Source organism: bacterium (assembly GCA_021372535.1).
Taxonomy (GTDB): domain Bacteria; phylum Latescibacterota; class Latescibacteria; order Latescibacterales; family Latescibacteraceae; genus JAFGMP01.
The window spans coordinates 1-57,671 of the sequence record JAJFUH010000018.1; the positions used below are offsets into that span (position 1 = coordinate 1).

The window sequence follows — 57,671 nt, forward strand, 5'->3', positions numbered from 1 at the left end:
GCACAAAACTGCAACCATAGCTGCTGTACGATATCCCATGTTCTGTCCTCGCTTTGAAAAAAAAGGGCCTTAATCACTTCTTCACGCTTTTGACATAATCCATGAGTTTTTTCATGTTGCCGATGTACACGCCTGTCTCGATGCCCCGTACGATTGTTCCCGCTCGTCCATCGGCGCAGGGATCGCTGTAATTGGAAATACGCATATCGGTGATCCATGCTCCGCGCTTGTCGAGGGATTTGATCAGTGTTTCAATCGCGGCGGAATCCGCATCCGGCGCCGTTCTGTTATTCTTCCCCGACTGCTCAAACTCGGCGCGGGCATTTTCCGGTGTCAGCCCGCACACACGGTCGTATTCCTTTTGTATCGCTTTAACATCGATAGTGGCAATCTGGCCGTAATGGCAGATAAAATTCCCGAACTCATGATCCTGGTAATAATGGCCGTTCTCGATACCCGTCCCCGAACGGTGTGTATAGAGCGGTTTGTTCGTCCCCAGTTCGTAAACACGGGCGTGGGTATAGTTTTTCGAGGGATCGGTGTTGAGAATGGCGCTTTCGAGCCATTCGACCGCCGCGGGTATGGGATTGAGATATCTTCTGTCTCCGGTGATTTTATAGAAGGTCTCGAGCGCGTTGATATTATTCAGGGTCGAGGTTGACCAGACACCCTCCGGTTCGTATGTCCGCGCATAGGTGGGTTTCATGTCATGCGAATGCTGGGAACTCCATCCCGCCTGCGGTCTGGCATACTGTGAGACGATATAAAAATCCATGCCCCGACGGGCGGCTTCGTAGTACCGTTCATCGCCGAGCTGCTCATACGCATCGAGGAGAACCATGATGTTGTTGAACATGACCCCGTCATTGAAGGTGTAGAACGACGTATAGTCGGGCTTGCCGTTTTTGACATACTCGTACATCAGGGGATACCGCTGCGGCCAGGCGCCGTTGGGAAACTGGGCTTCGAGCACGAAATTGAGTGCCTTCAGAAGCGGCTCATAATATGCGGGATCGAGGGTGACGATATAAAGTTTCATCAAAAACCTGATGGAACTTGTCGTGGTGTCATCATCGAACGTACAGTTACCGTAGTAATGATAGTATTCCTCCCATCCCCAGCATTTTGAAGCCACCTCGTCATACCATTTCCGTATCCCCGGCATATCGAAGTCGATGAAATAGTGCCACCCGCCCTCAGGATGCTGTCCCCAGATCAGCGCATCGGCGACTTTTTTTGCATATTCGAGATAATCCCTGCCCCCGGTGACCGTATAGGCATCGATAAGCATTTCGCCGACGCCGTTCGTGGCGCCCTGAACCCATATCTGCGTTCTCCGTGCAGGAACCTCGCCCCACTGCTCGGAAAGGTCCTCTCTGTATTTCCAGACAAAACCGCCACGATACGAAACCGTTTTCATCATGAAATCGGTCGCTTTTTTCATCGTATCGAGGGCATTCGTTTCATTCGGAGCGGCATAAGAGTCCGCTGTAACCAGCATGGCTGCCTGTAACATACTGCAAAAAAACAGAACAAACCGCATCATGAAAGCCTCCGTGCGATATGAGATGAACACAGTGTCAATTCCGAATTGGAAAAACGCAATAGAGATAGTATAGTGTCCTGAAGTTTTTTGTCAATATAATCATGGAAGGATATCGCAGAACTGTTGGGAAAAACAGCAGAATACAGGTCGTTATTGACATGACCCGTAAAATATGTTATCTTTGAAAGCCTCAAAAAGCCGATGTAGCTCAGTTGGCCAGAGCGTCTCACTTGTAATGAGAGGGTCGGGGGTTCGAATCCCTCCATCGGCTCCATTGTCTGAACCGCTGATTACACTGATTGAATGATTGGGATGATTGGCTTATTCTGCCCGCATGAATTGTATAAATCCCTTCTGCCTTCTGCCTTGTGCCTATTTCTTTTACTTTCTTTTTCATCAAGATTCAATGAAAAAATGCCGATCTATGTGATAGATATCACAGCATATTGACATGGATATTTTTTTCTTGCTTAATAATTGAGTTTTATATATTTTATGATTGTTATTCACAATTCTGCATTATGTTATTCCCGGAGGACTGCTTATAGCCCAGCGTGATCGGTGTTTTTTTTGGTTCGATTTCCGCTTGAACAATATCTTGTTTACGATTACCCCGGGCTTGATGTTTATGTATAAGTATGTCCTTTTCTTTTTAGCTCTTACGGTCTTTCTGGCTGTTACTGTTTCGGCTGAATACTTTAACGGCACATGGCTTGAACGCAAGTCTGAATCCTATGTGAACGGCGAAGACTATGACATCAGGCCCGACGAGGAGCTTATCAGGTTCATGAAGGAATCGGCGCCGGAAGAAGCTGACCTCTCTCATTACACCATCGGTATCCGTCCCCCGGATAAATTCCCCAGGCCGCTTTCAACAGTCAAGGACAGCCTTGAAATAAACGAATCCCGTGTCATGCGCAAGACACAGATTCCCGGAATCCGGATCGAAAAATACTATTTTATTCCCCTTGAAAGTTTCAAAGCGGAGAGTATGGAAAATAAATTCGATACTCTCTGGCAGAAAAACGATAGCCGCATATCGAAATGGTCTTCCGAGGGAAGTACCAAAGGCACGAGTGTCAGCGATCTCAAGTTCGCCCTTCCGGTAGGGGGACGGTTTGAGAAGTTTGTCGGCGGCCAGACCCGTCTGGATATCAACGGCTCCCAGAAAATCACCTTTTCGGGGAGAAGCGAATGGACCGAAGGACAGATAGAGACATCGGCCTCGAAAAATTCATCGTTTCCCGCCCTTACCATGAAGCAGGAGCCCCGTTTCAGCATCCGCGGAAATGTCGGCGAACGTGTCACCGTCGATATACAGCAGGATGCTTCGAGCCAGTCGTTGTCAAATTTCGAGGAAAACATCAAGCTCAAGTATCAGGGCGAAAAAGACGAGATCATCCAGGCTGTCGATGCCGGCAATATATCGCTCAACCTCGAAGGAGCCACGTTTGCGGGCTACCGGGGTTCGCACAAGGGGCTGTTCGGTATCAGGACAGAGGGCAGAGTCGGCCCGCTGCGGTTTACCGCCATCGCCTCCCAGGAAAAGAGCGAGGCGAATGTCAAGACCTTTCGCGGTTCCGCTGAGGAAAAATCCACCCAGATAAAGGATTACCAGTACAAAACCAATACCTACTTCTTCCTCGACAAGAATTACATGGAGCAGTTTCAGAACGCCCGCACATCGCTGGACCAGATCATGTACAGCCCCCGCGACTCGCTTGTGGTCATCGAGGTGTATGTGGACGATGCAAACAACAGCAACAACCTCAGCGACAATGCTATCCGCGGTGTTGCGAAACCCATGAGCCTCTATCCCACGAAAAACCAGGTTTATGACGAGACCGGCTTAGACGGTTTCTATCACCGGCTCGATCCTCAGCGCGATTACTACGTTGACCGTGGCCTCGGATTTATCGTATTCACCAATCGTGTTCAGGACACATGGACAGTGGGCGTTTATGTCGAGACAAAGGACGGCAGAAAGTACGGTAAGCTGGCGTATGATCCGAATGACCCGGCCTCGAAAATCGAGCTCAAGCTGATCAAAGCGAAAAGCCAGCGCCCTTCAAATCAGGACACATGGGACCTCGAATGGAAAAACGTCTACGATCTCGGGCAGCGGAATATCGACCTTGAGGGGCTCGAAATCCGTATTTACCGCGAGGCCACGGACGGCGTTTCGCGCGACACCCAGGACGGCACTCCTTTTATCCATATTCTCGGTCTCGACAATGCCGATGAATTCGGCAATCTCAAGCCCGACAATAAAATCGACCTCAACCGCGGATTTGTCAACCAGTACCGCGGCGAGCTCATTTTTCCGCTCCTGAGGCCGTTCGATTCGGGAACTCCCCAGGGTGTATCGGTCGAACTGAAGGAAAAAGTGCCGGAGATATATGACACGCAGAACTTCGATGAAAAGGTCGAAAAGTCAAAATACTATATCGAGGTGCAGACCGCCAACAGGCAGGCGGTCATACAGATCGGCGGGGGTATCGGCGGTATCATGGAGGGTACCGAACAGGTTCTGCTTAACGGGAAAGCGCTGGCAAACGGCACCGATTACCGCATCAATTACATGACCGGCGAGCTGACACTCCTCAACCAGGAAGCGTTGAGCCCCACAGCCGACCTCGTGATCAAATATGAAGAGATGAACGCATTCCAGCAGATGCAGAAGTCGCTCCTCGGCGTGCGTACGGAATACGATCTCTGGCAGGATTCGAAAATAGGGGCAACCTTCCTTTTCAACAACGAATCGACACGTGACAAACGGGTCAGGATAGGCCAGGAACCATCGCGCATGTTCCTGTTCGATACCGATACCCAGCTTAATTTTCAGCCTAAAGTCCTTACCACCATGATCGACAAAATCCCTCTCGTTGTCGCCAATGAAGCGTCGAAAATCCAGATAGAGGGCGAAGTGGCAAAGAGCATGCCGAACATGAACACTCGCGGTGTCGTGTATGTGGATGATTTCGAGGGTTCGAAAAACCTTCCTCTCAGCATTATCCGGACAGCATGGACAAAGGCATCCCAGCCCGATAACGGCCGTGATATGGTAAGAGGAAGGTTGAACTGGTATAATCCATGGGACCGCATCGAATCGAGAATAATCTGGCCCAACAAGGATACCACTGCCGGTGAAAACACAGTCCATGTCCTTACACTGGGCTATGGGAAACCCGAGGGAGTCCCGAGTGACAATGCATATGACGGCGTCATGACGGCATTCTACGGCACGGGAGAGGATTTATCGAGGTCACGATTTATTGAGGTCTGGGCAAAGGGAAGCAGGGGTGTTCTTAATATTGACATCGGTTCGGTGTCCGAGGACTGGTATGTGGACGATTATGTCGATGCGGATGGTGTCAAGAGGAGCGGTAAAAACTTTCTCAACACCGAGGACCGTCCCATACCCGGCCAGGGTCAGGGCGACAATACCCTGACAAAAGAGGAAGATACCGGTCTCGACGGTGTTTTTGACCGTAACGAAGATGGATATGATTCGAAAAACAACCCCGACCCTTTCGGAGACGACTGGAATTACAACGATAAAAATGACTACAGCCGTATCAACGGAACGGAAGGAAACGCCGTCGATTCGGATCGCGCGGGCATTCCCGATACCGAGGATATCAACCACAACGGAATACTTGACACCAAGAACTCATATTATGAATATTCAATAACGTTCGAGGATTCCAGCAGGTATTATGTCGATGGTTCTTACAGCAACGGATGGCGTCTCTACAGAATCCCGCTCTGGAGTAATCCCGATGCGACTGTCGGCGGAACGGAAGCGCCGGATCCCACTAAAATAGAGTTCGCGAGGATGTGGATATCCCAGACGGATACCACACTCATTCAGATAGCGGCGATGGAGATCGTTGAAAGCAGCTGGCTCGAATCGGGAATATTCGATGATGAAGGCAACGACATGTTAAAGGATACGGAAAGTTCTCCGGGTGACGGCAAACCGGAAGCGCTCAGGGTTACACGGGTGAATACCCACGAAAACAATAACTATTCGCCGCCGCGGGAAGTCAAGATCGAGATCGATCCCGAAACCAAAGTCGAACGGATGGAACAGTCCATCGTTCTTGAATTTGAAAATCTCCGGAACAACCATACGGCGTTCATGTACCGGACCTTTGAAAAGATGGACTTCACCGATTACACATCCCTCAAGATGTATGTTCACGGCTCCGACAACATGCCCGAAGCGCCGAAGGAAGGACGTGATTTCGAACTTGTTTTCAGGTTTGGCGGAGACAAGCAGAACTACTACGAATACCGTTCGCCGGTTTATCGGGGATGGGCGAAAGAGAACTACGTCGATATCGATTTTGAGTCCTGTACACAGGTCAAATTCAACAGGGACACCCAGAAGGATAACATCACGAAGATGCTCGGAGACCTCCAGGACTCCCTGAATGTATTTACCGATTCGCTTCTTGCGACCGACAGCTCTCTCGCGATCGTAAAAGAGAGGCTCAAGGCCCGTTTAGATTCGCTCACCATTGTGAGCGGCGATCTCGACAAGCCGGGTGCTTATGTGGAAAATGACGGCACGAAGGTTTTTACCCTTGCCGGTAATCCCTCGCTCCAGAATATTAAAGTGATATCGATAGGAATCAGAAACAATACGGGCGAGACCGTTCAATTGGAGGATGTTTGGTTCGATGAGCTCCGAATGGACAAGCTCCGCGATATGGGCGGAACCGCGGCACGGTTTAAGATCAACACCGATCTTGCGGGATTTATCAACATTTCGGGCAACGGAACATGGAAAGACGACGATTTCCATGACATGAATACCAAAAAGGGCACGGGTCAGGATGCAAAAGACTGGAACTCCTCGATAAAGGTAAATATGGACCGTTTTGCCCCGAAACGATGGAACCTGAACCTTCCCGTCACGGCGAGCATCAGTAAAACGGATGCGACTCCGCGGCTTAAAAGCGGCTCGGACATCATTCTGGCCGATGACCAGAAGAAAGAATTCCGGTCATGGACTTCCGATAAAAAATATCACATCACATACCGTAAGGGCGTGGATACGACTAAAAAGGGATTGTCACCGACAAATCTCAACTGGGATGGATTCAAGGGTTCGCTCATCAACTGGGCAACGGAAAAAGTGAACGCCGATTTCGACTGGGGGCAGCGGATTTCCGATTCTCCCATGTCTGGATACGAAGAAGGGGTCAACAAACAGACGAAAATAACCTATGATGTCAATCCCACCGGAAGGAAAGTGTCCATTTTAGGGTGGCTGTTGAAAAAAGACGAAGAACCCGAAACCGGAACCGAAACAAAAACCAAAACAACGGTGAAAAGCTCGAAAAAAACGTTCAAAGACCGGCTGGCAGATATTAAATTCGCGTATACTCCCAATGAACTGAACTATAATTATACCAAAGACGATAACAACCGCTTTAAAACCAATATCGACGGTGTTTCGGATTCGACAAGAACAAATAAAGTCAATGAGATTTACAACTTCGGATACCTTCCTATCGAGCAAATTACCTATCGATACCAGCTCACGCAGGAAAAAGACCTCACAATTCCAAGAGACAACAAGGTAACCGGCTATAACGAGTCAAACACCATTACATTCAAACCGCCCGGAATACCGAGCATTTTTACTCATAATTATAATTATAACGCTTCATATAAGGAAGATGACAACCCCCGTTACAGTCTGTCGAGTCAGCTCGGATCGAAAACGATAAACTTCAACAAGACATTTCAGGCGAGCGGAACCGTAACCTGGTTTAATGTGCTCAAATACATGAAAGCGGAGCTGAAACTTCCCGCAAAAAAAGATGATTCCGGTAAAAAAGACGCGGAATCACAGGAAAAGAAGCCCGAGGAGAAAAGCCCTCCCGCGCCGGAATCTCAAGGTGCCGATTCAACGCGGAAGGGGGAATCGAAAAAAGAAAACGAGCTGAAAGAACCGTTCCGGAACAGGATGATAGACGGGCTGATGAAAACATTCAGTCCCGTAATGCTCGAATACAGAAACACCAACCAGTTTCAGAAGGCGGGCATTACCGACAGGCCGTCCAGTTTCATCGATCGTTTCAAAGGGAAGATATCGGAACCGGATTCCAATACGGTTGTCACACGTCAGAACACCGAAGGGTCCATCAAAGGTTACAGCGCCCGGACGGACCTGAAACTTCCCCTCGATGTCGGATTGTCGACCAAGATGAGCTACGGCAAGGAGGAACAGCTCACATCGTCCGCCCAGACCCTGAAAGAAACATACAGTTATCCGGATGTAACATTGAACTGGGCGAAGGCGGAAAACATTATGCCCTTTATGAAGAAATATATTTCAAATACGAATGTAAGCTCAGCATATTCAAAAAATAACGAAAAAAATTACCGTGATTACAGCATAGAGCCACAGTCGGAAAAAACATCGGAAAAGTTCTCTCCGCTGATCAGTGTTTCGACGGCCATAAAAAAGTTTCAGATAAACTTTTCAATGTCAAAATCGCAGGATAAAGCGACAGAAGTCACCGGGTCAACAGTGAACTATACGACTGATGACAAATCGGATATAAGAACCCGGTTCCAGTACCGTCTCAGCTCCTCAAAGGGGTTGTTCGGCATGAAGCTGAAAAGCGATATCGAAATGTCGCTCGAATTCTTTATTTCAAACAGCGCCCGATATAAAAAAATCAGCGGCGATACCCCGGTGGTAATTGAGGGCGAAGAGATGACAAATGAGCCTTCACTCATCAGCAGCACCGATTCATGGGGTATTTCTCCCAATGTACAGTACCGGTTCTCAAAAAATTTCAACGGCGGTGCCAAGCTTGACTTTCAGAACTCGACAGACATGACCAACAAAGTACGTAAAATCAGAGAGGTTTCCGTATGGGGAGAGCTCACCTTCTAGTCTTTGCCCTGACCATACTGACCGGCGTGTTCAATGTATCCTCCTGTACCTCCACGGTCATGCCGGAGTATGACGGTACGAAAGCGTACGCCGATCTTGAGCGACAGGTCGCATTCGGACCGAGAGTACCAGGGTCCGAAGCACATGAAAAAACAAAGAACTGGCTCATCGAAAGCCTTAAATCATGTACTTCTTATGTCGCCGTTCAACCCTTCAGGGATCGTTTTGCCGGCCAGGATACCGACATGTATAATATCATGGCCTCTTTTTATCCCGACAAGAAACAGCGCATACTGCTCTGCGCTCACTGGGACTGCCGTCCCTATGCCGACCAGGACAAGGAGTTGTCGAATCATTCGAAGCCTGTTCCCGGGGCCAATGACAGCGCCAGCGGTGTCGCTGTCCTTCTTGGAATTGCACGGATAATGAAGGATAACGAGCCGCCGGTCGGAGTCGATATTGTGTTTTTCGATGGCGAGGACGGCGGCGATTACGGCGACGACGACACATGGACGCTCGGGTCGCGGTTCTTCGCGAAAACCATGCCGTCATCGTTCAAGCCGCAATATGCGGTTCTGCTGGATATGATAGGCGACAAAGACCTGTCGCTTACACGTGATTATTATTCCGCTCAGTCCGCCCCGTTAATCATGTCCAGAATCGAGAAAATCTGCGGAAATCTCGGAATATCCATGTCGCCCGGTATGACGGGTATCACCGATGATCATATCCCGCTCATCGGGCGGGGGATACCATCGGTCGATCTCATCGATTTCGATTATCCTTCCTGGCATACCGTCTCGGACACACCTGACAAGTGTTCGGCGGAAAGCCTCGGAAAAATCGGCACGCTGGTTCTCACCCTCATTTACGGAGAATAGCAGTGGCGCTTTTCTCACGGCGTGACCGTACCGCAATCGCCATAATAGGGCTGCTCATCCTCGTCGGCTGGGGAATCCGTTTCGGAACGAGAGCCGATAAAATCCCCGGCGACCTGCAGGTGATTCGTCATGCAGCCGAGCCGCCGCCGCTCGTACAGAACCCGGATACCCTGCTGTCCGGTGACGGAATCCCTGACGGTGCAGTAAATATCAATACCGCAGGAAAGGAAGAGCTCGAAAAGCTGCCGCTGATCGGTCCTTCACGGGCAGCCGCCATCATTGCATACCGTGACGCCCATGGGAGGTTCAGGCGTCCGGAAGACATACGGCGTGTTACGGGAATCGGAGCGGGTATATATGAAGGTATCAGGAGGTATATAACAGTCACGGACAGTACCGGCAAGGGTGAATAGAAAAACGGTGTGATTATTTCGCCGGTTTACAAAAAAATGTATTTAATTACTCTGTTTTATATATATATTGTATTGTATGTTGAATGCACATGGTAACCGGTGAACATGGTCAGCGCATTCATGCGATTACATGGGAGGATATAAGGTGGCCCAGGGTATCGGAGTTCGATACAGCGAGCAGGGAGTCCGTCTCCTCAGCGTCGTTCGGAGTGACAAAAGCCTGAAGATAACCGGCCTTGCTGTCGGTCCCCCGGAGGAAACACTGGATTCGTTCATGAATTCAGACATCGTTGCTTCCGGAAATGTGTCGGTAACCATCGGTCTCGCTCCGGGAAATTTCGTTTCTTCCTCCATGATGAAGGAAGAAGGAATGACCAGCCAGGATATGAAGAAACACCTCAAATGGGAAATTGAAAAAAAGATACTTTCAGGTCTTTCCGACTACATCCTTGACTATTTTATCACCGACGGTATCGGATGTGTTTTTGCGGGAAGACGCGAGCTCATCGAGAAGGAGAAATCGCTCTTTTCCGGTGTACGGCCATCCATCGCGAATATATATACCGATGTCGAGACGGTGGCTCTCTATAACGGGAGCGAAGGCGCCGGCGAGGTCGGAAATGACACCATGATGGTTGTCTCGGTGGAGGCGGAAGGCATATCGTCTCTTGTCATCGATCGGGGCGCCCTGGTCGGAATGGATTCATTTCCGGTTCAGGAACAGGAGCTGGCGAAAATTCTTCCCTGCCTTGACAGCGGGGGAATGAATGCCATGACACAGACTGTGGCAATCCGTCTTTCGGGTTATATCGAGCAATCGCTGCAGAGGCTTACATCGTATGGTGATTTCAAGGACAAACCGACCCTGAATCAGCTGGTACTTTCGGGGGGCGGAGCATATTGCGGAAATCTTGCCGGGGTTATCAGCCAGAAGACCGGTATTCCGGTGACTGTTTCCAATCCGCTCAAGGAGCGTTTAACCGAGGTTCCGGAGAGTCAGGAGGAACTTGTGCAGATGAGTGCGGCGTTTACGAGCTGTTACGGGCTGGCGCTCAGGGCATTGGAGGACTGAAACCATGATGAAAATCAATTTATCCGGCGAACAGGACAATAAAAAGAACAGCCAGACTACCGTTGCCCAGTCTCCGGGCGAAGCTGCTCCGCTCAGCCAGCCTCCACCCGTGGAAGAAGAGAAACCCGAAATAATCGTGAAGGAAAGGAAAAAAGTCCCGACCCCTCTGCTGATTGTTCTCCTGATTGTTCTCGTGGCGGCCGGAGGGTATCTCAAACGTGATTTTATCATGAGCCTGATACCCAAGAAGTCACCGGTAGTGGAACCTGTCGCCCCGCCGCCGCCTCCTCCTCCCAAAAAGGAGGTTGTCGAGAAAGAACCCGATCCGACGTTTGTCGTTCTCAACAGGATTGCCGAGGCTGTTCCGCCCCGTCTCTGGCTGACTTCGGCGGTTATCAAGTCTGACGGAACATACCAGATCAAGGGTTTCTCGTTTTCCTACCAGCCGATGACCGATATGGTCTCCGCGCTCGAGGGAAAAGGAACGGTGGCTGCAAAGAATATTCCCGCTATGTCAAAGTCATCGGAGACTGTGTACCAGTTCGGTATCGACGGGAATATCGCCGGAATCAAGACACCTGAAATTCTCGATAACGTTCCAACCGATGATCTTGTCGCCGCCGCAAATACGGTCAAGGGCAGCGAAAAGGAATTCGGCGTCAAATTTTCACGGCTGCCGAAAAGCGGCCAGACATATACCGACAAGGATGTGCCTTTCACTCTCGAAGGGTCGTACGAAGGTTTGAAGAAAGTCATTTCGGTACTCTGTCCCGAGGGCGGGAAAACACGTGTTTTCAATCTCATGATAACTCCGTCCGCGCCCGGTGGCTCCTTTGACAGGGTGAAAGCGTCATTTTCCCTCAAACAGGTTTCAGCGATCTGATATGCTCAGAGTGATCGGGGGACAGTTTAGGGGAAGAAAAATCAGGGCTCCTGAAGGGCTTGCCACCCGGCCTGTACTGGGGAGGGTTCGAGAAGCCCTTTTTAATGTCATCGGGGGAGTTGAAGGTTTCAGGGTTCTCGATCTTTATGCTGGAACAGGGGCTGTCGGCATCGAGGCGCTTTCACGGGGGGCGGAATCGGCGGTGTTTGTGGATTCCGGATTCAAACAGTGCCGGATAATAAGCGAAAACCTTACCCTTTTAGGCGTTTCCGCCGAGGTGATTCATCTTCAGGCTGACCGCGCTATCGGGAAGTTACGGGAAGCGGGCAGCCGATTCGATTTTATCTTTGCTGATCCACCCTACGAACACGGGCTTGGTGTGATAACCCTCGATGCGGTGGACAAGGGCGGCATCCTCGCCGTTCATGGCATCATGGCGCTGACCGTTCGCCATAACGAAGAAATTCCCGGTGCATCCGGAGCTTTAAAACAGATTTTCAACCGCCGTTACGGAGATACCCGTCTTGTCATTTTTACGCCGGAATGACAGGAAAGAGCGAAGGGGCAAAGAGTCAGAGGGACTGAGGGACAAAGAGAATTTTTTAAAGAAGATCGTTTGAACCGGTATTCACCGGAGTTTTTTAGTGTATTTTTGACATGGAGGTACCGTCGTCGTGAGAATAGCGTTATATCCGGGGACTTTTGATCCTATTACCAAAGGGCACATGGATGTGGTTTCGCGGGCTGTGCGAATTTTCGACAGGCTTGTGATCGGTGTTGCATCCAATCCTTTAAAACAGCCGTTTTTCAGTTTCGAGGAGCGGATCGATCTTGTGAAGCAGGTAATTCATGAAGAATACGATACTGAACACATAGAGGTGATCGGCTTCGAATGCCTGACTGTCGATCTTGCCCGGAAAGTGGGAGCGACCGCGCTCATCCGCGGCCTGCGCGCGGTGACGGACTTCGAATACGAGCTCCAGATCGCCCTGACCAACCGTAATCTCGCCCGGGATATCGAGAGTGTTTTTCTCATGCCCTCGGTCGAGTACATATACCTTAATTCCTCTGTTGTCAAGGAAGTCGCCAAACATGGCGGCGATATAAGCGATTTCGTTCATGACATTGTGGGAAAAAAGCTCCGGACATATTTTAACAAAAAGAAATGCTGAACCGGATTCCGTATCTATTAAGAGATTTAAGAGGGCGGTGAAAAAGTGTCTTTTTCCCACGCCCGATAATGAAATGTATTGTTTTGTTGCTGTCAAGGGCATGTAAATCGGCACTTCGTGCCGACCCTTGACAGCCAAAATTCAGACATGTAGAGTTTTTCACCACGCTTTTAAATAGAACGCGGATTTTCGCGGATTAGTTTTTCATAATTTTAAAGATGTGGTCGATTAATTGTCACTGAAGGGTAGTATTAATAATATTTTATGTGTCTTTATGGTTAAATAGTATCATGAATAATCCGAATATGTGTTTTCTTGTGTGAGCCCCGATGATACCAGCCGATGTGATTCAGAAATTACGCAATATTCTCGGGCCGGAACAGGTTGTTACCGATCCCGATGAGCTCATTGCCTATTCATACGATGCCCAGCCCTCAAAAGCCGTTCCCGATGCGATGGTGCTCGTAACCGGCACGAACGATACGGCATTGGTGGCACAGCTCTGCGCCGAACGCTCCATACCCGTGGTTGCCCGCGGAGCGGGTAGCGGTCAGACCGGCGGCTCGATCCCCGTCCGCGGGGGTGTGGTCATCAACACGGAGCGGATGAACCGTATCATCCGTATCAGCGAGGAAGACCGCCTCGGTTACCTCGAACCGGGAGTCATAACCGGCGATTTCCAGAAAGCTGCTGCCCGTAAAGGACTATTTTATCCGCCAGAACCGGCATCCGCGCATTTTTCGACAATCGGCGGGAATGTCGCCGAATCGGCGGGCGGGCTCGGCTGCGTGAAGTACGGGCTCACGAAGCACTTCGTCGCCGGGCTCGTTTTTGTCACGGCTCGGGGAGATATTGTCAGAACCGGCGTCTACACCGACCGTGAGTCGCCGTTCGATGTCGGTGCTACCCTTATCGGCTCCGAAGGAACGCTCGGTATCATCACCGAGGTTGCAGTCCGGCTCATCCCGCTGCCCGAAAGCAGGATAACCGTGCTCGCGCTCTACAGGTCGCTCATGGAAACCGCGCGGGCTTCGAATGCGGCGCTTCTGTCCGGTGTCCGGCCCTCGGTTCTCGAGTTCATGGACAGAAGCTGCATCGACACCGTGCTCGAATATGCCGAAATGACAGTGCCCGATGAAACGGGGGCGCTGCTCATTGCCGAACTGGACGGCGACAAGGAGGAGATTGCGCTCGGGCACGAGGTTCTGCTCGAAGCGCTCGGCCGTTTTAACCCGCTCGATCTGAAGAGCGCAAAAACCTCGAAAGACCGTGAAGCGCTCTGGAAGCTCAGAACATCGCTCTCACCGGCTATCGCGAAGATCGCTCCGCTCAAGTTCAACGAGGATATCTGCGTACCCCTGTCGCGAATCCCCGATATGGCTTCGTTTGTCGAGGAACTCGGCAGGAGGAGAGATGTCAAGGTGGTTACCTTCGGGCATTCGGGCGACGGGAACCTCCATATCAATTTCATGACCCACTGGAAGAAGCCGGACGAGATAGCCCGTGTCGAGGAAGCGATTGTCGATCTGTTCCGCGAGACAGTCCGTGTAGGCGGGACGCTGTCCGGGGAACACGGTATCGGAATCACCAAGCGCCCCTATCTGGGAATCGAGCTCGACGAGGCGACCATGGATTTCGAAAAGAGGGTCAAACGTGCCTATGATCCGGACGATATACTGAATCCGGGGAAGATATTCCCGGAATGTCGTTAACATCCCGTATCATACGGAGCCCGATTTCTTTAAAAGATTTATAGAACGCGGATTTTCGCGGATCGGGCGGATTGACGCGGATTTGTTTTTTTACCAATAACTCTCATAACCATCATTGGTCAGAACGAAGGATGAAAAAGCATATTCAAATAAATAACAGCTTTTCTCCGTATCTCCGTGTCTCCGTGGTGAAATTGTTTAAGACTATTTTCAGATAAATCCGGGGTAATTGTTATGAAAAAATGCATGGTTTTCGGGATACTACTCGTTTCGCTCACCGGATTTGCCTGTTCTCTGATGGCAAACGAAGCCCCCGTGCGCGCTGTCGGGAAAACGATACAGCCCCGTGACGATGTTCCGGTACGGCTGGTTTCGGAAAATGTTCGAATAATGCTCAGCAGCAAAGGGGCTAGTGTACATTGTGAATTCAATCTTTTAAACGAGGGCCCGCCGGATACCGTTCAGGTTGGTTTCCCGCGAGGATGGGAAAGTGATTTTGACTATTTCGGCGCCGGAACCTACGGGATGAATTTCAAGGTCACGACGCTGCCGGTTGACCCGAATTTCTCGGAAATCTCCGGCGAAGAAATGCCGTGGTGGAAAGTGTTCAGCGTGCCCTTCGATTCCACGGGCAAAAAAATTACCGTGTTCAATGACTATGCCATACGGGTCAATCCATTCGGTCTCAGTACCTTTTCGGACCTCTATTTCAAATATATCGTGAAAACGGGGGCATACTGGAAGGATACCATACAGGATGCCCAGTTCCGGATACGGCTGATAAACATTCCCTTCGACCAGATCACGAAGATTTCGCCGGAAGGATTCACCCTCGAAGGAGATACCGTTACATGGCATTTTACAGACTTCGAGCCGGTCGCGGACATTGAAATTTTCATTATGAACGATGTGCGCTACGAACGCATGGTCGCCGCGAAAAAATTTCTCGAAGACAACCCGAACAGCGCTTTTGGACACTTCCTTCTCGGTACGGCGTATTTTACAGAGGACATTCATAATCCCGGTTACGAGATATACGGCGGAGAAAAGTCGGAAAAAGAATTTCTGAAGGCCCTGGAGCTCGATCCTGATAACCTCGATGCCCGCTGGTATCTCGCGGCGGTGTATCATATACGAAAACAGGAAGAGAAATCGAAAAAGCTCGTTGAAGAAATCATCGCGAAAAAACCCGATTATTACTGTACCGACAAGCTTTATCCGGGGGTATATGATATTATGCCGTTTGGAAGCGCCCAGGGCTGGCTGGAGGAACTGAATAGAATGAATCGCTGATACTGCTGCACGAATCATATATTATTTTGTATATTATCTAAATTATTATTACTTTTTCTGATATTCATACCTGAAACAGTGCAAACGCATAGGGAAAAGAATGGGACTCACACTTGCGGAAAAAATACTGAGCGCGCACGCCGACAACGAGGTTCACGCCGGTGAGCTCGCCATAATTACGGTCGATGTGTGCCTCACACAGGACGGTACGGGGCCGCTCGCAGTCCGTCAGCTCGAAAAACTCGGCATGATCAGGGCGGCTCATCCCGAAAGCACGGTGCTCTTTATCGATCACTCGGCGCCCGCGGCGCGCAAGGAGCTCGCGAACGACCACATGCTTCTCAGGGGTTTTGCCGAAAAGACCGGCGCCTGCCTGTCCGACATCGGGGACGGTGTCTGCCACCAGGTTATCAGCGAGGGCTGGCTCAAGCCGGGAGATGTGCTCATCGGCGCGGATTCGCACACCTGCACGGGCGGCGCGATGGCGGCGTTCTCGACCGGAATGGGCTCGACCGATGTCGCGGTCGGCATCGCCCTCGGAAAAACGTGGATGAAGGTTCCGGAGAGCATCAGGATCGATGTTTCGGGCTCATTCCCGAAAGGGGTGTATGCCAAGGACCTCATCCTCTCGCTCATCGGGCAGATCACCGCGGACGGGGCGACCTACAAGGCGCTCGAATTCGGGGGAAGCGCAATCGAGGCCATGCCGTACCACGAGCGAATGGTGCTCTCGAACATGGCGGTCGAAGCGGGCGCAAAAGCGGGGCTGATCGCCTCGGACTCTGTGACGAAGCGGTTTCTCGAATCTCAGGGGCGCAGCGAAGATTATCGCGAGATAAGACCCGACCCCGATGCAGTCTACGAGCGTGTCATCGAAATGGATGTCTCGAACCTTGTCCCCATGGTGGCATACCCGCACCGTGTGGACAATGTCAGAACCATCGGCGAGGCAAAAGGCGAGAAAATCGACCAGGTTTTCATCGGCACCTGCACCAACGGCCGCCTCGAAGACCTCAGGATAGCGGCGGAGATTCTCAGGGGCAGAAAACGTCACCCGAAAACCCGTCTCATCGTCGTTCCCGCCTCGCGCACGATCTACGGTCAGGCGCTCGAAGAGGGGCTGCTTGCGGTTTTCAACGATGCAGGGGCATCCATCAACACACCGGGATGCGGTCCCTGCGTGGGCGTTCACCAGGGCATTCTCGGTGACGGCGAGAAATGCCTGTCCACGATGAACCGTAATTTCAAGGGACGGATGGGCAACCCGGAAAGCTTTATCTATCTTGCAAGCCCGGCAACCTGCGCTGCGAGCGCACTCACCGGAGAAATTTCAGATCCGCGGGAGGTTTTGTAATATGACAATGAATGGAAAAGCATGGACATTCGGCGATAACATCTCGACAGACCTCATCGCTCCCGGACGGCTCTTTCATCTCCGTTCAAACCTGCCGGAGCTGGCAAAACATGTGCTCGAGGACGCTGACCCGGAATTCGCCGCGAAGGTGCAGAAGGGTGATTTTGTCGTCGGAGGGAGCAACTTCGGGCTCGGCTCCTCGCGCGAGCATGCGCCGACTATCATAAAGCTTGCCGGTGTTTCCGCCGTGATAGCGCAGTCGTTCGCGCGGATATTCTTCCGCAACGCCATCAATGTCGGGCTTCCGGTCATCCAGTGCGATACATCGGGGATCGAGGCCGGCGACGAGATCGAGGTCGACCTCGCCGAAGGCACGGTGAAAGACCTGACGAAGGGTTTCACCCTGACATTTCCGCCTCTGCCGGGGATCATGCGGACGATACTCGAGGACGGCGGTCTTGTGGCGCATCTCCAGAAGCACGGGGATTTTACGCTGTAAATGAAAGAATATAATACTCAAACACTGTGTGTCGATGCTTATTTTATATTTTACAATAACTTAAAGGAGTTTATGAGTGGACTACACCAGAATCGAACTTGAAAGCGGAGGAAAAACGATATCGGTCAGAAATGACCGGCTGAATGTTCCGAACAATCCCGTAATACCGTTCATCGAGGGAGATGGCATCGGGCCCGATATCTGGAAAGCTTCGAGAAGGGTCCTCGATGCGGCCGTTGAAAAAGCGTATAACGGAGAGAATAAAATTGCATGGGTGGAGATTCTGGCGGGCGAAAAAGCGTTTGAAAAAACCGGCGAATGGCTTCCCCGGGAAACGCTCGATGCCATCAGGCATTTCGTCGTGGCAATAAAGGGCCCGCTCACTACCCCGGTAGGAGAGGGATTCCGCAGCCTCAACGTTACGATCAGGCAGAAGCTCGACCTTTACGCCTGTGTCAGGCCGGTACGCTATTTCAAGGGAACGCCGTCCCCCGTATGCGAGCCCGAAAAACTCGATGTGGTCATTTACCGTGAGAATACCGAAGATGTATATGCGGGTATCGAGTGGCAGCGGGCTTCGGCGGAAGCGGTAAGCCTGATGGGTTTTCTCAAAAACAAGCTCGGAATCGAAATCAGGCCCGATTCAGGTATCGGTATAAAGCCAATCAGCGCCACCTGCTCAAAACGGCTGGTCCGGAAGGCGATTGAATACGCCATTGCGAACAAACGCGAATCGGTGACACTCGTCCACAAGGGTAACATCATGAAATACACCGAGGGCGCTTTCCGTGAATGGGGTTACGAGCTTGCCCGGGACGAATTTCCCCATGAGACCATAACCGAAGCCGAGGTATATGAAAAATATGACGGTAAAACTCCCGAAGGCCGGATTCTGATAAAAGACCGTATCGCCGACTCCATGTTTCAGCAGATACTGTTACGGCCTGCCGAATACGATGTCATTGCGACGACCAATCTGAACGGCGATTACCTCTCCGACGCATGCGCCGCACAGGTTGGAGGTATCGGCATGGCGCCCGGAGCAAATATCGGGGATTCCATCGGAGTCTTCGAGGCAACCCACGGAACGGCGCCGAAATACCGCGGCAAGAACGCCGCCAATCCCTCTTCGCTGATCCTGTCCGGATGCCTGCTGCTCGAGTACATCGGCTGGCAGGCTGCCTCCGATCTCATATACAGGGCGCTCGAACAAGCCATCATACATAAAACGGTCACCTATGATCTCGAACGGCTCGTAAAAGGCGCGACAAAACTGTCGACCAGCGAATTCGCCGATGCCGTTATCGATGGAATGTAAATCATGTTCATAGACGAGGCTCGTATATATGTAAAAGCGGGAGCAGGCGGTAACGGAATCGTTTCCTTCCGCCGTGAGAAATTTGTCCCGAAAGGCGGACCGGACGGCGGCGACGGCGGCGACGGTGGAAGCGTCGTGTTTGTTGTTGACACGAACGAGAACACTCTCATACGGTTCAAATACCGTCAGCACTTTAAAGCCGAATCGGGGAAACACGGCCAGGGCGCTCAGAAGCACGGCCAGTCCGGGGCGGATATTGTAATCCCCGTTCCGCCCGGCACGATCATACGGGATGAAGAAACCGGCGTTATACTGGCCGACCTTTCGGAAGAGACCGACCGTGTCACTGTGGCAAAGGGCGGACGCGGAGGACGGGGGAATGCCCGCTTCGCCACTTCGACGAATCAGACACCCCGTCATGCCGATCAGGGGATTCGCGGGGAAGAAAAACACCTGCTGCTCGAACTGAAACTCCTTGCCGATGTGGGACTTGTCGGTTTCCCGAATGCGGGGAAATCGACGCTCCTGTCGAGGGTTTCCGCCGCACACCCGAAGATCGCGGATTATCCCTTCACGACACTCGAACCTCATCTCGGAATCGTGCGCTACGATGAGATGAAGAGCTTTGTCATGGCGGACATTCCGGGGATTATCGAGGGAGCGCACGAGGGCAAGGGGCTCGGTTTCCAGTTTCTCCGCCATATCGAGCGGACGAAGATACTCCTTTTTCTCATAGAGTGTACCGAGGAAGACCCCGCGGCGGTCTATCATAAACTTCTGAGCGAGCTCGAACTCTACAGCCCCGGGCTGATACACAAACCAAAGTTTGTTGCGCTGACGAAAACGGATCTCTTTCCGGCCGATACTCCGCGAACTGTTCCCGGGTTCGGTACGGGAATCGAGGCATATGCCGTCTCGGCGGTCAGCGGCGACGGTATGGAAAGGCTGATATACCGTCTCGGTAAAGCTGTCGAATCGGTCGGAATTCACGTTCAATAATAGCAGGAACAGCAGGCGGTTTTTGAATTTATGGAAGAAGAACAGGAGGATATTCTTGCGCTTTTCGGCGTACCCGGAGTCGGCGCCAAGACATATGCCCGTCTCGTTCTGCGGTTCGGTACGCCTTCGGGAGTGTTCGGCGCTTCCGATAAAGAGCTGCTCGATATGGAGGGCGTCGGGCCGAAGCTCGTACACGCCATCCGCACATATGACCGTAAAACCTTCGTGAGCGGGCAGAAACAGCTCATGGAAAAGTGCGGTGCACAGCTCCTGACCAGAATCTCGAAGGATTATCCCCCTCTTCTCAACAAGTTTACATCCGCACCGCCGGTTCTTTTTGTCCGCGGCGATGTGTCGGTGCTGTCCGAACAGTCTCTGGCGTTTGTCGGTACGCGGAGACCATCCGATTACGGCATCATCATGACCCGGAACCTCACGGGCGGAGCGGTGAACGCCGGCCTGTGCGTTGTCAGCGGCATGGCGGCGGGGATAGACGCAACCGCTCATCGTACAGCGCTTGATCATGGCGGAAAGACCGCCGCGGTTTTCGGCTGCGGCGTCGATATCCTGTATCCCCATGAAAACCGTAAACTCGCGCAGGATATACTTCAGAAGGGATGTCTGGTCAGCCATTTTCCCATGGGTATCGAGCCGCTGCGGGGAAATTTTCCTGCCCGCAATGCGGTGATTGTCGGTCTTTCCCTCGGCACTGTCGTCGTGGAAGCCCCGGTTAAAAGCGGGGCGCTCATAACCGCCGATCTGACGATGAGGGCCGGAAGGAAGCTTTTTGCCGTTCCGGGTAACGCTACATCCCGCACGAGCGAGGGAAGCAACGGGCTGCTTACGAAGGGCGCGCATCCGGTTACGAATATCGCCCATATCCTCCCGCTCATCGGGAAGACTGCACCGAACTCTCCGAACGGTATTTCATCAGCGCCACCCGTGATGCAGCGGCCCTTGCCGCCCGGAGCAGGAGGGGAAATACTGAAAATCATCGAAAAAGGCCCGCTTCATATCGATGATATCTGTGTGCGGCTCGGAAAGCCGGTTCCGGAGGTGCTCTACGAGCTTACCAGTCTCGAGCTCGAAGGGTATGTGAAACAGAATCCCGGAAAGATATTCGAGAGAATGTGAGGTATATTGGGAAAAGAAATTTGTATTAAGAAAGTCATGGAAAGAAATAAACTGCAGATAAATAAAAAAGGTTAAAATTGAATTATTGGCATAAACAATAGCGTTTGAGATTTTAATGATTGGCAGAGACTTTTATAAAATTAATCATCGAAGTTGGTAGTAAATTAGGTATTAAAAAAATAAAAGCGAGGATACTATTGAAAGAATTCAAAAAAGGCTAAATCTAAACGCACATTTAACATACAGAACATTAAGGTAGTTAACAACATAAAAGATAAACAGAATAATATTATACTGGGAGGCCTATTCTATTAAGATAATCTGCAAATCTTTGTGATAATCTTTCTCTATAAATTTCATTAACGGTTCCTAAATAATAATTAATATAATGGATTAGAGTATAATCAAATGATACAGTGTAATATAATTTAAAATCAATAATCAATTCTGGTATTTGGTAATCCTTATAACTTGGTAAAAAATGATATCTTGTTTCGTTTTGCTTTTTAATCCTATCTATTTTGCTAGAATTTAGTCGTTCCTGTTTTATTTTATAGATACCAATTAAATGTTCGCCTTCTTTAATAATATCCAACGGGAAGGCAGGAATAAATAATATACTTGGTACAAATTGATTAAAGAATTCATTCTCATCTGTATTATTTTTTTTCTCAAAATAACTTTTTAGATCACAATCTTGTGTAATTATAATAATATAATTATAAAAACCTTTAATTACTTCATTTGTTGAATTAATATAATAGAAAGAGAAATCTCTCAATATATCACCTTGACATATTCTCTCTCTGTCATGAAATACATAAGGTTTTTCAATTTTACTCTTGAACATGACCTATTATCTTAGATTTTGCTCTTATTTTCCTGTATCTGCTAGAATCACTAGAATCAATTATTGAATCATAATGTTTGTCATTATCAATAGAAACATCTTCATTTCCGTATGAAAATGATTCTGGTGAATGTTTATCTTTTTCATCAAGATATTTGTGATTCATTGTTAACCTCCATTAGGCTTCTCAAATCTTTTTTAATGCTTTTTTCAAATAATAATTTGGCTTCTTTTCTCGCTTTATCCAGAAACTCAATCACTCTATTTTCATCATAATCATGGGAATAACAATCAATATCAATAATAAATTCTTTTCTTGATATTTTTGCTGGGTATTCTGGATTGTATATACCACAAATATAGTTAATACTTAAATCCTCTTTATTAATAGTTGAAGTTGTCATGATTCTCGACAATGTATCTTTATCATTGAAAAAATCTATTGGAGAAATTAATTTGGTGTTTATATAATTATTCCATTCTAATGGATTACCAGTCCTAATAATTATTTCATTAATGTATCTTAGACCAATTCTTTTAATGTTCAAAGGTCGATAAATAACAGAAAATACATCATATAAATTTTTAACATCATTTTTAAAATCATGAAAATTTATATATTTTTGATTTTCAAGTGATACAAAATTATATTGGATTAAAATAGTCTTGTTTTTCTTGGGATTGTATATTCTATGAATATTATGAATACCTGGTCGTTCAAGTTTTATTTCACCATCAGGTAATTTCGTTGTTTGTATTAAATTTTCTATTTTGTTATTATATTCTGGAAATTCCATTCTGACTTTTTCTTGTAATTCAATGGGTAATTCAGTGTCGATTTTTAGAATTGGTGAGAAATCTATTCTAAAAATTACATTGGTTAAGAAATTTTTTGCGTAACTCTTTGACATAAAAAACTCATTTGTTGTAAAATTGCGTTCTAGTTAAAAAGATTTATATATTATCCTTGTTTGCATGTCAAGTGAAATTTTACTACTTTTTATACTATATCATTGGTAATAAGTTTCATTGTTCTATTATATTTTTAACATAAAGAAGTTTAGTTATTGAAAAAAAACGAATCTCTCAGTCAGCATTACGACACTTCAAAATAATTAGGATCATTAATTATTACGGGAAAGAAATAGGTAATCTTTATTGAAGAAGCTTGACATTATTTTTTCTTTTCATTATATTTGTAAACTCTGTATCATGGAATATTATGGAGTTCAGAGCGATAGACCGAAAAGGAGTAATCGGGCATGAAAACCTATGTAACAAAACCTGATGATGTCGAACGTAAATGGTATGTCGTCGACGCTGAGGGTAAAGTGCTGGGAAGGCTTGCCACGGAGGTTGCCACAATCCTGCGGGGAAAGAAAAAGCCGATTTTCCAGCCGAATATGGATGCCGGGGATTATGTCATTATCATCAATGCCGACAAGGTAGTATTGACCGGCCTGAAAGAGGATAAGAAAAAGTATTTTATCCAGAGCCGTTATGCCGGGCATTCCGGGCATGTCACATTGAGGAAGCTGCGTGAAAACAATCCCGGCCGTATAGTCGAGAAAGCCATCAAGGGCATGCTCCCTCACAATGCTCTCGGCCGTCAGATGTACCGTAAACTGCATGTTTACACGGGACCGAGTCACCGGCATGCGGCGCAGAAACCTGTACCGTTCGAGATATAATCCGTTACTCGGCGAAGTATTTATTAAGCGATATGCGTAATAAAAAGACAGTAAAAACAGCTCCGATGATTTACGATAGTATTATACAGCCTGAAAGGAGGATATCTCTTGGCTGAAACCTTTTATATGGCTACAGGGAAGCGTAAAAACGCAATAGCCCGTATCCGGCTCAAGTCAGGTACCGGTAAAATTCTCGTCAACGGACAGGGAGTGAAAGAGTACTTCCGCCGTGAGTCTGCACTTCCCTTTATTGAACAGCCGCTTGAACTGACCGAGCAGCTCGGCAAGGTCGATGTTCTGGCAAATATCAGAGGCGGCGGATTGAGCGGGCAGGCAGGCGCGCTGAGGCACGGCATATCGAGAGCGTTGATCGAAATGAACCCCGAGTTGAGGCAGGTTCTGAAACGTGCCGGGCTCATTACCCGTGACCCGCGGGTCAAAGAGCGCAAAAAGTACGGTTTGGCTGGCGCCCGAAGAGCATACCAGTTCTCCAAACGGTAATGTGTTGTATCAAATTCACACGTTCCGGGACGACAGGGTTGTTGCCGCCCAGCGGTTGCCCGTCGAATGATCGGAACGGAGGCATAAACAGTTTAAAAAGAGGATTCAACCGTGTCGGAAGTGACTATCCAGGAACTTCTTGAGGCCGGTGTGCATTTCGGTCACCAGACCAGGCGCTGGAACCCCAAGATGAAAAAGTTCATTTTTACCGAACGCAACAACATCTACATAATTGACCTCCAGAAAACCCAGCAGATGCTCAAAAACGCCTGTGATGCCGTCCGTGAGACAGCAGCAAAAGGCGAATCAATACTTTTTGTCGGAACGAAACCCCAGGCCGCAACGATCATCAAAGATGAAGCGATCAAGAGTAACCAGTTTTTCGTGACCAATCGCTGGCTCGGCGGCATGCTTACCAATTTCAGGACAATCAGACAGAGTGTCAAGCGGCTGGAACATCTCGAAAAAATGGCTGGCGACGGGACCTACGAGCATCTCACCAAAAAAGAGGTGCTGACTCATGAAAAACACCGTGACCGTCTGACCCAGGTGCTCGATGGCATCCGTAACATGAACAGGATTCCCGGTCTGCTTATTATTGTTGACACGAAAAAGGAAAAAATTGCGGTCAACGAGGCAAACCGTCTCGGTATACCTATCTGTGCGATTCTCGATACAAACTGCGATCCTGATCCCATAACATTCCCGATTCCCGGAAATGATGATGCGATTCGTTCGATACAGCTTCTCCTCTCGAAAATCACCGCATCCATTCTCGAGGGTCTGCAGTTGCGTGTCGATGAAGCCGCTCTGGCCGAAAAGGAAGAACTCGCCGAAGAAGCCGCGCGGGAGGAAGCACGGGCAAAACGTCGTCTGGCAGCCGCTAAGGAACCCAAAGAGCTCGTCGGCGACGAGGATGAAGTCATTGAAGAACCTGACGATGTGCTCAAGGAATCCAAAAAACCCATCCGTAAGAGACCGAAACCGGTCGAGGATGAAGAGGATAAAGGCGCTGCCCGTCATCGATCCAGACCCAGGCGGCCTCAGAAGAAGGTCGATGCCGAAGGAAAAGAAATAATTAGCAAGGAAGCAGCCGGCTGAGAAAAGAGAATTGAGAACAGGGAAGTGGCAGGAATTACTGCCGAATTTTTCCTTTTTCATATAGTATGAAAGGAATTGTACCTATGGATGTTTCCTCAAAAGATGTCATGGCTCTCCGTGAGAAAACCGGAGCGGGCATGATGGACTGTAAAAAGGCGATCATCGAAGCCAATGGCAACATGGAGAAAGCGGCGGATATTCTCCGTGAGAAAGGCATTGCTTCAGCCCAGAAACGTTCAGGCCGCGAGACAAAACACGGATACATAGCGGTGTATGTACATCATGGTTCAAGGCTTGCCACCATGGTTGAGGTGGACTGCGAAACCGATTTTGTATCCCGGAATGAAGAATTTCAGACTTTTGCCCAGAATGTTGCGATGCATATTGCCGCAGCGGCGCCGCTTGCCATATCCTCCGAGGATCTCGATCCGGCGGTTGTGGCGAAGGAACGCGAGATTTATAAAGCCCAGGCGCTGAACGAGGGTAAAAAACCGGAATTTGTCGATAAAATCGTTGACGGCCGCATCAAAAAATTCTATTCCGAAGCCTGTCTTTTGGATCAGATATATATCCGCGACGAGACCAAGAAGAAGACGGTCAAGGACCTGCTCAGCGAACTGACCGGCAAGATCGGGGAAAACATCGTCATCAAGCAGTTTGCCCGTTTCCAGGTCGGGGCATAAGTACATGGAACCCTACAGGAGGATACTGCTCAAGCTTTCCGGCGAGGCTCTCTCCGGGAAGCTCGGGTACGGGTTTGACTCCGCAGCCATGACGAGCTTCTGCAGCCAGATAAGGGCTGTCCATGACACGGGAGTCGAAATCGCCATCGTTATCGGCGGAGGAAACATTTTCCGCGGGCTCAAGGCTTCCTCGAAGGGAATGGACCGCAGCACCGCGGACAGCATGGGCATGCTTGCGACCATGATCAACGGCCTTGCGCTCCGCGATGCGCTCGAACAGCAGGGGCTCACCGCAAGCCACATGTCCTCGCTCCCCGTGACCGGGCTTGTGGAGCCGTTTGTCCGCAAAAAGGCTGTCAGCTACCTGTCCAAGGGCCATACGGTTATCTTTTCGGGCGGCACCGGCAATCCCTATTTTTCCACCGATACCGCCGCATCGCTCAGGGCTGCCCAGATCGACGCCGATGTCATACTCAAGGGCACCAAGGTCGACGGGGTTTACGAGGGCGATCCCGTGCTCGATCCGTCACTGAAAAAGTTCGACGTTATTTCCTATACCGAGGTTCTCAAACGGAATCTCGGAGTTATGGATGCAACCGCGATTGCAATGTGCAGAGAAAATCATATTCCCATCATTGTGTTCAACCTCACCAGAGAGGGCGCTCTTCTCAGGGTTGTACGGGGTGAACAGGTCGGAACGATTGTAAAGGAGGTAGAGCATGGATAAGGACTTGCGTGCTGTTACGGTCGAACATATGAAAAAAGCCGTCGAACACCTCAGCCATGAACTGTCAACGATACGAACCGGCAGAGCTTCCGCCTCCCTGCTCGATACGATCAAGGTGAATTATTACGGGACGCCGACTCCGCTGAACCATGTGGCGAATATTTCGGTTCCGGATTCGAAAACGATCATGATCCAGCCGTTCCAGCAGAACCTCATTGGCGATGTCGAGAAGGCGATTCAGGCGAGCGATCTCGGCCTCACTCCGAACAGCGACGGCCATGTGATACGTCTGCCCATTCCGCAGCTCACCGAGGAACGCCGCAAGGACATTCTCAAGCTTGTAAAGAAACTGGGCGAGGACACCAAGGTCGCAATCCGCAACATCCGCCGTGACGCCATCGAAAAGATGCGGGTGATGAAAAAGGACAGCAAGATCACCGAGGATGACCTCCACCGGGGCGAAAAGGAAGCCCAGGAGATCACCGACAAACATATTACCGAAGTCGACCAGGTGATCGCTGTGAAGGAAAAAGAGGTCATGACGGTGTAAGTGTTCATTGGCGATAGAGATAAAAATGTATAAAAAAGGCACTCCGGAGCGGGGTGCCTTTTTTTGGATAATTTTCATTATGGAGGGGCAATTCATGAATTGCCCCTACGGATAAATTAATGGCTATACTAACCGAAAGTATAGCCCTCTTCATGTCCTTTGAATATACTTCCTTTGTATGGTGCAGGATTACACTGGAGCAGCGAAACAACTTCCTTTTGTACTTGCTGAGGAAAAAGGACTGAAGGGGAAGGGGGGTGAATTTAAATATTTATATATACACTGTTGTAATTCATTCAAATGTATAATTGTGATATAGATGCGTTTATAAAATTTAATTTTTATTAACAATTATTCATTATTTTTTGTTTAGTCGAAATGAAAAGATTAGGTTCTATCTGTTGAGCGGCCTGTATTTTACCTAAAATTGATTTTTTCAATTGAAGAGAGGCGTTTATATTATAAGCGTTTAAATCATCTACTATTTTTTTCCTTAGTCTATTCGGAACCTTTAAATCATTATCAGGGGAAATCATACATCCTGTAACAATTTTATATCTTTTTTTAGAAAAAAACTTTGTTTTTTCCTCTTTCATTGAATGTCCATTTCTTTTAAGTTCTTTTCCTATTTGATAAGACAATGTTTTTGAAATTGATTTATCAGAAGAAAAAGTAATATCGTCTACAAAAACACTAAATATTAAACCATTTGTATGGGCATATTTATTCATTTTATCGAACATGTCTTTGTAAGCCCAAAATGCTACTATTTGACTTGTTGGACTTCCAGTCGGTAAATAGTCATTATATACAACCAAATCTGTTAAAAACCAGGCAACATCTTCACACATAAGATATTTATAACGAAATAATTTAAATATATATTCCCGTTTGCAATTTGGATAGAATGATTTTATATCTATGTTTATAAGATTATTTGCGTTAATATGAAACTTTGCATTATCTACATAACAAAAGCCTTTTTTACCTGAGAATAAATAATATGGTAATTCTATGCGAGAAATAAGAATTTGTAACCTTTTTTGTATTTTCTTTATTTTATCAACTGGTTCACAAATTGTTCTTTCTTTACCTTTTTTATCTTTTTTAAGGTAAATTTTATAATGCTTTTTTTTCAATATAATTTTACTTCAGATAATGACGTCCCTAATAATGTGCATAGCTTTCTTTTATTTGAAATATGATATAAGGGACTTTGTTCGAGCTTATATGTTTTAATAGTATTGCCCATTTTCTATACCTTGAAGAAGGGATATAATTTTTTTTCTTGTAGTTTTTTTAATTTTTGTTTTAAATTTTTCTTTTATTTCTTGATTTAAATTATCAAATTGTTCAGAAAAAAATAATATTGTCGAGGGCTTTACTTTAAAAACCTCCGAATATTTTTTAATTAGTTCAAGTGAAGGTGTTTTTTTATTGTTTTCAATTTCAGATAGATAGCTTTGTGAGATTGATAATTTTTTTGCCAACTCATTAGCCTTTAAATCATGAAATACTCTTAATAATCGTAAAGCTTCATTTATCATAATTATCTCCATAAGAATTTAAGTAAAATTGTGAGTAAGTTAATAATCATTAAACAATTCAATAAATTTAATGATTATTTGGATAATGATTTTTCTATGTTTCCATAGAAATTTCAGAACCCATTTAACGAGAAATGATACTTGGTTTCTCATTTCTTTTAACCTTTCTACCTGCCAATCATGGTTATTTCCATGAATGTTGACAGATCGCCGCTTAGAAAGGTTAGGTTATCATTTCTTTTGTCCTCACAATTTTATTTGAAGCAGCAGTATCGCCAAGCTGCTTTGAGTGACATCGAAAAGAGGAGGAGAAAAACCATCCTACACCTTATCGATGCCCCAAAATTTTGAGTTGTTGTAACAACTCTCAAGCAGTTTTACTGCTCACATAAAAAATGCGGCATAGACCATATATAGGACCAAGTGATACATAATATACAATATTTAGCGAATATGTCAACGTTTATTTCGCTAATAGCGATATTTTTTATAGGTATAATTATTTTTACATATTGAAATAGTATTACATAATATAATTATAAAACACAGAAAGGCCCATGAAACCGGGCCTTTCTGTGTTTAACATGCTTAAAAGGGGGGGAAATTACTTAAGCAGTGTCATCTTCATTGTTTTTGAAACGTAGCCGGCTTTTACGGTATAGAAGTAAACGCCTGCCGAAAAACCGGATGCATCCCATGTCACGGAATGGTTTCCGGCGCTCATGAAACCATCGGCAACGGCGGCAACCTTCTGGCCTGCAGCGTTGTAGATATCGATGGTGACGTTTCCTGGCTGAGGAATCGTAAAGCTGACTGTCGTAGACGGGTTGAAGGGATTGGGAGCGCCCTGCCCACATCGGCTTTGCCGCATCGTGCCACGCTGTGTTCATTGCAGCGGATGAACTCCGGTGCGGTGGCAGGGGCAGGGGGGAACTGGCGCGAAGACTCATACGGGCAGGATTTTCATCCGGAAATATTTTTCGGGAGAGTTTTTCAACACGAGATTGGCCTCACAAGAAAAACACTTGACTTTTGGATATTAAAATATTTTTTATTAAAACATCCATATTATACATAGTGCTCGGAAAATTCCGCATAGATTATATAAAACTAATATTAACAATATAATATAGAAAGGGGGGCTTCGGTTCGGAGTAAATTTAACTATGGTTAGATGTATGAATTTGGCTATGGTTGGATGTATAAAGCACAAGGGAGGAATCATGAAAAAGTGGTTTTTATTTGTTGTGCTGATGACAGTTTCTGCAACGGTTTTTGCCACAGAATTTGCTCCTACACCGATGAAAATTTCTTCGCCTGCTGTCGTACCGTACGACTTTACGGGCGAAACACTGACAATTCCGGTCACTATCACCGGGACGCCTTCGAGCACGTATCTGATAATCAACACTCAAGATCGGGCTGCGAAAATCAGTAAAGTCCAGAATGGATATCTTGGCTGGCATTATGTCAACAAGATCGATACCTGCGTCTATGCATCTGAGGCTATACAGCTCGATGTGGGAAAGAATGAAATCACCTGGAGCGGTAAGGACAACGACGGCAAGATGGTGCCATCGGGTGAATACACTTACTACATCTGGGGATTTGACAATATCAGCGCAAAAATCCCGATGACAAAACAGATCAATGCCACGCGATGGGGCCGTGTCTTCATCATGACAAAGGACCAGGAAGGCAATCAGCTCAACAACCCCATCCTCTGGACAGGCGGCGCGTCGCGTCCGGGGGGAACAACCCTGACAGCGCACACCAATAAGAAGTGGGTGGTCGGCGGGGATCCGTACGATGCGACCCTTGTCGAAACCTGCAAGACCATGGAAATATGCGATTGCGGCCATCCCGCTTTCGATCCCGCCGATTATACGATGTTTTTCAAGGGAGGCCTCACCAACAACGGCATGAAGACCTATTGGAAATTCAAATGGGTGCCGAATGGCGATGCAATCCTCCAGAATGACTGGGGCGATAACGGCGAATTCAAGTTCTCCTCCGATGCTCCGGAAAAATGGGATTACGGGCCGGGTATCGTCAGCGATGGCGGCGATTATCTTGTCTGTACCAACGCCGAAACATCCGGCATAACGCAAACGTCCGAGATAGTCTATGTCGACAGAATCACCGGCTCCGAAGTCAAGCGGCTCGATCTGACCGACTGGTTTACCGATCTCGATGACGCCGAAAAGGGCGGCCAGACCACGGGCGGCCCGACCGAAATCATGTTTCTGGGTTCGACAATGATCATGGGCTATCATGGAACCTGTATAAACATGCTTGCCGAGTCGGCGTACGAGGACGAGTATGAAGCGGTTCTCTGGGTCAATCAGAACGGCGACTATACCGGCGACCACAACTTTGCCGCGGATTCACAACGTCCATGGGTATGCAACGACTACAATGTCGGCCCATATAAGTACAATATCACAATCGAAAAGAATGGTTTCTCTTACTTCACTGCGTACGATATGGGCGCCGTATCGTTCGGACTCTATGCACCGGACGGCACCGGTCTCGGTTACCAGGCGCTCGCGGGTGAAACCGCCACCCAGAAGTACGATAACATGAATATTTCCTGCGGTTCGGCGTATGACGGTATGCTGGTGTCGAATCAGTCGGCGATTCCGGCTTCCGGCGCAACCGACCAGCAGAAAGCGGATGCCGTCGGCTGGTTCTGGGTGGGTTCGGATTCGTTCAAAGGAAGGTTGACCGCCAGCTCGGTGGGTGTCGAGGAAGCTCCCGCCGCCTTCGCGGTAGCGCAGAACTCCCCGAACCCGTTCAACCCCACCACCACTATCGGCTTTACGATTCCCGAAGCCGGCACTGTCTCGGTCGATGTGTTCAACGTCGCGGGCCAGAAAGTTGCCACGGTGGCGAACGAATTCATGAGCGCGGGCAGCCACTCGGTTGCCTGGGACGCCACCGGCTTCTCCGCCGGGGTCTATTTCTATACAGTTAAGGCGGGCGATTTCTCCAGGACCATGAAGATGACGCTTCTCAAGTAGTTTTTTGTCGTTATACGATTTTCAAACCCCCGGAGCGATCTTCCGGGGGTTTTTTATCTCCGGCGACTCATCCCAAATCTCCTGTGGATTCTCATTATTGTTCCGGCGAATAAATAATGATACCAATAGTAGGAATAGATGCCGAAGCAATAATCAAAAGAATTCCCGACGCTTGCTTCAGGGTAAAAAGCCCCCTTCCGTCACTTCGTGACACCTTCCCCCGTATCGGGGGCAGGTAACTACCGGAGTCGCATCGACTTCCCTTGCCCCCTTTCAGAGGGAAAGGGATTAAGGGTTAGGGGGCCTGATCTGATACCTCGCAGCTTGCTTCAGGGTAGTTCATTAATAGCCCTTATTTTCCTTTATTATACAAATAAACAGAAAGGCCCGTGAAACCGGGCCTTTCTGCAATAACATGCTTAAAAGGGGGGGAAATTACTTAAGCAATGTCATCTTCATGGTTTTTGAAACTGAGCCGGCTTTTACGGTGTAGAAGTAAACGCCTGCCGAAAAACCGGATGCATCCCATGTCACGGAATGGTTTCCAGCGCTCATGAATCCATCTGCAACGGCGGCAATCTTCTGCCCGGCAACGTTATAGATATCGACGGTTACGTTCCCTGCCTGAGGTATAGTAAAGCTGATCGTTGTTGATGGATTGAAGGGATTGGGAATGTTCTGCGCGACAGCGAATGATGCAGGCGTTTCTTCACCGACTGCAACAGGGGTGTTTGTAATAGAACCCTTGAGGGAATCGTGGGCGATATACCAGAGACCGGTCTTCGTGTTTTCGTCACCGGTGGAGTTGTTATCCGTATAGATTCCGTCATACGCCGATCCGGAGTCGCAGAAGAAATCACCCCTCTTGATACCGGCAGTTTCGCCGGCATACGATAAATATCCGATTCCTGTGCCATCAGGTGCATAAAGAGCGAAAGAAACCGCTCCCATATCGTATGCGGGTGTCATGCTGAATTGAGTATTATCCGAGGCAAGTGTATAGGTATAGGGCGCCACGTTGAAATCGAAGCATATCCATGGTTTGGCAGCGTCCGCTTCGGAATTATGATCACCGACATAATCTCCGTCCGTATTATGCCATACCCAGAAATCATCTGATTCATCGAGACCTTTCATGGGATTCGCAACCGATTCGAGGCAGGAGGTATGTGAATTCAGGTAAACCAGGCCGTCTCTCACCCATATATTGTTCGGACCTCCGGTCAACTGGCCGCCCGCTTCGAGATCGGAAGGACTCGCCCACCAGTCGGTTATGTCGACCTCTTTCGCAATGGAACCATCGAAATCGATATAATAAAAGTTAACAATTGCCTCTGTCCTGTTACAGTGAGACACATAGAGATAGTTTCTGTCGGTGGCAACACCCGAAAACCAGTTGTTTGAGTTACCACCATTTGCGGAGACAGGGAGAACACAGGCGCCGTCCGTACCCCATGTGGTAACATGAACGGCATCCCCGTTGGGAACCCACTGGAATTTCCAGACACCGAGATAACCGGTATCATCATTGCCGATTTCATAATAGAAGTAATTATGATCGGTGGGGTGCATCTGCATTCTTTCTTTTTCTCCGTATCCCTCAGGCAGAACGAGACTTGTAGTTTCCTCAAGGGAGCCGTCCACAGGATCATTTCCTATTGTCCACTTTGAGCCCCACATGATATAAAACGGGTTGACAAGGGGCTTTCCATCAGTACCGTACTCCTCAAAATATCCGGCGCGGCCCGGCACAAGATTCCATACCGTATACACTTTGGTTTTTGCATTCACATTGTCGTATGCCCACAAATAATATGTGTAGTCACCGGCAGGTACGGTTTTACCGTCCGAATCTTTACCATTCCATGTTATTTTATTGCTGCCTTTGTCGAGAGGTATGAGCTGTGAATTATAGATACAGGTATCAATTTTATTCACATAATGCCAGCCAAGATAACCGTTCCGGACCGCTTTGACCTGATCTCCCTTTTCCTTGGTGAACACGCAGAAAATAACGCCAGCCGCTGTTCCGCTCACTGTAACGGGTATCTCAAGAGTTTTCCCATCGAAACCATACTGGACTGCTGCAGGAGCTGAAAGCTTAAGGAGCGTGGGGCTGAAGCTGGCAGCAAAAACAGCGGAAGTCATGAACACCGATACAACCATGAACAAACATAGCTTTTTCATTCTCAACCTCCCTGAGTGTGAAATGATGATGTGATTATCAAAGAAAAAGTATTAACTACTCGACCATGAAAACACCTCCTTTTGTGAATACTGTCCGATTTCGACATTCCGAGTGTTTTATGCAGATTTAACCATGTAACCCGGTCTCATGCTGAAACCCGAAACCATGTTATCGGGCGTACTGCCACCCTGCATGTTTTCGCACGACAGCACAATATCTGTTCAGATACTTTTTTTATTGAAAGGGAATGAAAGGAATTTTATTAAGAAAATATAGTATTGGAATAGTAATTTATTCTATAAACAAAAGGATAATTATTTGACTATTGAGGGACACTATTTGTGAATTTGTGTCATAGAGCGGTACTGTCGCGGGGAAGTGTTTTCGAAATGGTTAAAAACGTGAGTATAATGTGACTGGCTGCTGAATCCGACATCGAACGCTATCTCGGCGATATTTTTCATGGTGGACGACAAAAGAAGTTTTGATTTATCTATCCGTACTTTATTGACATATTCCCTGAAATGACACCCCGTTTCCCTGGTAAACAGTTTCCCGAAATAGCTCGGTGTCAGGCCAATGAACTGAGCGACCTGGTCTCTGGACAGTTCTTCTTCACCGTAGTGTTCCTCAATATAGGTTTTGGCCTTTATGATAAATTCGTTTTCAATCGCGCAGGAATCGTGTTTTTTCCCGGCATATTTTCTGATAAAAATAAATCCGATAATAAGAACGATACATCCGGTGATGACATACATAAGCACATTCTTTTTCGAGTGTATATTTGTACGTACAAGAACAATATTACCCCATTCGCTCGTATTCTTACAATTCGATGCGGATGTGTTCCAGCCCGAGTAGATATAGTTCCCGTCGGGGTATTCTTTGTCGCTATTCCAGATTTCGAGACCCATGGACACATTTTGGTGAGGTTCGATACCCAGCTCGCTCCAGGGTATCGCGATTTCAAAGCTGTAATACTTGTCTTCATCCGAGTTATCGTTCATCGTGCCTTCGATATGAACGACGGAAACTATTCGCGGATGGTATTCATCAGAGGTAATAAAATCATGCGGGTAGTATTTAACCTCATACACCATACCGGCAGGCGCGAACAGGAAATGCCTGTCGGGATATGCGATTATTTCAGAATGGTTATGATCGATATCAAGATATATCTCGATATCATCCTCGGTAGGCATTCCTGTAACTATAGTGTTTCCCGGCCCGAAGGTACTGATAATGTTTTTATCGTTTACCCTGACCCCGAAATACAGATTTTTTTCATCCCACAATGAATTGACCATGATTTTATTATCGGCATTGGTGAAAACGATGGTTTCGGTTGGAGGCCATTCATCGAGATTGCCGTCGATGATAACAGGTCGATCCATATGGTCGGATAAAATCTGTCTGGTGTTAAGCGAGGGATTTCTGTCGAGGACAACATTCGTGCCATAGGACAGTATCAATTCTTCACCGGCAGCCGTGCCCTTTTTGTAATGAACATAGCATTTAAGACTTAATTTCCCAAAATTCTGGTCGGGTATCTGAGAACAATCCCAGATGATTTCATAAGGAGGCTTCGTGACCTCACCAATTTTCTGTTCATCATTGAATCCTATGTAATTATAATACTTTGCCGAAAAGATGATTTTTTCAATGTCATTTTTGCGCACATCATTGGAAACATCAACTGCAAGCCGGATTGTATTGGTTGTGTTGACCGAAAATTCCTCCGGTGAAATCCATGTTAACGGTGGCGGCGCTGTGGTTTCCCCTTGAGGATAAATATCAGATACCAATATGAGGAGAAGAATGAAGGTCATCAGCACAGCAGACAGTATGGTATCATTCTTGTTTCGGTATTTCATAGAGTGAAATCCATTCAGGGGGAAAAAAAGATTTTTTTTACAAAAATAGAGTGATCAATGTCCTGAAAATAATAAAATATTTCCTATTGTGATAAAATAATACCATAAATATTATATTTTTTTCATAAAATAATCAATCAAAAATATTTATTATTCATAAACAAATATACCGGATTTCCGCCGAACCTTATTGTTTGCTGAATATTAGTGTATAAAATGGTATTTTTATTCCACGACGGACAGTATCTTATTGATGAGAACGATCATACTGGTTCAACGATGCTTTACCGGATTGATTCATTTCCGCGTGTACGCTTTATTCAGCCACAGCGGTATACAGGAGCTTATATGATATTTACACAACCCCTCGTGCCGGGGATACTCGTCCGGCGGTATAAACGGTTTCTTGCGGATGTGGAACTCCCGGACGGCAGTGTGGTGACCGCCCACTGCGCCAACACGGGTTCAATGAAACAGGTTTCCGATCCCGGAAGCCCCGTCATGCTCACCACGGCAGACAACCCTGACCGCAAGACCAAATGGGACTGGCAGCTCATCATGGTCAACGGACTCTGGGCAGGCATCAATACTTCGGTACCGAACATGCTCCTCCGCGAAGGATTCGAAACGGGACGTATCGACGTGTTCAGGGGATATGTTACTATCTCCATGGAAGTGAAATACGGGGAGCGGAATTCACGAGCGGACGCGGTGCTCAGCGGTCCGCACGACAAGCTTTTCGTCGAGGCGAAAAATGTGACGCTTGTGGAAAACCGCCGCGCGCTGTTTCCCGATGCGGTCACCGCGCGCGGGGCGAAACATCTCGAGGAGCTCGCCGCCATGGTCCGCCGGGGACACCGCGCCGCCATGTTTTTCCTCTCACAGCGTATGGATTCCGACAGTATCGGTATCGCGGCAGATATCGACCGTGAATATGCGCGGGGAATCGAGCGAGCGATTGCCGGGGGAGTCGAGGTCATTGCCTGGCGGGCGAAGGTGACGGTAGAAGGAATAGAACTCGACAGCGAGTTGCCGTTTATTCTGTGAGCGTGTTAATAAAATGAATCCGGTTATTCAATGAGTGCATAAACATTAATTGATCGTACGAGTATTGTCATTCCCAAGAACGAAGTGAATTGGGAATCCAGTATTAACATCGCTCTATCATGAGCATTAGATAATGGATTCCCGTTTTCACGGGAATGACACTTTAACGTGAAAAATCTGATTCGAAAGTTTTATGCACTCATTGAATAATCAGATAAAAGAATTTTTTGCAGCTGCTGTGGGATATTTACTATTTCAACGAGGATTGCAGCCATAAATCAGAGAATAATAAAGAATTAAAAATCCTGCTGAAGTAATGAAACCGTAATCTCTCAGAGACGTTTAAAAAAAGCGATTCTTTGTGAAAAGTCTCTTGATTCCGTGGAGGTGCTTATGAAAAAGAAAACAATAGCCATTATAAAGGTAATTGCGCAGGTAACTGTTTTAGCAGTGCTTATACTGTCGTTTCCGTATGCAGTCAAGTTATATGAAAAACACACGATTTATGATTTTCTCGTGAACGATGCGCACGGAAAGGAAGTAAAGCTCGAACAATACCGGGGCGATGTCCTGCTGATAGTCAATGTGGCCACAGGATGCGGCCTGACTCCCCAGTTCCTCCAGCTTCAGAAGATATATGACACATACAGGGATAAGGGATTTTTTATTCTGGGCTTTCCCTCAAATTCTTTTAATCAGGAGCCGAGGACAAACGAACAGATCCTGCTGTTCTGTTCCGATAATTTCCTGGTGAAATTTCCCATTTTCGAGCGGATCGACATAAAAGGGGAATTCCAGGCCCCCCTCTATAAATTTCTGACGGAGAAAGAATCCGATCCGGAATTTTACGGGCCGATCCGGTGGAATTTCGATAAATTCCTGATCGGAAGAACGGGGAAGATACTGGCGCGTTTTGAACCCGCAAAAAAACCGGATGATCCCGAAATAATCGCCGCGATAGAAAAGGCGCTTGAGCAATAATCCGTATTATTCCGGATTCCTGATAAAACCTGAAAAATACGGTATCAGGACAACGGTTCTTCTCTCGGAACAAGCACATAGACATTGTCTCCCTCACGGACTTTTCCGGGGGTTTCAAGGCCGATCACGCTTCCCCGCGGAGCGGCCGTAACGGGAGTATCGTCTTCCGTCCTCAGTGAGGAGGCTCTGAACTCGACAACCCCCGTTGTGGGCCCCGTGATGAGCACCGTTTCACCCTGTTCCATGCCCCGCGCTTCGAGCCCGATATCTGCGGCGCCGGCTTTCGGATAGTAATTCAGCACTTTCCCCGTATAGGCCTTGACGACAGTGGCGAGATTGCCCTCTTCGCGGGCGATGTCTTCATCGGGGCGTTTCAGATAAAATCCGCTTGAGAAACCGCGGTGGAACACCCTCGCAAGCCTCTCTTTCAGATGTCCGGCAAGACGGCTGTCATACGAGCCGGCCAGCACGGCATCACGGGCTTCACGGTAGCACTCGACCGTGGTTTTGACATAGAGGGCATCACGCATTCTGCCCTCGATTTTAAAAGCGTTCACTCCCGCAGCCATGAGACGGTCAATAATATCGATAGCGCAGAGATCGCGGGCGCTCATGACAGTATGGCCGTCAAGCTCGAGTTCATGGCCATTCCGCTCGTCCACAACACGGTACCCTCTCCTGCATGGCTGGATGCAGTCGCCGCGGTTGGCGCTCCTCCCGTAAAGGAACTGGCTGGTCAGACACCTCCCGCTTACCGCGACACAGAGAGCGCCATGAACGAAACATTCGAATTCCATTCCCGATCCCTGCGAACGCACGGAGGATATGGTCATCCCGATCTGTTCGAGGGACAACTCCCGGGCGAGCACGATACGACGGACACCCTGATCACCGTACCATCGCACAGCCCTTGAATTGGAAACCGAGGCCTGGGTGGAAAGATGCACGTTCAGCCCGCGTTCCAGCGCCATGCCCAGAACCGCCATATCCCACAGGATGACCGCATCCACACCGGCATCCGCGGTGCTGTCCAGAATGCTGCCGACATCATCGAGTTCATCATCGAACACGATTGTATTGAGAGCGCAGTAGAGTTTCACTCCGGCATCATGAGCCTGTCCGGTCATCTCTCTCAGCGCGGTCATGTCAATCCGTTCTGCTCCCGCGCGCATGTTGAAACCCTCGGCGCCCATATATACGGCATCGGCTCCGGCGGAAAGAGCCGCGGCAAAGCACTCCCTGCTTCCCGCAGGGGCAGCTATTTCGGGTTTTAAAGCCGTATTCATTGTCAGACCCTTTCGATTACCTTCTGTTTTCCACGGGTGTACAATTAACCTTTCATGGCAGGATACCGCAAGTATAAACTGCATTGTGTATTCGCATGTAATCAGCCCGATATGTTCGCGGATTTGTTTATATATTTTTTTATATCAGCCTTACAGTGGTCAACCACGGGGGGGTGCTCCAACAATAAAAAATGCGTGAACCCATATTTCGTCTTGAATGATAGTCCGTTATGTGTTTGTGTATTTGTGATGAAATATCATCACGAATAATCCGGGTTTGAGATAATGCTGTTCACTTAAGAGCAATCTTTTATTAAAGTTAGAGGGGAAATATCCCCCTCGGCTTCGCCGTAGTCCAAAGGACAAGGGGGATATTATTTGAAGTTATACTGATTTCACTTAAGTGAACCGTATTGGGGTTTGAGAAGCCGGTGGAGATAACATTTTTCTTACGGTACAGCACAGGTTGAGACATCTCTTTTAAGGGGTGCCGATTACATCCGATGAAAAAAACGGACAGGTCATGATTACCCTTGACAGCCGGAAACATTTTACGTTTAATAATGTTTAAGAAAGGTCGCTTGACGAATCATCGGGCGCTAAAGCACGGTGATGGTCATTCGGGTACTGGTTTGAGGGCACGGTACGATAAGTAACGAGAAAAACTCTGGCCCGGTTTTGAACCGGAACAGAAAGGAGGTTTCTGGGTAACGCTTCACATGGGGCTTTTCATGTAGTACCAACATTGTGGAGGAATGCAGATGGCTATTCAGAGTTTGAAAGAGTATTACAAGTACGATGTTTTTGCGTTTTTCAACGGTTTCGGGGGACCGTCCTGGGGAGGGCTGACATACTTTATCGGTATCCCGGTTGCATACCTGACTTTTCTCGGTGCAAGCAAGATGCAGATCGGCCTCATCACCGCCATTTTCTGGGCAGGATTTGCGATACCCCAGGTATGGGCAGCCTACGCATCCGAGACAAAGCCCATCAAAAAGACGTTCATGGCCAAGGTGCTCATTTTCGGCGGATTGGCATGGCTTGTTCTGGGGATAAACACATTCATCACAAAAGGAGCGAATCCTTCGTTATCGATCTGGCTGTTTCTCCTGTTGTTTGCCTGGTCATGTTCGCTTGCCGGCATGTTCATGCCCCCGAACTTCACACTGCTCTTTAAAATAATTCCGACCGAGCGGCTTGGTCAGCTCATTGGAATCGTCTTCGCAATTCAGTTCGGCGGAGTTGTTGCTGCAGGGCCGGTCATCACAAAAATCGGTACTGTTTACGGCGAACCGATAAACTATGCAATCCTGTTCTTTTTGACTTTTGCTGTCTCTGTCCTCATTGGAATAATACTCCTTTCCATCAACGAACCGGAGGGCGAAAAGGTTGAGGGTTCACCTTCTCTCGGAGCGTATCTGGGCAAATGCATCAATGTATTCAAAACCGACAAGACACTCGCCAGGTTCCTTGTCGGAAAATGGATCATGAGCGGACACTATGTCATGATGGCTTTTCTGCTCGCATACCTTATTTCGGAACGCGGATTCGATCCGATCAAGGCGGGCTGGTTCACCTCGCTCAACGCCCTGGGTCTCTTCATCGGCGGATTTACCATTACCAAGATCGCCGATATCTACGGCCCGAAATACATGCTCCTGGTCTCTCATATCATCGCGATAATTTATACGGTTCTTGCGTGGCTCGTACCCTCGGGCGGTGCGGGGATCATCCTGGTCGCTTTTGTCATATCCGGTCTGGCCCAGATTTCCGATAATGTGGGCTATACCAACATGTGCCTGTTGTGCTGCCCGACGGTGGACAAATCGACCTATGTGGCAGTCACCAATGTCGGGGTCAACTTATTCACCGTTCCGCTCCCCATCATTCTCGGTCTTTTGATGGACAAGGGCATTCTGAACTACAACAGCACATTTACCATTGTTCTGGTCATGATGGTTGCGGCGATTATTTTTATTCTTACCGTCATGAGAAATCCCAAGGCTTTTATCGATATGAAAGCCGGGGCATAATACTCGATAAAAACGCTCAGTCAATAAAAAACGGCTCCCGAATCAGCGGAGCCGTTTTTTTTTAGAGAATTTCCCGGTGTGCGGTATATTACCGTCCGCCTCTGAGCAGGTATTCGAAAAACTGCTGGGCTTTCCCGCCCGAGGGCCCGTTCATGAGAAGGTAGAGCCAGTCGCCGTTTTCCGCGATATAATTTTCCGACCGGTCGGCGTCGATGACGGTATAATACGGGAGCGATTCGCCCGGCATGATAACCGGCTGGTTTTTGTGGCTGTTGATGTAGGAATTGACCGCGGAGAGTGTCTGGCTTCTCCCCACATATCTCACCATTACAAAAATAACCGTGTCTCCATCGACCAGATACTCTGCGGCATCTCCCTCGACAGCGCCTCCGAGCTGCAGCTCATTGGCGAGCTCCGATGAAAACCCGAGGCTGAACGATTTTGGTCCGGCAAAATAAAACTCGGAATCCTTAACCCGTTGTGTTGTCGGAAGGACCTCGTATACATCGGGTTTTATCGTTTCGCCGGGCACCAGCCGCTCGATCCGTCTGGCAAGTTCTTGCGCACCGTCGATGCTGCTTCCCGACAAAGGCTGTATCAGCACGAGATACTTTCCTTTATAAAATTCAATCGCTTTGTCGCTTTTACGGCCTGCATAACCGAGAGAAACCGGCTGGGAATCGGGAATATCGCTGCTCAGATAGGCTCCCATCGCCCCTTTCGATTTCGAAAAGGAGACCATCTCGACGTTGAACGTTTCCCCGTTTCCTTTAAACTCTGCAACCATGCAGGAATCGCAGGCGAATTCCACATAAATCGAGGCCAGGTCCGGTATGATATCGCCGATTCCGGTGGCGTCACATTCCCGCTCCACAGTGACCGTATAGTCGCTGACCGAATTGGCGACGGTCCTCATGCTTACCGCGGCGGGGAAAAGACATCCGGCGATAAGAGGCAGGATTAATAAAAATATTATTTTTTTCATGGCGTTTCCTCCTCATTTTTTTCTGTTCAAAATGCGTCTGCTGTATTAATATAATAATATGACGCTCCAATACAACAAACGGTTAGTATCAATTATAACAAAAAATAACTACACTTATTGGTGAGGACTCATACAGGCTATGGAATTGAGCAACAGGCAAAAATGGGTAATCGCAACCGGTATGGTGCTTGTTATTGTATTTATGATATGGACCGGCATTCAAAGACCACGGTCCGATCTTCCGAAACTCGACCCGTACAATTACCAGTCCGTCGGGCTTCATTTCACCTATGAAACCGGCGCCATTGTCAGACGGCTGGGGAAAATCGAGCGCCATGAAGTCGTCGGGGACGGCGGGGGATCAGGCAGAGTCTCCTTTAACGTTTACAAGCTCTACGGAACCGAAAACATAGGAGTCTGTGAATTTACCCTCAGCAGACAAAAAGATGACACGTGGGTGGCCACCGATGCGCTCCTCACGATAAAGGGCATGGAATACAGGATTCCTATGAAAGGTCTGAAGGCCAGGAAAGTATTAAAGATTTTCAAGTAACTCTCTGCTGCCCGGCTTATCATAAGTGAGCCGCATACCCATACCGTCCTGAAACGGAAACGATCGTAGTTTTTACCCATAATTATAACGGAGAAATCCGTCATAATAGGCAGATATATTCATTTTTTCGTGTGAGTGGTTGTGAATGAAACGTATTGCCGAAATACTGGATGCCAGTCGAATTCGCGATATCAAAGCCTCCACCAAGGACGAGGCGATTGTGGAACTCTGCGGCATGCTCAGGAATGCTCCCGAGGTGACCAATCTCGATAAATTTATTACCGCCATTAAGTACCGTGAGGCAATCATGTCCACCGGTATAGGAATGGGGATTGCGATACCCCATTCCAAAACATCGGCGCTTCAGGATTTTGTCGCTGCGGTCGGACGGTCGAAGCAGGGGATCGATTTCGATGCCCTGGATGGTCTTCCTGTGCACATTATTATTCTCGTCGGATCATCCGATTCGCAGGCCGAGGAATTTCTCAAGGTACTCGCCGAAATCGGCGCCTTTTTCAGCAATCCTGATAACAAGGACAGGTTTCTGAGTGCGCGGACACGGAAGAAGATGTTCGATGTGATTGCAGGTGAAGAAGCCTGAATCGGGATTTTCATGATTAAAGAAATCCGGGTAGTCCATTTCAATCGATCTGCATTCAGGCGCCCCGTAAAAAGCGTTGAACCATGATTTTCATGATTTTTGGGATGGCCATGATTAAAGGAGGCCGGGCGACCTGTTTCAGTTCCGGTCATCCCGGTCTGATTTCCGCATAGTATGCTTTGATGCAGTTGAGTCTCTGCGCAGGGAGGACTGCATATTTATGATTGACTTCACCGCCACATACATATTTATTATGTAGTGTAAGTATTTGAGCCGTATTACGGGTGTCAGGTTTATAATAATACTGCAGACCTGAGGGGGCGAGTCCAGTGAAACAACCGGAAGAAATCCTGAAAAATAATCCGGGCTCTATTATTTTTGCCCGTTATGCCGATTGGCTGGTGGGGGAGTTGAGAGGCGAAGAGGCGGTGGAAATTCTCAAGAAGGGAATCGAAGCCAATCCGTCATACGCTTTAGGGCATTCCATGCTTGCACAGATACTTCATAAAAGAGAATTGTATGAAAAGGCTGCAAAGGAATGGGGAAAATCGCTCGATCTCGATCCCCAGAATCCCTCTGATTTGCTTTGCCTGGGAAAGTACTATCTTCAAATAAATCAGCCGCAAAAAGCTAAAAAATATCTTACAGCCGCCGCCCGGTTCGAACCATCGGATGAAGAGGTTATCCAGATGCTCGAGCAGGCGGTTTCCAATTCCGGGGATGTCGATGATTTCGGGCTTTCCATGGAGACAGCCGGGGCATTATCGGTGGTTTTGGGTGAAAATGAAGCGATACCCGAAACCCTGACAATGGATACGGATGAAGCCTTTATGAACCAGGTTGAAGATGAACCGGTCGATATGGAAACCCTGATTCAGGAGATGGCTGACACCGGAACTGAGCAGTCGACCGAAGAAGCCGGAGAAATCGATATACTGCCCCCGGAAGCTGCCGATCTGGCGGAATCCCCGGAAACGGCCGGTGATTTTCTGGCTGAGGATTTCGGAGTCGGCGGGTCCGGTTCGGAAACGCTTATGGCTGCAGGGCATGAAGACCTTGATATCGGCATGGAGGAGACCGAGAGCGAAGCTGTTGAATCCCTTCTGACCATTTCTTCGCATAAGGATGCGGTGACGGATACCTTTGAGGAAGAGGAGACGGAGGAACTCGCCCCGGAGGATGAACTTGAAGAGCTTGAGCTTGAGGGCAGTGATATATTCGGGACAGGAACAGAGAAGGATGAGGAAAAAGCGGCCGCTGAGACTGCCGAAACCGTGAGCGATGATTTTGAGTCCCTGCTCGGTTCTTTTTCCGGTGATGATATTGTCATAGAAGCTCCTGATGAGCCGGAGGACAGTGGAGAAAAGGCTGCGGAAGAAAAACCCGCTTTTATCGAGGTGGATGAGGCGGAGGAAGAAGACATTGAATCTCTCGTCGAATCGTTTTCGAAAGAGGATATCGAAATAGAATCTCCCGAGGCTCCGGCTCCGGAAGCCGTGGATGATAGTCCCATGGGAAGACTGGAAGATTTCGGCGGCATCGAGATAGTGGATGAATCCGGAGAGGGGCTTTCGGAAAACCTGGAAACCGGCTCCGGTATCGTTCTCGATTTAGATGATACCGAAGAATATACTTCTTCGGTATTAAAAGCACTTGACGACGAGACGGTGGAACCGGTGCTCACCGCGGAAGAGCGCGCCGAACTGCTGGCGCTGGAGAAAACAACCGCGGAAGAAAGCGCGGATGAAATCGGTGCGGAAAAGGAAGAGATCGCCAGGGACGCCGACTGGGATTCTCCTCTCAAGACACTGCTCGATGAGTATGAATCCTCCGATGAGACTGTGGAAGCCGATGAGGTGATTCCGACAGGTTTCTATGGAGAGCTGAGCAAGGAAGAAATCGATATTCTCAGCGAAAACGGGGTCGAAACCGAAGGAGTAAACAAGCTCGAGCTTGAAACCCGTGAAGGAATCGATTACTCGGATGTACTCGCCGAGGCTGCGGGGAAGACGGTTCCCGATATGGAGGCTGTTCTCGATGAAATCTATATCGAGGAAGACGCCGGAATCGGAGAGGATGAGGGAGCGACAGCCGGTGAGAAAGGCGCTCCGGGGATGATACTCGATATGACTCAGGTCGAGGCGACGGATACGATTCTGCTCGATGCATCCGATTTTCCGCTCGATGAAGAGCTTGTGATTTCGGAAGAGGAGCTTGCCGCCGAATCTCCCGACGAGGCAGACGAAACGGCGTCCTCGGCCATGATACCCGAAGAGCCTGCCGAAGCGGAAGACGAGGACTTCAAACGTGTCGAAGCCATTATTAAAAATATTCCCGACTTTGAAATACCGCTCGATGTTGAAGACGAGGAAGAATACGATGTGAGCAGGTATTCCCTCGACACCCTGATGAATGAGTATAGGGAAACCCTCCAGGATACCGAACCATCGAGTACAGAGCCGGTAATGACGAAACCTGAAAACGAGGGGAATTTTCCGGAAGATTACGATACTCCGGGCGAGTCCGGTAGCACTGTGGTGGAAAACGATGCAACCGCGACCATGGCTGAGATTTATGTTTCCCAGGGATTCATCAGCCGGGCTGTCGATATCTATAAAATCCTCGTTTCCGCACAGCCTGATAATGAACGTTTCAGGAAACGTCTGGAAGAATTGAACGAAATGAGCGATCAACAGTCTGCCGATTCATGAAAAAAAAGGGTTTGCACCAGATACGGGAAAAGATGGGCAAATCAGGTCTCGATTCGCTCATCATTACCGATACATCCAATATTCGTTATCTCACCGGTTACCGGGGTGATTACGGATATATTCTCCTGAGCCCTTCACGGGCTTTATTTTTTACTAATTCACTGTATATAGAAGATGCCCGCGGGTCTGTGGACGGCAGCTTTGAAATAATCGAAGTGAAAGAGGATATCTTCAAAACCTTCGGTGACTTCGACCGGACCGTTTGGGGTAAAAGAACAGGGTATGAGGCCGGAAAAATAACCTGTTCGGTCTTCAGGAAGCTCGGAAACAGTCTTCCCGGCATACAATTCGAGGAGATAAAAGATATTGTCGAGGAACTCCGCGAAACAAAGCTCCCCCATGAAATCGAGGCCATAAAGCATGCCCAGTCGATTGCGGAAGATGTCCTGGAGCAGGTTTTAACGCTTGTTAAAGATGGCGTGGAGGAACGCGATCTCGCCATTGAGATCGATTATCAGTTCCGGAAGCACGGCGGGGAACGGCCGTCTTTTGAAACCATTGTAGCCTCCGGCCCCAATACTTCAAAACCTCATGCTGTCCCGACAGCGCGGAAGCTCGAGCTCGGCGACCTGGTACTTTTTGACATGGGAACTGTCCGGGAGGGTTATGCGTCTGATATGACGAGAACCGTCGTGCTCGGGAAAGCGGACAGGGAACAGAAGAAGGTATATTCCGCGGTACGCGATGCGCTGAAAGCCGCGCTGGATAAAATTCATTCCGGTATGCTCTGTTCGGAAGCCGACAGGGTTGCCCGGACGGTTCTGGAGAAAGCCGGATACGGCGAACGATTCGTCCATTCTCTCGGGCACGGTGTCGGACTCGATGTACATGAAAATCCGTTTCTTTCCCGGCGGTCGGAGCATTATCTTCAAACGAATGCCGTCGTTACCGTCGAACCCGGAATCTATATACCCGGATGGGGCGGCGTACGGATCGAGGATATGGTTGTTGTTTCGGATGACGGGTGTAAGAACCTGACCGGGTTTACGAAAAATCTCCTTCAACTCTGACATATGGAAAGTACTCATATGAAACACACGTTTTTTCTCAGGGGTATCTTTATAGTTATAATCGGATTGATCGCGCTCGTGAAACCGGTCATCGCCCAGGAGAAACCGGTCATGCTCTATTACTTCTCCGAGGACTGCGAGGAGTGCCATAATGTAAAAGCCGAATTTCTGCCCGAATTTCTGAAAAAATATCAGGAGTATTTCACTTTTACCGAACTCTCGGTTTCGCTGCCCGCCAACATCGACTCCCTGTATGCCATGGAGTCGAGGGTCAAGGTTCCCGAACAGGACAAGGCATACCCGGCGGTTTATTTCATGGGCGTGATGATCGAAGGCGAAATACCGGTCAAGCTCCGTCTCGAATCGCTCGTAAAGGCGTATCTGGCCAATCCGGACTCCATGCGGGCGCTCGACCGTGAAGTCATGGCGCGGATTCCAGAGCTTTTTACACCCGATACCGTTCGAGCCGCCAAACCGGTCCACATGGCCTATTTCTATAAACAGAACTGCAAAGAATGCAGCCGGGCGCTCGAAATCGTGGAATGGCTCGAGAAGAACCATGGCAATGTCACCGTTCACCGGTTCGACATAGCCGGGAAAAAGAGTAAAATACTCGCGGCGGCGCTCGGGTTGAAAACCGGCGTTCCCGAGCAGAAAATCATGAGCACGCCGGTATTCTTTATCGGGAGAGATTTTGTCCTGGCGCACGACATCAGCCGTGAAAAACTCTCCGGGCTCGTGAAAACCTATTCCGCACAAGGCTCCGGCGCGGTATGGGAGCAGTTTGACGAGCAGGAACTGAAACATGCCGAAGGGATCATCAAGGAGCGGTTCCGGTCGTTCGGCATTCTGGCGGTTGCGCTTGCGGGTCTCGGCGACGGGATCAACCCCTGCGCGTTCGCGACTATCCTGTTTTTCGTATCATACCTCGGCATGATCGGACGTAAAGGCAGGGATATTCTCATCGTGGGATTTTCGTTCGCTTTTGCCGTTTTCATCACCTACTTCCTCGTGGGGCTGGGATTCTTCTATGTGCTGAGAAGCATCGTGAATATCGCCATTCTCGCCAAAATCATCTTCGGGGGGACTGCCGTGCTCTGTATCGTTTTCGGATTTCTCAGCATCGCCGATTATTTTAAAGCGCGCGCTGGAAACACCGCCGGTATGAGCCTCCAGCTTCCCACATTCCTGAAAAAGCGTATTCACGCCACCATCCGTGACAAGGTGCGGATGAAAAGCATGGTTGCGGGAGCGATTATTGTCGGTTTTCTCGTTTCGATTCTTGAATTCGCCTGTACGGGGCAGGTCTACTTGCCGACCATTTCCTTCATGGTCAGCATGGAAGGATTCCAAATCCGGGCGATATTTCTTCTTCTCATGTATAATCTGTTCTTTATCGCGCCGCTCCTGGCGGTATTCGGTATTGTCTATAAGGGTGTTTCATCCCAGTCAATAGCAAAAATCATGGAGACCAGGGTCGGGACGGTCAAACTGATGCTTGCGGCGGTGTTTTTTGTCGTAGCGGCGCTCATGATATGGTCCATCGTGTAACGAACGATGGTTCTCCTTCCCGGGAGGGACTCCGATGAGACAGGTTATATCCGCTTCACGGCGGACAGATATACCGGCCTGGTATCTTGACCGTCTGATCGGTTTTATTGAGTGTGGTTACGTCGAAACACCCAACCCGTACTCGGGGAAGGCTGTCAGAGTCGATCTGAGACCCGGCAGTGTCCACACCCTCGTTCTCTGGTCGAAGAACTTCGGGCCGTTTCTGAAGAAAACCGGATTTTTTAAAGATTATAATCTCTATTTCCTGTTCACTGTCAACGACATGCCCGGTCTGGAGTCCGCGGCGCCGCCGCTCGCGGAACGGTTCCGGCAGGTACGCGAACTTGCCGCGCTTTATGGGCCCGACCGTATCGGCTGGCGGTACGACCCGGTGATTTTCGACGAAAACGGCCCGGTATCGGCCATCGAATCATATACGAGGATCGGCTCGGTCATGGTGGAAGCGGGAGTACGGCGCTCGATTTTTTCGTTCCTCGACATGTACGGTAAAGTCGTGGACAGGAACAGGCGGTTCGATCTGAAGCTCGTCGATCCCCCGGAGGAAGTCAAGGCACAGTATGCCCGTGAGCTTGTCCGCGCCGCGGAAAGTCTCGGACTTACGCTCGAAAGCTGTTCGGAAACCGTGACAATGGCCGATGGAATAAAGTCTTCCGCCTGCATAGACGGCCGCCTGCTTTCGCGTCTTGCCGGGGAGCCGGCCTCGCTGTCGAAGGATCAGGGACAGCGTCCCGCCTGCAACTGTACGGTCAGCCGCGACATAGGCTCCTACCGTGAGATGCCCTGTCCCGGCGGCTGCCTGTACTGTTACGCCAACCCGGTTGTCCCCGTACCCGAAAGGGAAGAAGCATGAAGAGAATTTTTGTCCCCGTTTCGATAGCGCTTCTTGGAGTTTTTATGTCCTGCGGCAGCCGGAATGAGGGGAAATCCGTTCCTTCGCCGCACGCTTCCGTAACGTTTGCGGTATTCGGGAATACGGGCAGGGTAACCGATGACGGGGCTGTGTTCCGTGAGCTTTCCGCGGAGTTGAAGGACCGGGACGTGGATTTTGCCGTGGACCTCGGCAACAGGGTGCCTGTGGGTGTTCCCCCCTCGGGAGTCGGCGCAATGCTCATGGCTGTTCAGGAGAGTTTAAAGACAGCTCCGGTTCCGGTATACCCTGTTGCCGGCCCGGACGATGTTTTCGACTATACGAGCGATGTCGCATACAGTACGCTGTATGGCCCCGCCTGGTATTCGTTCGAGCGCGGAGGGGCGCTGTTCATCGTTCTCGATACGGAGGACGAGTCGTACCGCTCCGGATTCGGTGTCACTCCGAAAGTCAGCAGTGAACAGCTCGCCTGGCTTTCGGGAACCCTTGCGAATATCCCAGGAGACAGGGCTGTTGTCGTTTTCATGAACCGTCCCCTGTGGAAGGAGGCTCCCGGCCTCTGGAATGACGAGGTGCTGCCGGTATTGAAGAGCGGGGATACCGATCTCATTGTCTCGTGTTATGAACAGGGGCTCTGCGACTGGGGCGAGGTCAACGGTATCAGGACGATATCGACCGGATGTACCGGCCCTGTTTCACGGAAAGGCGTCGGCCTGTTTCCCCATATCGTGATGGTGACCATGGACGGTGAAAACAGCTCATTCCGGATACTGACTCCCGGCGGGACGGTTACGGAGGGAACGGGAGCCGACCTGAAAACGTACGATGAGGTCGGGAATCTCGTACGGGCGCTCACACCGCCTGTCCTGAAAACGGAAAGGTCATGGACTGTCAGCGAGACTGTCGATTTCACCATTACCAATCCGTTCGATAGTACGGTTTCGGGCGGCCTGTCGCTGACTGTCTTTGATAAAACCGACTGGACGATCGACCCGGCATCGTTCGAGTTCACGCTCAACAGGGGTGAAATCAGCACATTTCACATGCTGATAAGGGGAAAAGACCCCGAACTTTCACCGGTTCCCGAATTCCATGCATGGCTCAGGACAGGCGACCGTGACGTTGCCGATTTCAGGGGCATGCTCCTGCGGCAGATTCCCAAGCCCCGCACCGGCGAAACGATTCCGATTGCCGCCCATATAGCCGACAGGGTGCCGTATTCATTCGACAGGAAACCGCTCAGAATCCCGGTGGAAATAGAAGGCCCCGATTTAAGCGGACGGCTGATCATCTACCGTGATGATGGCACGGAAATGCCCGTATGCGTTCACATCTCGAACCTCCGCGATTTCAGGATCGGGCTCAACGAATTCACATGGAATGGCACTGATCTGGAAGGCCGGCCGGGTACCGCCGATTCCCTGAGCTATTATATCGTCGCATACAACAAGGCGGCGCCGCCGACATGGGTTGGTGAAGGACCCCCGTCATATTACGGCGCTTTCACTGTCGAGCGGGGGCTGTCCGGTATCGCTGCGAAAACGCACACCGACGATTCCCTCGTCACATACCGTATCCCCGGGCAGCTCGTTGCTCCGGAGCCGGAAAAGCCGTTGTCCGTCGCCCAGCTTCTCGATGGTCTTCCGATTACAGGATATACATCCGGCGATAAGGAAAAAATCTATGTGACCACATCCGCAGGCCTGGTGTGTGCGTTTGTGAGCGGCGGCGTGGTCAGACCCGATGTATCGTTCGGAGATCAGGGGTATGTCTCGTTCACCGGATTCAGGGGGCGCACGGTGGGAAATCCGTCTTTCAACGGCGGGATGGTATATGTCGGGACAGGCGGCGGAAACGGCTCATCGCCCGCCGTGCTGGCAATCAACGGTGAAAACGGCGAGATCGTCAAGGTCATTCCGCTCGGTGACTATTTCGGCGAGGAGGCGGCTCCCCCCGCGGTTACCGCAACGGAGCGGGGGATTTATGCGGCACATCCCGACTGCGATTATGTGCTGCTGATGAACAACGGCGGCGAGATACTGTGGGTGAATGAGCCCGGCGACCTCGGCGGCGATAAAGATGCGGACGGTCGAAGCTTCACATACGGCATTGGTTCCGACCAGTATGGCTTTTCGTATGTCAATACGCCGGGAACTTCCGCAAGATGCGCCGTACTGGGGCCGGACGGCCGGACGCTGTTCCGCGTGATTCTCGTTGTTCTGCCAGGACTACGGGTGAGCGGCGTCACCCCGATGATCGAGGAGAAAAATACCGACGGGCTCTATTTTGTGACCCGCGGCGCCGATAAACCGTATGTTTTTCATGTGCCGTATACCATCAAAGCGGGAACGATTGTCGATGAGAATACGGTCATGAAAAAGTAAATAATTTTTGGGGATCGTATATCGGAATCGAATGAAAATAATGAGTTTACGTGTGTATTATTATATCCGGACTGACAATCCGGTTTTTTTTGACCGCAGTATTCCGGACACGGGGAAGAATATCCCATGTTTTTATTGGGGAAGCACATGTTTTAAAAGGTTACGAAGATCCCCCGTCGCTTTCAGCGACGCCCCCCTTATCGAAGAGGGGACAAGAAATGCGCATTTATTCTACGTCTGATTAAAGCATGATGTCAATGAATATTCGCCGGAGCAATAATAATGGTAATTCACTGAAAAAATGTTATATTACCGAATATGAAACCGAAAATTCCCGATTATCGCTTCTGCCCCATGTGCGGAGCCGATATACACACAAAGTATCACGAAGGCCGTGACCGTCATGTCTGCCCACGGTGCGGGCATGTCATTTACATAAACCCGATACCGGCGACAACGCTCGTGTTGCTCGACACCGGCAGGGTATTGCTGACACTCAGGGCGCAGGAACCATACAAAGGCATGTGGTGCCTTCCGGGAGGGTTCGTCGAATGGGGTGAGACCCCCGAAGAAGGGGCAAAACGTGAGCTTCTCGAAGAAACCGGCCTCCACGGGGAACAACTGAGCATGGTTGGAGTATACAACAGCATGGCGAATCTCCATGCAATTCTTATAGGATTTATCGTAACGCGCTGGAGCGGGGAGATAACTCCCGGCGACGATGCCGCCGAAGTCAGGTGGTTTGATTTGGATTCACGGCCGCAGCTGGCTTTCAGAGCCCATGAAACCCTTCTTGCGGATGCTCTTGAAAGCGGGGAGGCCCGATGAGGATTCTGGCGGTCGATTACGGCGAGCGGCGGACGGGGCTCGCGGTTACCGATGAACTGGGAATAACGGCCCAGGGACTCGACACGCTCGTATGTGATGATGAGAAGCGTTTACACCTCGATGTGGCGCGGGTCGCCGCCGAGGTCAAGGCGGAAAGAATCGTTGTGGGGCTTCCGCTCAACATGAACGGCTCCGAAAGCGAGAAGAGCGCCAAAGTGCGGGTATTCGCCGGCTTGCTCGCGAGCGAAAGCGCTCTCCCTGTCATTTTCTGGGATGAGCGCATGACCACCATGCAGGCGCATCGTGTCATGAAGGAGCTCGGTATGAAAAACCGCGGCAGGAAAAACGACATAGACCGGATATCCGCAACATTGATACTTCAGGAGTATTTGAAAACCCTCTCATGAAAGGTCTCACACGTAAAATCGTGCTTGCAGGCATGGTGGGCATCCTGCTCGTCGTGATTGTTATAGCCGGAGGGTGGGTGTGCCTGTCGAACCGTCCCCCGGGCGCGTGCGGGCCCGTTACGGTCGAGGTAAAAAAGGGAATGACCGCGAGCCGGATAGCGTTTATGCTCCATGAAAAAGAGCTTATCAGAAGCGCGGCATGTTTTAAACTGTTATCGAGAGTCAGGGGGTATTCGCGAACATTCAAAGCCGGACAATGGAGACTCGATGGCACTCTGAGCGCCATGGAAACCGCCTGGCTGCTTACTCTCAATCCGCCGGTTCCGCCCGACATCAGGGTTACCGTGTTCGAGGGACTGTCTATCCGCGAGACAGCGTCCCTTCTTGCAAAAGAGGCGAAAATCGATTCCGCCGCCTTTACGGGCTGTGCAACGGATTCCGGTATTGCCCGGCAGCTTGGTATTGACAACGGCAGCCTCGAAGGCTACCTTTATCCCGATACCTATTTCGTCCGGGTCGGTACGACACCGAAAGAGATGATCGAGCGCATGGTTTCACGATTCAACCGGGTTTTTTCAGATTCCCTCAGGGCGAGGGCGGATTCACTGAAAATGTCTGTTCGCGACGTTGTCACCCTTGCGTCGATCATCGAATGCGAGACAGGACTCGACGAAGAGCGTCCCCTGATATCGGCTGTATACCGGAGAAGGCTCAAGTCGGGAGTTCCTCTCCAGGCGTGTCCGACGGTTCAGTATGTTCTGGGGTCGAAACGACGGCTCCTCGACGAAGACCTGAAAATTGAGTCGCCCTATAATACCTATTTACACCCGGGACTGCCTCCCGGACCCATTGCCAGTCCCGGCATGAAGTCTCTTCATGCGGCGTTGTATCCGGCGGATTCAACGTACCTTTACTTTGTTTCGGACGGTAAAGGGGGAAATATTTTTTCGCGCACCCTTTCGGAACACAACCGGGCGGTGCGGCTTTTTAAAAAACAGAGAAAACAATCATCTATGCGTTGACCTATCCCAAGGAGGGATGTGCCATGAAACGAGTGATTTTCACGGCTGCACTGCTCCTCTTCGTTACGGTGTCAGTAACGGCTGCCCAGCAGTCGACCGCACCTGACACGCTTGATATCGGTAACGTTCCGGAACAATATATTGTGCAGAAGGGTGATACCCTGTGGGATATTTCGGAACGGTTTCTCGGCAATCCGCTCAACTGGCCCGATGTCTGGAAAAAGAATCCTTTTATCAAGGACCCTCACTGGATTTACCCGGGTCAGACTCTTATGCTGAAGGCTATGATCGAGAAAGCCCTTGAAATAACGCCTGCCCCGAAGGTCGAATCGGTCGAGGAGAAATATGAACCCAAACCGGTCGAAAAACCGGAGCCTCTTTTTCTTGCAACCGCTCCGAGAATCCCTGATTCGCTCGAAGTCAGCCTGACCAGTCCCGGCAAATCCGCCTCCAGTGAAACCGGTATCCTGCAGAAACTCCGGAGCCCCCGTCCGGTATATACCGAAAAGAATTTTCTGCGGACAGGTTTTATCACACAGCGGTCAGAGCTTCCGAAAGGGGAAATCATCGCTATCGAGGAGGGTAAGTCGAGCGCCACAAAGTTCGATGTGGTTGCAATCGATGTGGGCAGCGATGACGGTGTCAAAAACGGCGATATCTTTGCGGCGATCAAGGTGGGAGATGCGGTCAAGCACCCGGAAACGGGCAGAAACCTCGGTGTTGTCGTCCGTGTCAAGGGAGTTCTGAAAGTGATTTCAACCGGTCCGAAACAGGCGCGATGCCAGATCACCGAGAATTTCGACCCCATCCTGAAGGGCGATCTCTACATGCCTTACCGTATCAGCAGCGGCCCGAAATTTGATGCATGGGTCAAGCCGAACGTGTCAATCACCGGAATGATCCTCGCCATCCACGAATCCATGCTGAGCGTTCATATCAACGATATTCTGTATATAGACAAGGGATCGGTTGACGGTGTCAGACCGGGAGACCGTTTTGTAATTTACCCCCGGAGTAACACGGGAGGAGGCGCCGGACATGCAACCGTTCTCGGTGAGCTCGAAGCGATCAACGTAATGACCAACGATACGGCGGTTATTGTTGTTTCACTCAAGGGAGAGCAAATCGAAATCGGCGACAAGGTGGATTTGAGCGCCCGCTGCAGGCTATTATACTGACAGGTTGCAACCTGTCCCTTCGTAAGGATGTAATGAACTGAACCGGATACTGGATTTACAAGCGCTCAACCCCGAGCAACGGGAAGCTGTGGAGCATGTTGCCGGACCGACACTGGTGCTTGCCGGCGCCGGAAGCGGTAAAACGCGTGTACTGACCTATAAAATCGCCCACCTTGTCTCGCAGGGAGTCAAACCCTGGCGTATTCTCGCGGTTACCTTTACCAACAAGGCTGCCCGCGAGATGGTCGAGCGGGTGGAACATCTACTCGAAATACCTTCCCGTGACCTCTGGATCGGCACATTCCACGGCATCTGTGTGCGCATCATCCGCCGTGAAGCCGACCGGTGGGGATTCCGCCGCGATTTCACCATCTACGACCGTGACGATCAGGCCTCGGTGGTAAAAAAAGTGCTCAGGGAAATGGGGCTGAAAGCCGAGGGCCCCTACACCCCTTCACGGATTATCGGCGTTATTGGCAAGGCCAAGAACGGCGGCGTCTCGCCGGATACGTTCCTCGAATTTGTCACCGGGCCGGATGCGCCGTTCCTTGAAAAAGTCTACCGCCGGTATGAAGCGCTGCTGCGTGAAGCGGGGGCGTTCGATTTCGACGATCTCCTCCTTGTCCCCGTGGATAAGTTCGGGAAAGACCCGGGATGTCTCGCCGAATGGCAGAACCGCTTCAGCTATATCCTCGTGGACGAGTACCAGGATACGAATATTGTCCAGTACCGCCTTATGAAGCTCCTCTCCGGTAATGCGGGCAATGTGACCGTGGTGGGCGACGATGACCAGTCGATATACAGTTGGCGCGGCGCCGATATCCGTAACATCCTCGAATTTGAACGGGAGTTCCGGAATGTAAAAACCGTGCGTCTCGAAAAAAATTACCGTTCCACCGCAACCATTCTCAACGCCGCAAACGCCGTGGTCGCCCATAACGAGTCGCGGATGAGCAAACGTCTGTGGACAGACGGGCCCGAGGGTCAGAAGGTCATGCTCTTCGAATGCCCCGATGACCGTGAGGAGGCCAACAGGGTAATCTCTTCGATCGAGCACGAACGTACCGAAAACGGCTTCAGGCTCAGGGATTTTGTGATCCTCTACCGTACCAATGCCCAGTCGCGCCTGTTCGAGGATGTTCTCCGGCGGCGCGGCCTGCCCTATGTGATTGTCGGGGGTACGCGGTTTTACGAGCGGATGGAGATCAAGGATATCCTCGCCTATCTCCGTATCGTCGCCAATCCCGGCGACTCGGTCAGTTTCGAGCGGGCGATCACCACGCCGCGCCGCGGTATCGGCCCGAAAACCATCGAGATGATCGAACAATTCGCCGCCCGTAACCATGTCACGCTTCTCGATGCACTCGCCCGCGCCGGCGAATATCTCGGCGGAGTGACGGGGAAAAAAACCTCCGAGTTTTACGCGATTCTGCAAACGGCTGCCGAAATGCGGGCGGAGAAGAAAAAGCTCGATGAAATAGCCCAGGCAATCATCGAGCGGACGGGATACGAGCTTTACCTGAGAGAAGAGTATCAGGAAAATGCGGATGACCGGGTCGAAAACATAAACGAACTTGTCACCGCAATGGGCGAATTTGTGTGCGAGACGGGCGAGGATCCGCTTTCGAGCTACCTCGCGGAGGTTTCCCTTGTTGCGGATGTCGACACATGGGACGAGAACAGCGAAGCGGTAACGCTCATGACCCTGCATTCCGCAAAGGGACTCGAATTCTCATCGGTGTACATCGCCGGAGTCGAGTATGGCCTGTTTCCGCTTTCGAGAGCTTTGGAGAGCGACGCCGAGCTGGAAGAGGAGCGCCGTCTCTTTTATGTGGGCATTACGAGGGCGAAAAAGCTTCTCCATGTAAGCTACGCGCAAAACCGTCTCAGGTATGGTTCGTTCGGCGGGGGAGCATCCCTTTTTATCGATGAGCTGCCGAAGGAACTCATCGATTTCGAGCTGGTGCGGTCTTTTCATGCACCGCCGAAACAGCGGGCGGAGAAACCCCGTAAGAAGATATGGGACTTCGAGGATTATTCCCAGGAAATTCCCGAACACGCCGAGGAAGGCGCTTTCGGCGTGGGCGACTTCGTCCTTCATCCCAGCTTCGGCAGGGGCAGGATAACCGAAGCGAGCGGCTCCGGGGATGCGCTTATACTGACCATACTTTTCGGGGCAAAAAAGAAAAAGATCATGGCGAAATTCGCGAAA

General features: G+C 49.5%; 46 protein-coding genes, 1 tRNA gene and 1 pseudogene (1 of these 48 running past the window's edge). 37 read left to right on the forward strand and 11 right to left on the reverse strand.

Annotated elements, in window-relative coordinates; translation table 11 throughout:
- Positions 1-73: 73 nt before the first annotated feature.
- Positions 74-1,546 (reverse strand): pectate lyase, encoded by a 1,473-nt coding sequence (locus LLG96_01655; protein MCE5248905.1) that lies wholly within the window; start codon positions 1,544-1,546, stop codon positions 74-76.
- A gap of 197 nt (positions 1,547-1,743) precedes the next feature.
- Between LLG96_01655 and LLG96_01660 the strand changes: the two genes are divergently transcribed.
- The 15 genes from LLG96_01660 to dprA all read left to right on the forward strand — a co-directional run bounded on the left by LLG96_01660 (position 1,744) and on the right by dprA (position 21,198).
- Positions 1,744-1,820, forward strand: a tRNA-Thr gene (locus LLG96_01660).
- Between the two features lie 354 nt (positions 1,821-2,174).
- A complete protein-coding gene (sprA, locus tag LLG96_01665) occupies positions 2,175-8,468 on the forward strand; it encodes a cell surface protein SprA (protein MCE5248906.1) in 6,294 nt (2,097 codons plus the stop codon).
- A complete protein-coding gene (locus tag LLG96_01670) occupies positions 8,447-9,349 on the forward strand; it encodes a M28 family peptidase (protein ID MCE5248907.1) in 903 nt (300 codons plus the stop codon). Before sprA ends, LLG96_01670 begins: the two co-directional genes overlap by 22 nt.
- Positions 9,350-9,351: 2 nt before the next feature.
- A complete protein-coding gene (locus tag LLG96_01675) occupies positions 9,352-9,762 on the forward strand; it encodes a ComEA family DNA-binding protein (GenBank protein ID MCE5248908.1) in 411 nt (136 codons plus the stop codon).
- Between the two features lie 145 nt (positions 9,763-9,907).
- Positions 9,908-10,834 (forward strand): pilus assembly protein PilM, encoded by a 927-nt coding sequence (pilM, locus tag LLG96_01680; GenBank protein MCE5248909.1) that lies wholly within the window; start codon positions 9,908-9,910, stop codon positions 10,832-10,834.
- Between the two features lie 4 nt (positions 10,835-10,838).
- Positions 10,839-11,717 carry a PilN domain-containing protein gene (locus LLG96_01685; protein ID MCE5248910.1) on the forward strand — a complete coding sequence of 293 codons (879 nt, stop codon included), beginning with the start codon at positions 10,839-10,841 and terminating at the stop codon, positions 11,715-11,717.
- Between the two features lies 1 nt (position 11,718).
- A complete protein-coding gene (gene rsmD / locus LLG96_01690) occupies positions 11,719-12,264 on the forward strand; it encodes a 16S rRNA (guanine(966)-N(2))-methyltransferase RsmD (GenBank protein MCE5248911.1) in 546 nt (181 codons plus the stop codon).
- Between the two features lie 127 nt (positions 12,265-12,391).
- Positions 12,392-12,889, forward strand: coding sequence for a pantetheine-phosphate adenylyltransferase (gene coaD, locus LLG96_01695; protein ID MCE5248912.1), 498 nt, complete (start codon positions 12,392-12,394; stop codon positions 12,887-12,889).
- 329 nt (positions 12,890-13,218) lie between these two features.
- A complete protein-coding gene (locus tag LLG96_01700) occupies positions 13,219-14,601 on the forward strand; it encodes an FAD-binding protein (GenBank protein MCE5248913.1) in 1,383 nt (460 codons plus the stop codon).
- A gap of 234 nt (positions 14,602-14,835) precedes the next feature.
- The gene (locus LLG96_01705) at positions 14,836-15,894 is read left to right on the forward strand and encodes a hypothetical protein (protein MCE5248914.1); all 1,059 of its coding nucleotides are present in this window, start codon (positions 14,836-14,838) and stop codon (positions 15,892-15,894) included.
- A gap of 100 nt (positions 15,895-15,994) precedes the next feature.
- Positions 15,995-17,248 carry a 3-isopropylmalate dehydratase large subunit gene (locus LLG96_01710; GenBank protein ID MCE5248915.1) on the forward strand — a complete coding sequence of 418 codons (1,254 nt, stop codon included), beginning with the start codon at positions 15,995-15,997 and terminating at the stop codon, positions 17,246-17,248.
- A gap of 1 nt (position 17,249) precedes the next feature.
- A complete protein-coding gene (locus LLG96_01715) occupies positions 17,250-17,747 on the forward strand; it encodes a 3-isopropylmalate dehydratase small subunit (protein ID MCE5248916.1) in 498 nt (165 codons plus the stop codon).
- Between the two features lie 76 nt (positions 17,748-17,823).
- A complete protein-coding gene (gene icd, locus LLG96_01720) occupies positions 17,824-19,065 on the forward strand; it encodes an isocitrate dehydrogenase (NADP(+)) (GenBank protein MCE5248917.1) in 1,242 nt (413 codons plus the stop codon).
- 3 nt (positions 19,066-19,068) lie between these two features.
- Positions 19,069-20,064 (forward strand): GTPase ObgE, encoded by a 996-nt coding sequence (gene obgE, locus LLG96_01725; GenBank protein MCE5248918.1) that lies wholly within the window; start codon positions 19,069-19,071, stop codon positions 20,062-20,064.
- A gap of 30 nt (positions 20,065-20,094) precedes the next feature.
- Positions 20,095-21,198, forward strand: coding sequence for a DNA-processing protein DprA (dprA, locus tag LLG96_01730; GenBank protein MCE5248919.1), 1,104 nt, complete (start codon positions 20,095-20,097; stop codon positions 21,196-21,198).
- 289 nt (positions 21,199-21,487) lie between these two features.
- Here the strand turns inward: dprA and LLG96_01735 are convergent, their stop codons facing one another.
- Genes LLG96_01735 through LLG96_01745 form a run of 3 tightly spaced genes read right to left on the reverse strand, consistent with a single transcriptional unit; the run spans position 21,488 to position 22,959 of the window.
- Positions 21,488-22,048 carry a hypothetical protein gene (locus LLG96_01735; protein MCE5248920.1) on the reverse strand — a complete coding sequence of 187 codons (561 nt, stop codon included), beginning with the start codon at positions 22,046-22,048 and terminating at the stop codon, positions 21,488-21,490.
- The gene (locus LLG96_01740; protein ID MCE5248921.1) at positions 22,035-22,214 is read right to left on the reverse strand and encodes a hypothetical protein; all 180 of its coding nucleotides are present in this window, start codon (positions 22,212-22,214) and stop codon (positions 22,035-22,037) included. Before LLG96_01740 ends, LLG96_01735 begins: the two co-directional genes overlap by 14 nt.
- Complete coding sequence (locus LLG96_01745; protein MCE5248922.1) at positions 22,195-22,959, reverse strand: TIGR04255 family protein; 765 nt, start codon at positions 22,957-22,959, stop codon at positions 22,195-22,197. The genes LLG96_01740 and LLG96_01745 overlap by 20 nt, the downstream gene beginning before the upstream one ends.
- A 351-nt stretch (positions 22,960-23,310) precedes the next feature.
- Here LLG96_01745 and rplM point away from each other — a divergent pair, with 351 nt between their 5' ends.
- From rplM to frr, 6 genes and pseudogenes are all read left to right on the forward strand, one after another.
- Complete coding sequence (rplM, locus tag LLG96_01750; protein MCE5248923.1) at positions 23,311-23,739, forward strand: 50S ribosomal protein L13; 429 nt, start codon at positions 23,311-23,313, stop codon at positions 23,737-23,739.
- 108 nt (positions 23,740-23,847) lie between these two features.
- Positions 23,848-24,240, forward strand: coding sequence for a 30S ribosomal protein S9 (gene rpsI / locus LLG96_01755; protein MCE5248924.1), 393 nt, complete (start codon positions 23,848-23,850; stop codon positions 24,238-24,240).
- 111 nt (positions 24,241-24,351) lie between these two features.
- Positions 24,352-25,035 (forward strand): annotated as a pseudogene (gene rpsB, locus LLG96_01760) (30S ribosomal protein S2).
- A 389-nt stretch (positions 25,036-25,424) separates the two neighbouring features.
- The gene (gene tsf / locus LLG96_01765) at positions 25,425-26,024 is read left to right on the forward strand and encodes a translation elongation factor Ts (protein ID MCE5248925.1); all 600 of its coding nucleotides are present in this window, start codon (positions 25,425-25,427) and stop codon (positions 26,022-26,024) included.
- 4 nt (positions 26,025-26,028) lie between these two features.
- The gene (gene pyrH, locus LLG96_01770; GenBank protein ID MCE5248926.1) at positions 26,029-26,751 is read left to right on the forward strand and encodes a UMP kinase; all 723 of its coding nucleotides are present in this window, start codon (positions 26,029-26,031) and stop codon (positions 26,749-26,751) included.
- Complete coding sequence (gene frr / locus LLG96_01775) at positions 26,744-27,301, forward strand: ribosome recycling factor (GenBank protein ID MCE5248927.1); 558 nt, start codon at positions 26,744-26,746, stop codon at positions 27,299-27,301. Before pyrH ends, frr begins: the two co-directional genes overlap by 8 nt.
- Positions 27,302-27,645: 344 nt before the next feature.
- On the opposite strand, the gene LLG96_01780 is transcribed toward frr, so the two are convergent.
- From LLG96_01780 to LLG96_01790, 3 genes are all read right to left on the reverse strand, one after another.
- Positions 27,646-28,440 carry a reverse transcriptase family protein gene (locus LLG96_01780; protein ID MCE5248928.1) on the reverse strand — a complete coding sequence of 265 codons (795 nt, stop codon included), beginning with the start codon at positions 28,438-28,440 and terminating at the stop codon, positions 27,646-27,648.
- Between the two features lie 96 nt (positions 28,441-28,536).
- Positions 28,537-28,848 (reverse strand): helix-turn-helix domain-containing protein, encoded by a 312-nt coding sequence (locus LLG96_01785; protein MCE5248929.1) that lies wholly within the window; start codon positions 28,846-28,848, stop codon positions 28,537-28,539.
- Positions 28,849-29,452: 604 nt separating this feature from the next.
- Positions 29,453-29,719: a T9SS type A sorting domain-containing protein gene (locus LLG96_01790; GenBank protein MCE5248930.1), complete on the reverse strand. Its 267-nt coding sequence runs from the start codon at positions 29,717-29,719 to the stop codon at positions 29,453-29,455.
- Between the two features lie 352 nt (positions 29,720-30,071).
- Here LLG96_01790 and LLG96_01795 point away from each other — a divergent pair, with 352 nt between their 5' ends.
- A complete protein-coding gene (locus tag LLG96_01795) occupies positions 30,072-31,871 on the forward strand; it encodes a T9SS type A sorting domain-containing protein (protein MCE5248931.1) in 1,800 nt (599 codons plus the stop codon).
- Between the two features lie 435 nt (positions 31,872-32,306).
- Here LLG96_01795 and LLG96_01800 read toward each other — a convergent pair whose 3' ends face one another.
- Both LLG96_01800 and LLG96_01805 read right to left on the reverse strand, forming a co-directional pair.
- Positions 32,307-34,058 (reverse strand): T9SS type A sorting domain-containing protein, encoded by a 1,752-nt coding sequence (locus tag LLG96_01800; protein MCE5248932.1) that lies wholly within the window; start codon positions 34,056-34,058, stop codon positions 32,307-32,309.
- A 336-nt stretch (positions 34,059-34,394) separates the two neighbouring features.
- Positions 34,395-35,933, reverse strand: a complete 1,539-nt coding sequence (locus LLG96_01805; GenBank protein MCE5248933.1) for a helix-turn-helix domain-containing protein — start codon at positions 35,931-35,933, stop codon at positions 34,395-34,397.
- Between the two features lie 348 nt (positions 35,934-36,281).
- On the opposite strand from LLG96_01805, the gene sfsA reads away from it, so the two are divergent.
- The gene (gene sfsA / locus LLG96_01810; GenBank protein MCE5248934.1) at positions 36,282-36,980 is read left to right on the forward strand and encodes a DNA/RNA nuclease SfsA; all 699 of its coding nucleotides are present in this window, start codon (positions 36,282-36,284) and stop codon (positions 36,978-36,980) included.
- Positions 36,981-37,373: 393 nt separating this feature from the next.
- The gene (locus tag LLG96_01815) at positions 37,374-37,961 is read left to right on the forward strand and encodes a glutathione peroxidase (GenBank protein MCE5248935.1); all 588 of its coding nucleotides are present in this window, start codon (positions 37,374-37,376) and stop codon (positions 37,959-37,961) included.
- Between the two features lie 44 nt (positions 37,962-38,005).
- Here the strand turns inward: LLG96_01815 and LLG96_01820 are convergent, their stop codons facing one another.
- Positions 38,006-39,247, reverse strand: a complete 1,242-nt coding sequence (locus tag LLG96_01820; GenBank protein MCE5248936.1) for a U32 family peptidase — start codon at positions 39,245-39,247, stop codon at positions 38,006-38,008.
- Between the two features lie 761 nt (positions 39,248-40,008).
- Here LLG96_01820 and LLG96_01825 point away from each other — a divergent pair.
- Entirely contained in the window at positions 40,009-41,280 is a 1,272-nt protein-coding gene (locus tag LLG96_01825) for an MFS transporter (protein ID MCE5248937.1), read from the forward strand.
- Positions 41,281-41,368: 88 nt separating this feature from the next.
- On the opposite strand, the gene LLG96_01830 is transcribed toward LLG96_01825, so the two are convergent.
- A complete protein-coding gene (locus LLG96_01830) occupies positions 41,369-42,265 on the reverse strand; it encodes a hypothetical protein (protein MCE5248938.1) in 897 nt (298 codons plus the stop codon).
- A gap of 139 nt (positions 42,266-42,404) precedes the next feature.
- Between LLG96_01830 and LLG96_01835 the strand changes: the two genes are divergently transcribed.
- From LLG96_01835 to LLG96_01890, 12 genes are all read left to right on the forward strand, one after another.
- On the forward strand, positions 42,405-42,818 hold the full coding sequence (locus LLG96_01835) for a hypothetical protein (GenBank protein ID MCE5248939.1): 414 nt from the start codon (positions 42,405-42,407) through the stop codon (positions 42,816-42,818).
- Positions 42,819-42,963: 145 nt separating this feature from the next.
- Positions 42,964-43,419 (forward strand): PTS sugar transporter subunit IIA, encoded by a 456-nt coding sequence (locus LLG96_01840; GenBank protein ID MCE5248940.1) that lies wholly within the window; start codon positions 42,964-42,966, stop codon positions 43,417-43,419.
- A 329-nt stretch (positions 43,420-43,748) separates the two neighbouring features.
- Complete coding sequence (locus LLG96_01845) at positions 43,749-46,130, forward strand: hypothetical protein (GenBank protein MCE5248941.1); 2,382 nt, start codon at positions 43,749-43,751, stop codon at positions 46,128-46,130.
- On the forward strand, positions 46,127-47,200 hold the full coding sequence (locus tag LLG96_01850; GenBank protein MCE5248942.1) for a Xaa-Pro peptidase family protein: 1,074 nt from the start codon (positions 46,127-46,129) through the stop codon (positions 47,198-47,200). The genes LLG96_01845 and LLG96_01850 overlap by 4 nt, the downstream gene beginning before the upstream one ends.
- 18 nt (positions 47,201-47,218) lie before the next feature.
- On the forward strand, positions 47,219-48,751 hold the full coding sequence (locus LLG96_01855; protein ID MCE5248943.1) for a hypothetical protein: 1,533 nt from the start codon (positions 47,219-47,221) through the stop codon (positions 48,749-48,751).
- 34 nt (positions 48,752-48,785) lie between these two features.
- Positions 48,786-49,622 carry a DUF1848 domain-containing protein gene (locus LLG96_01860; GenBank protein ID MCE5248944.1) on the forward strand — a complete coding sequence of 279 codons (837 nt, stop codon included), beginning with the start codon at positions 48,786-48,788 and terminating at the stop codon, positions 49,620-49,622.
- The gene (locus tag LLG96_01865) at positions 49,619-52,024 is read left to right on the forward strand and encodes a hypothetical protein (GenBank protein MCE5248945.1); all 2,406 of its coding nucleotides are present in this window, start codon (positions 49,619-49,621) and stop codon (positions 52,022-52,024) included. The genes LLG96_01860 and LLG96_01865 overlap by 4 nt, the downstream gene beginning before the upstream one ends.
- Before the next feature lie 318 nt (positions 52,025-52,342).
- Complete coding sequence (locus LLG96_01870) at positions 52,343-52,852, forward strand: NUDIX hydrolase (protein ID MCE5248946.1); 510 nt, start codon at positions 52,343-52,345, stop codon at positions 52,850-52,852.
- Positions 52,849-53,259, forward strand: a complete 411-nt coding sequence (gene ruvX, locus LLG96_01875; protein MCE5248947.1) for a Holliday junction resolvase RuvX — start codon at positions 52,849-52,851, stop codon at positions 53,257-53,259. Before LLG96_01870 ends, ruvX begins: the two co-directional genes overlap by 4 nt.
- Positions 53,256-54,281 carry an endolytic transglycosylase MltG gene (gene mltG / locus LLG96_01880; GenBank protein MCE5248948.1) on the forward strand — a complete coding sequence of 342 codons (1,026 nt, stop codon included), beginning with the start codon at positions 53,256-53,258 and terminating at the stop codon, positions 54,279-54,281. The genes ruvX and mltG overlap by 4 nt, the downstream gene beginning before the upstream one ends.
- A 23-nt stretch (positions 54,282-54,304) precedes the next feature.
- Positions 54,305-55,459, forward strand: coding sequence for a LysM peptidoglycan-binding domain-containing protein (locus LLG96_01885; protein ID MCE5248949.1), 1,155 nt, complete (start codon positions 54,305-54,307; stop codon positions 55,457-55,459).
- A 49-nt stretch (positions 55,460-55,508) separates the two neighbouring features.
- Positions 55,509-57,671, forward strand: the 5' portion of a protein-coding gene (locus LLG96_01890) for a UvrD-helicase domain-containing protein (protein MCE5248950.1). It continues 15 nt past the right edge of the window; the window shows 2,163 of its 2,178 coding nt (coding positions 1-2,163); the start codon lies at positions 55,509-55,511; its stop codon lies beyond the right edge, outside the window.

What these genes read in the sequence shown, in the direction of transcription:
- LLG96_01655 (MCE5248905.1), bottom strand. Translation starts at nt 1,546, where the DNA reads ATGATGCGGTTTGTTCTGTTTTTTTGCAGTATGTTACAGGCAGCCATG.
- sprA (MCE5248906.1), top strand. Translation starts at nt 2,175, where the DNA reads ATGTATAAGTATGTCCTTTTCTTTTTAGCTCTTACGGTCTTTCTGGCT.
- LLG96_01670 (MCE5248907.1), top strand. Translation starts at nt 8,447, where the DNA reads ATGGGGAGAGCTCACCTTCTAGTCTTTGCCCTGACCATACTGACCGGC.
- LLG96_01685 (MCE5248910.1), top strand. Translation starts at nt 10,839, where the DNA reads ATGATGAAAATCAATTTATCCGGCGAACAGGACAATAAAAAGAACAGC.
- rsmD (MCE5248911.1), top strand. Translation starts at nt 11,719, where the DNA reads ATGCTCAGAGTGATCGGGGGACAGTTTAGGGGAAGAAAAATCAGGGCT.
- LLG96_01700 (MCE5248913.1), top strand. Translation starts at nt 13,219, where the DNA reads ATGATACCAGCCGATGTGATTCAGAAATTACGCAATATTCTCGGGCCG.
- LLG96_01705 (MCE5248914.1), top strand. Translation starts at nt 14,836, where the DNA reads ATGAAAAAATGCATGGTTTTCGGGATACTACTCGTTTCGCTCACCGGA.
- LLG96_01710 (MCE5248915.1), top strand. Translation starts at nt 15,995, where the DNA reads ATGGGACTCACACTTGCGGAAAAAATACTGAGCGCGCACGCCGACAAC.
- LLG96_01715 (MCE5248916.1), top strand. Translation starts at nt 17,250, where the DNA reads ATGACAATGAATGGAAAAGCATGGACATTCGGCGATAACATCTCGACA.
- obgE (MCE5248918.1), top strand. Translation starts at nt 19,069, where the DNA reads ATGTTCATAGACGAGGCTCGTATATATGTAAAAGCGGGAGCAGGCGGT.
- dprA (MCE5248919.1), top strand. Translation starts at nt 20,095, where the DNA reads ATGGAAGAAGAACAGGAGGATATTCTTGCGCTTTTCGGCGTACCCGGA.
- LLG96_01735 (MCE5248920.1), bottom strand. Translation starts at nt 22,048, where the DNA reads ATGTTCAAGAGTAAAATTGAAAAACCTTATGTATTTCATGACAGAGAG.
- LLG96_01740 (MCE5248921.1), bottom strand. Translation starts at nt 22,214, where the DNA reads ATGAATCACAAATATCTTGATGAAAAAGATAAACATTCACCAGAATCA.
- LLG96_01745 (MCE5248922.1), bottom strand. Translation starts at nt 22,959, where the DNA reads ATGTCAAAGAGTTACGCAAAAAATTTCTTAACCAATGTAATTTTTAGA.
- rplM (MCE5248923.1), top strand. Translation starts at nt 23,311, where the DNA reads ATGAAAACCTATGTAACAAAACCTGATGATGTCGAACGTAAATGGTAT.
- tsf (MCE5248925.1), top strand. Translation starts at nt 25,425, where the DNA reads ATGGATGTTTCCTCAAAAGATGTCATGGCTCTCCGTGAGAAAACCGGA.
- pyrH (MCE5248926.1), top strand. Translation starts at nt 26,029, where the DNA reads ATGGAACCCTACAGGAGGATACTGCTCAAGCTTTCCGGCGAGGCTCTC.
- frr (MCE5248927.1), top strand. Translation starts at nt 26,744, where the DNA reads ATGGATAAGGACTTGCGTGCTGTTACGGTCGAACATATGAAAAAAGCC.
- LLG96_01785 (MCE5248929.1), bottom strand. Translation starts at nt 28,848, where the DNA reads ATGATAAATGAAGCTTTACGATTATTAAGAGTATTTCATGATTTAAAG.
- LLG96_01790 (MCE5248930.1), bottom strand. Translation starts at nt 29,719, where the DNA reads ATGCGGCAAAGCCGATGTGGGCAGGGCGCTCCCAATCCCTTCAACCCG.
- LLG96_01795 (MCE5248931.1), top strand. Translation starts at nt 30,072, where the DNA reads ATGAAAAAGTGGTTTTTATTTGTTGTGCTGATGACAGTTTCTGCAACG.
- LLG96_01800 (MCE5248932.1), bottom strand. Translation starts at nt 34,058, where the DNA reads ATGAAAAAGCTATGTTTGTTCATGGTTGTATCGGTGTTCATGACTTCC.
- LLG96_01805 (MCE5248933.1), bottom strand. Translation starts at nt 35,933, where the DNA reads ATGAAATACCGAAACAAGAATGATACCATACTGTCTGCTGTGCTGATG.
- sfsA (MCE5248934.1), top strand. Translation starts at nt 36,282, where the DNA reads ATGATATTTACACAACCCCTCGTGCCGGGGATACTCGTCCGGCGGTAT.
- LLG96_01815 (MCE5248935.1), top strand. Translation starts at nt 37,374, where the DNA reads ATGAAAAAGAAAACAATAGCCATTATAAAGGTAATTGCGCAGGTAACT.
- LLG96_01820 (MCE5248936.1), bottom strand. Translation starts at nt 39,247, where the DNA reads ATGAATACGGCTTTAAAACCCGAAATAGCTGCCCCTGCGGGAAGCAGG.
- LLG96_01825 (MCE5248937.1), top strand. Translation starts at nt 40,009, where the DNA reads ATGGCTATTCAGAGTTTGAAAGAGTATTACAAGTACGATGTTTTTGCG.
- LLG96_01830 (MCE5248938.1), bottom strand. Translation starts at nt 42,265, where the DNA reads ATGAAAAAAATAATATTTTTATTAATCCTGCCTCTTATCGCCGGATGT.
- LLG96_01835 (MCE5248939.1), top strand. Translation starts at nt 42,405, where the DNA reads ATGGAATTGAGCAACAGGCAAAAATGGGTAATCGCAACCGGTATGGTG.
- LLG96_01840 (MCE5248940.1), top strand. Translation starts at nt 42,964, where the DNA reads ATGAAACGTATTGCCGAAATACTGGATGCCAGTCGAATTCGCGATATC.
- LLG96_01850 (MCE5248942.1), top strand. Translation starts at nt 46,127, where the DNA reads ATGAAAAAAAAGGGTTTGCACCAGATACGGGAAAAGATGGGCAAATCA.
- LLG96_01855 (MCE5248943.1), top strand. Translation starts at nt 47,219, where the DNA reads ATGAAACACACGTTTTTTCTCAGGGGTATCTTTATAGTTATAATCGGA.
- LLG96_01860 (MCE5248944.1), top strand. Translation starts at nt 48,786, where the DNA reads ATGAGACAGGTTATATCCGCTTCACGGCGGACAGATATACCGGCCTGG.
- LLG96_01865 (MCE5248945.1), top strand. Translation starts at nt 49,619, where the DNA reads ATGAAGAGAATTTTTGTCCCCGTTTCGATAGCGCTTCTTGGAGTTTTT.
- LLG96_01870 (MCE5248946.1), top strand. Translation starts at nt 52,343, where the DNA reads ATGAAACCGAAAATTCCCGATTATCGCTTCTGCCCCATGTGCGGAGCC.
- ruvX (MCE5248947.1), top strand. Translation starts at nt 52,849, where the DNA reads ATGAGGATTCTGGCGGTCGATTACGGCGAGCGGCGGACGGGGCTCGCG.
- mltG (MCE5248948.1), top strand. Translation starts at nt 53,256, where the DNA reads ATGAAAGGTCTCACACGTAAAATCGTGCTTGCAGGCATGGTGGGCATC.
- LLG96_01885 (MCE5248949.1), top strand. Translation starts at nt 54,305, where the DNA reads ATGAAACGAGTGATTTTCACGGCTGCACTGCTCCTCTTCGTTACGGTG.